A 57,671-nucleotide genomic window follows, 5' to 3' on the forward strand; every position below is an offset into this window, starting at 1 on the left:
AGAAACACAAGGATCAAAAAGAGTAACTTTGGGGTCTGACTATCCATTTCCGCTGGGAGATCTTGAAATTGGCAAGTTTATTGAGGAAATGGATTTATCAAAAGAAACCGTTGAAGATATATTTTGCAATTCTACTTTAGAATGGCTTAAATTGGACAAGAAAGATTACGTAGATGCATAAGCTCCTTTATTTTACTGTTGTTTTATTATTCACCGTATGCTTCTCTTCTAGCGCTCAGATAACGCAAGAAGAGAAAATACAACAAGCCCAAATGGATCGTGAGCAGGCCGAGCGCGCTGCGCTTATGCGAGTGATGGATGAAGGTGTGGAACTGATGGATAATCAGCAGTATGAAGAAGCTAACATTAAATTTAAAGAGGTTCTATCAAAGGCACGTGTAGTACCTTCTGATCTATGTTTCTATTTCGGTAAAAATTCCTTTTTCCTTGAGAGATATAGACAAAGTATTGATTGGCTTAATAAGTATATTGAGCTAAAAGGCACCAAAGGAAACTTCTACGAAGAATGCTCAGAATACCTCGAAAAAGCACAACAACAGTTCGTAGGAGTGAAAAAAGAAGAGCAAGCAGAAGCTCAAACTATCCTTTCCAGCAACTATGATATTGACTGCGGCCCCAGTGGAAAAGTTATCTGTCCGGTATGCCAGGGCAAGGGGGTAATTATAACCAAAGGCCATTTCGGTGACACTTACAAAACATGTCCTTATAGTGATGAACATGGCTACCTCACCTGTGAGGAATATAATAAGCTCCTTCGTGGTGAGCTTCAACCTAAATTATAATCTCATCGTTTTTTAGCAATTAAAGTACACCCATGGTTACTTTAATCATCATTGTCGCATCATTATGCGTAAGTGCACATTGTTAATTCTTTTGGGAAATATTAACTTTGCACCATAATTTTAAACGTCATTCTTGCAAAATGATCTTACATAATAGAATTAATGGAAAAGTCCTTAAAGAACAAATTAAGGCAAGTGATCTAGAACGCGTCACTTTATCATTCTACAAATACGTAAAACTTACGGATCCCCAATCTTTTAGAGATCAGCTGTATCAGGACTACCATAATCTGGGCGTGCTGGGCCGAATTTATGTAGCTAACGAGGGTGTAAATGCACAAATAAGTGTACCTAAAGACAACCTCGATAACTTTGAAGGCTATATGAATATGTCTGCTGAACTGAACGGGGCACACCTTAATATAGCCGTTGATGATGACGGTAAATCATTTTTTAAACTTAAAATCCAGGTTCGTAAAAAAATATTGGCAGATGGTCTGGAAGATGAATCTTTTGATGTGACGGATAAAGGTACCCACCTTACCGCAGAAGAATTCAACAAACTGGCCGATGATCCTAACACGGTAATTCTAGATATGAGAAATCATTACGAAACCGAGGTGGGTCATTTTAAAAACGCCATTACTCCTGATGTAGATACCTTTAGAGAGTCTCTTCCTATCATAGAAGATATGCTTGCAGATAAAAAGGATAAAAATCTTTTAATGTACTGCACAGGAGGTATCAGATGTGAAAAAGCCAGCGCTTATTACAAACACAATGGCTTTGAAAATGTATTCCAGCTTAAAGGTGGAATCATTGAATATGCGCGTCAGGTAAACGATCAGGAACTGGAAAATAAATTCATCGGGAAGAACTTCGTGTTTGATGAAAGACTCGGAGAAAGAATTTCTGATGATATCATTAGTCAATGCCACCAGTGTGGTAAACCTTGTGATGACCATACTAACTGTAAAAATGACGGTTGTCACTTACTTTTTATTCAATGTGAGGAATGTGCCGAGAAATATGAAAACTGCTGTTCTGAAGAGTGTGTAGATACTATCCACATGCCTGAAGAAGAACAGAAAAAGATCAGACAAGGCAAAAACAAAGGCCGACAAGTATTCAAAAAAGGACGTTCTGAAAAACTAGTTTTCAAGAAATGAAAACTACTCGAATAGGTATTATCAATGTTTCTGACAGGGCTAGCAAGGGTATTTATGAAGATATCCCTGGCAAAGCCATCGTAGAAACACTTAAAGAATATATTACTTCTGACTGGGAAAGTGAGTACGCTGTGATTCCTGATGAGCAGGATCAGCTTGAGGCTAAGATGAAGGAAATGGCAGATGAAAAATCTTGCTGCCTCATCATCACCTCTGGCGGTACAGGACCAGCTAAACGTGATGTCACTCCCGAAGCCACTGAGGCTGTTTGCGACAAAATGATGCCCGGATTTGGTGAGTTAATGAGAACGGAAAGCCTTAAATATGTGCCTACAGCAATATTATCCAGGCAAACAGCGGGGATTAGAAATAATACTCTCATTGTAAACTTGCCTGGCAAGCCAAAAGCAATCAGACAATGTCTGGATGCTGTTTTCCCTGCCATTCCTTATTGTATTGATCTAATTGAAGGTCCTTACATAGAATGCAATGAAGATGTAATTAAGATTTTTAGGCCAAAATAATACTATATGGCACGGATAAAATATTATTACGACACAGAAACCTGTAAATACGAACGGGTAAAAGTTAAAAAACAGGACATCATCTTAAATCTTCTAGGTTTAGGTGCACTTGTTTTGGCTACTGCCGGAGGTTTACTTATGCTGTTTAACAGCTATTTTGAATCCCCTAAAGAGCTGGTACTCAAAAATGAAGTAGCAGAAATGGAGTTCTACTACCAAAATCTGAATGATAAGGTAGAAGAATTAGATCAGGTACTTACGGCTTTGGAAAAAAGAGATGATGAGGTTTATAGAATTGTATTAGGATCCGAGCCTATAGATCAATCTATCAGAAATGCAGGTATAGGTGGAGTAGATCGATACATAGATATAAAGAATAAAAACCTTGTTCATGGCAAAGACATTGTGGAGCTTAGTGAAGACATCGATAAGCTTCGCAGAAAGGTTTACATCCAATCTAAGAGCTATGATGAACTGAAAGAGCTCGCCGATAACAAAGCTAAAATGATAGCTGCCATTCCTGCCATTCAACCCATTTCGAATAAAAAACTTATCCGTTTGGCTTCAGGGTTTGGTTACAGAACACACCCGGTGTATAAGGTTAAAAAGCTTCACACTGGTATTGACTTTTCTGCCCCTATTGGTACGCCTATTTACGCGACAGCTGATGGCGTAGTCTCGAGCACTCAAATTAGCTTTGGTGGCTATGGAAAGCATATTGAAATAGATCACGGCTTTGGCTATAAGACACATTACGCACACATGCACGAGTTTGTGGTGGAAGAAGGCCAGAAAGTGAAGCGTGGCCAAATGATTGGTTATGTAGGTAATACTGGGGTAAGTACTGCTCCTCACCTACATTATGAAGTAATTAAAGGTGACAAAAAGATAAATCCTATACACTACTTCTTCAATGACCTAAATGCCTCTGAATATGAAAAAATCATAGAATTGGCATCCATTGAGAACCAGTCTTTAGGAATGTAACATAAATTTAATATTCGAATTTATTGTTTGATAAATAACTATTGGCTTAATTAGCAGCACAAGAACAGAAAATGAATCTAAGCGTAAACAAATATCATCATCACCATCATCATTTCAACATCGATCTGATGCATGGGAGATATATGTTTTAGCGTAAAAATATTTTAACTAATAAAACAAAAAGGCTTACCATGTGGTAAGCCTTTTTTGTTTTAAGACCACCAAATAATCATGACTAAGAAAATTAGAATTGCCATTCAGAAATCAGGAAGACTACAAGAGCAGTCTGTGAAACTTTTAAAAGAATGTGGACTCAGCTTTAGCAATGGACCTAATCGGTTGAAAGCATCTTGCTACAGCTTCCCGGCAGAGATCCTATTCTTAAGAGATGATGATATCCCTCAATATGTAGAAGATGGCGTGGCTGATGTGGGTATTGTAGGTGAGAATGTCTACATTGAAAAACAAAAAGAAGTATCTGTAATTGAAAAGCTCGACTTCTCTAAATGCCGCCTTAGCATCGCCATTCCTCGAGAAAAAGAATATGGTGGACCTGAATCTCTAAATGGCAAAAAAATAGCCACCTCCTACCCTAACATTGTAAGGCAATTTTTAAAAGAAAAGAACATTGATGCCGAAATTCATGAGATCAGCGGATCAGTGGAAATAGCCCCTGGAATTGGTTTAGCAGAAGCCATTGTAGATATAGTAAGCACAGGCAGTACGCTTCTCAGCAACGGATTGAAGGAAGTAGAAACAGTGATGAAATCAGAAGCCGTTTTAGTTTCTACCAAAACCCTTGAACCTGAAATACAGCAGTTACTAGATAAGCTCATCTTCAGAATTAAGGCAGTCAACACCGCCAAAAACAATAAATATTTATTACTGAACACCCCTAATGACTCTATAGATGCCATCACAGCTATCTTACCAGGCATGAAAAGTCCAACTGTTACCCCACTTCAGCAAGAAGGATGGTCTTCTCTTCACTCGGTGATTAATGAAAATGACTTTTGGAACATCATTGATCAACTGAAAGATCTTGGTGCTCAGGGCATTTTAGTAGTACCTATTGAAAAAATGATTATCTAAAAAGGCATCTCTAATGAACATTATAAAATACCCCAACCAACAGGACCTTTCCCAAATACTTAAAAGACCAGTTTTTGAGACTGACTTTTTGGAGAGTACTGTGAAGAACATTATTACCAGAGTCCAGAAAGGTGGCGACCTTACCCTACTGGAATTCAATGAAAAATTTGACAAAGCCAAGCTCGAAAAGCTAACCGTTTCTGAAGAGGAGATAAAGGAAGCTTCATCACAAATATCAGATGATTTAAAAACTGCTATTAAAACCGCTGCGGCTAACATTCGTAAATTCCACGAAAGCCAAAAAAGATCAGAAGAGCCTTTGGAGACTTCTGTAGGAGTAAACTGCTGGAGAAAAGCAGTGGCTATAGAAAAGGTAGGCATTTACATTCCTGGCGGAACGGCACCATTGTTTTCTACTGTCCTTATGCTGGGTATTCCTGCTGATATTGCTGGCTGCAAAGAAATTGTATTATGCACTCCACCAGCTTCGGACGGTAAAATTGCACCAGCCATCTTATTCACTGCTCAGCTGGTGGGTGTAAGCAAAATATATAAAGTGGGAGGAGCTCAGGCCATAGCTGCCATGGCTTATGGTACAGAGAGCATTCCGAAAGTAGATAAAATTTTCGGACCCGGAAACCAGTATGTTACCGCTGCAAAACAAATGGTAAGCATGGATGGAGTGGCCATTGATATGCCTGCCGGACCTTCCGAACTTGCTGTAATTGCAGATAATTCTTGTGTTCCAGAGTTTGTAGCGTCTGACCTGCTTTCCCAAGCTGAACATGGAAAAGACAGTCAGGTAGTATTAATTTCACCAGATGAGACAGCTATAGACAGCATTATTAAAGCCATTGAAGAACAGGTGGAAGATTTACCGCGAAAAGAAATTGCCAAGGAAAGTCTCCAAAACAGCAAGTTCATTTTGGTGAAAGATATTGAAGAAGCTATGAGCGTGAGTAATGCTTATGCACCAGAGCACTTGATCATAGCTACCGAAGATGCTCCTCAGCAAGCCGAAAAGGTGGTAAATGCAGGTTCAGTTTTTATAGGAAATTACAGTCCGGAATCAGCAGGAGACTATGCCTCTGGCACCAATCATACATTGCCAACAAATGGAGCTGCCAGAGCTTACAGCGGCGTATCCTTAGACAGCTTTACGAAGCAAATTACTTTCCAGCAGGTTTCTGAAGAAGGGATTAAGAATTTAGGCCCAGCTATTGAAGCTATGGCTGAGGCAGAATTACTTCAGGCTCACAAAAATGCTGTTACTTTAAGACTTAAAAAATTGGGGCTATAATCATGAGTATCCAACAATTGGTAAGGCCGAATATTCAAGCACTTCTACCGTATTCATCAGCAAGAGATGAATTTACCGGTAATGGAGAGGTTTTTCTCGATGCCAATGAAAACCCTTTTGAAACTGAAGTTAATAGATATCCAGACCCATATCAGAGAGCCATTAAAGAAAAGTTAGCTCCAATCAAAGGCGTTAGCCCTTCTCAGATATTCTTAGGCAACGGTAGCGATGAAGCTATTGATTTGATCATAAGGATCTTCTGTGAGCCGGGGCAAGACCAGATCATTATCTCAGATCCTAGTTACGGCATGTATCAGGTATCCGCAGGCATAAACAATATCGAAGTCATTAAAGTACCACTCACTGAAAACTTTGAATTTTCTGCAAAAGAAATGCTTGGGGCAGTTCAGGATAAGACTAAAGTGGCGTTTTTATGTTCACCTAACAATCCATCTGGCAACTCTTTGGACACCTCTGAAGTTGAAGAATTTATTAAGTCATTTCAAGGGATAGTGGTAGTGGATGAAGCATATATAGATTTCGCATCCACCCCCAGCTTTACTGACAAACTAGATACCTTCCCTAACCTGATTGTAATGCAGACTTTCTCCAAAGCCTGGGGTATGGCAGGACTTAGATTAGGCATGGCCTATGCTTCGGAGGAAATTATTAGCCTATTCAATAAAGTAAAGCCTCCTTACAACATTAATACCCTTACTCAGAAAGCTGCTTTGGAAGCTTTAAATAATGAAGCAAAGGTGAAGCAGGAAATACAAATCATTTTGGAGCAAAGAGAATGGTTAAAAGAGCAACTTAGTGCTATCTCAATCACTGAAAAAATCTTTCCTTCGGATAGTAATTTCCTACTTGTTAAGTTCCAGGATGCTAAAGGATTATTTGATTTTCTAATTGAGAAAGAGATAATCGTTAGAGACAGAAGAAAAGTGAGATTTGGTGAGAATTGCTTAAGGATTACCGTAGGCACCGCTGATGAAAACAAGAAATTAATTACCGCTATCAAAACCTACCAAAAATGAAAAAAGCATTGTTTATAGATAGAGATGGAACCTTAATTTTGGAACCTGAAGATGAGCAAATCGATAGTCTGGAAAAACTAGAATATTATCCCGGCGTGTTTACTTGGCTAGGAAAAATCTGCAGAGAGATGGATTATGAACTGGTCATGATCACTAACCAGGATGGATTAGGTACAGAAACTTTTCCTGAAGACACTTTCTGGCCTGCTCATAATCGAATGCTGGAAACGCTTAAAAATGAAGGTATCGTCTTCAAAGATATTATTATTGATAGAACCAGGCCTGAAGATAAGCAGCCTACCAGAAAACCAGGGATCGCACTGCTTGGTAAATACACTGGTGGGGGCTATGATTTAGAAAAATCCTTTACTATCGGAGACAGAATTACTGATATCATTTTAGCTAAAAACCTGGGAGCTCAGGGGATTTTCATTAACGATGGCAGCTTAAAAAATCAGGTTAAGGATAATGAGGTTGAAAATAATTGCGCTCTGATAACTACCAGTTGGCAAGATATTTACGAGTTGCTACAAGCCAAGCCACGCCTGGCCAGTATCACTCGAACTACCAAAGAAACTGACATTGCCATTACCGTAAATCTTGATGGAAATGGCAGAAGTGAAATAAGCACAGGCATTGATTTCTTTGATCATATGCTGGAGCAGATTGCCAAACATGGACTGATTGATCTTAATATCCAGGTTAACGGAGATCTGCACGTAGACGAGCACCACACCATTGAAGACACCGCCATAGCTTTGGGGGATGCCGTTATTCAAGCTTTAGGCAGCAAAAAAGGCATTGAAAGATATGGATTTTGTCTGCCTATGGATGATGTACTTGCACAAGTGGCTATCGACTTTGGTGGCAGAAACTGGATTGTGTGGGAAGCTGAATTTCACCGTGAAATGGTAGGCAAGATGCCTACTGAGATGTTCTATCATTTCTTCAAGTCATTTTCCGATGCGGCGAAGTGTAATTTAAACATAAAAGTAGAAGGTGATAATGAACACCATAAGATAGAGGGCATCTTTAAAGCTTTTGCTAAAGCCATTAAAATGGCCGTAAAAAAAGACAAAGACAACTTTCAACTGCCCAGCACCAAAGGCATGCTATAAAATTTAAAATTATGCAAACAGCTATCATTAAATACAACGCAGGAAACACACAATCAGTGATTTACGCTTTAGAAAGGCTGGGAATAACTCCCATACTTACCAATGACTTTCATGAGATAAGATCCGCTGACAAAGTGATTTTCCCTGGTGTAGGTGAAGCCAGCTCCACCATGAGGCACCTTCAGGAAATGAAGTTAGATGAACTGATACCATCATTAAAGCAACCGGTTTTAGGCATCTGCCTGGGCATGCAACTGATGTGTAAGCACTCGGAAGAAGGAGATGTTAACTGTCTAAATATTTTTGACTGTGAGGTGAAAAAATTTCCAACTCAAAAAAATGAAAAGGTCCCTCACATGGGTTGGAACACACTTTACAATACGGAACATCCCTGGATAAAAAATGATATTGAGGATAAGCACGTGTATTTTGTGCATAGCTATTATGTGCCTGTGGTAGATGAAACCGTGGCTACCTGCGATTATATTTTACCTTTTAGCGCAGCATTGCAGAAAGACAACTTCTACGCTACCCAATTTCATCCTGAAAAATCGGCAGTACAAGGAGCTAAAATTATAGAAAACTTTATTAAGCTATGAAATGAGCATAGACTTTAACATGCTCAACTAAACGAGGGTGAATAAAGTTTGTAGCAAATTCCATGTGAGAACAAAAAATTTAATTATTACACATGAAATCGACATTAAAAATCAGAGGCGATTTTACACCCATCGCTGATGAATTTTTAATCAAAGATTCCATGTGACCGATGTAAAATAGAATAAATACACATGAAAATTATACCCGCAATAGACATTATTGATGGTAAGTGCGTTCGCTTAACTCAAGGCGACTACGATCAGAAAAAAATATATAACGAGGATCCTTTAGAGGTAGCCAAATCTTTTGAAGGTGAAGACTTAAAATATTTACACCTGGTGGACTTAGACGGCGCCAAAGCCGGAAAGGTGATTAATATAAAGGTGCTGGAGAAAATAGCATCTCAAACATCTCTGGAGATAGACTTCGGGGGCGGCATAAAGTCGGATGAGGATATTGAAAAAGTTTTCAGTGCTGGTGCCAGCAAAGTTACCTGCGGAAGTATAGCAGTAAAGAATCCTTCGAAGGTTTCAGAATGGCTGGAGAAATACGGATCAACAAAACTTATTCTCGGCGCCGATGTGAAGGACAAAATGATCTCAGTAAGCGGATGGACTGAAAAAACAACCTTATCTATTGAAGATTTACTGCACAAGTATCTGGATGATGGCTTACAGGAGGTGATCTGTACGGATATTGCTACCGATGGTATGCTTACCGGACCTAACGTAAAACTCTATCAAGAGCTATTAAATATTTTCCCTACCATAAAGCTTATTGCCAGTGGTGGTGTTAGTTGCATGGCAGACTTGCACGAGCTAAGAGAAGCAGGATTAGAAGGAGCTATTTTAGGCAAAGCCATATACGAAGGAAAAGTTACCCTAAGAGAACTAAACGAATTCCAGAATGCTTAAGAAAAGAATAATTCCTTGTCTTGATATTAAGAATGGACGCACAGTAAAAGGTGTTAATTTCGTTAATATCAGAGATGCCGGTGATCCGGTGGAGCTCGGTGCCTTATATGCCGAACAAGGTGCAGATGAACTGGTGTTTTTAGACATCACTGCTACTAACGAAGGTCGTAAAACCTTTAAAGAATTGGTTAAGGACATTGCCAAACATTTAAATATCCCTTTCACCGTTGGTGGTGGTATCAGTCATGTTGAAGATGTGGCTCCCCTACTCTATGCCGGTGCTGATAAGGTTTCTGTAAATTCTAGTGCTGTTAAAAGGCCGGAGTTAATAGATGAGCTGGTGGCAGAGTTCGGAAGCCAATGTATAGTAGCTGCGCTCGATGCCAGGTTTGTAGATGGTGAATGGATTATCCATACTCACGGAGGCTCTAAACCAACTGAGAAGGAGTTATTTTCCTGGGCCAGAGAAGTAGAACAGCGCGGTGCTGGTGAAATTTTATTTACCAGTATGGATCATGATGGCACCAAACAGGGTTTTGCCAATGAAGCATTGCGCAAAATGGCTAGTGAGGTCAGCATACCAATCATCGCTTCCGGCGGTGCGGGCACTATGCCTCATTTCAAAGATGTATTTGAGCAAGGAGATGCCGATGCAGCCCTAGCAGCCAGCATATTTCATTTTAAAGAGATTGGCATCCCAGAGTTAAAAGATTATTTAAGAGAAAACAATATAGCGGTAAGATAAATGGACAGTCTACAACCAGATTTCAACAAGCAAAACGGATTAATACCAGCAGTAGTACAGGATTATTTCACCAAAAAAGTACTTATGCTCGGATTTATGAACCAAGAGGCTTTTGAAAAAACACAACAAGAGAATAGAGTAACCTTCTACAGCAGAACTAAGGAGCGTTTATGGACTAAAGGAGAAACAAGTGGCAACTTCCTGGAAGTGAGATCAATGGCTTTAGATTGTGATAATGATACCGTTCTTATTCAAGCTATTCCGGCAGGGCCGGTTTGCCATACAGGTACAGATACCTGCTTTGGAGATGAAGCAAACACTTCAACCGATCTGGGATTTCTTGAGTCAACCATTCAAAATAGAAAAAACAATCCACAAGAAGGATCATATACTAATTCCTTGCTTAACCGAGGCATAAATAAAGTAGCTCAGAAAGTGGGTGAAGAGGCAGTTGAGCTAGTCATAGAAGCCAAAGATGATGACAAAAAACTATTTCTTAATGAAGCAGCTGATCTGATGTATCACTACCTGGTTTTATTGGCAGCCAAGGATTTTACCCTTAACGATGTAATTGAGGTACTTAAAGAGCGCCACAGCTAAGCTACTTGAAATAATGTCAGGTAGCTTACAACATTTCACGGGTAAGCACACTATCCTTGCAGGAAATACAATCTGAATGACGAAGAAAACTACAATAGGAGGATTTCCTTTTGTTTCCTATGAAAAGGAAACTTATGAGGAAAATGAGGTAATAGATAGAAGCAAGCAGTTTTATCTGTGGCTTGACAAACGCAGAACTGTGCGGGATTTTTCCGACAAGCCTATTCCAAAGTCAGTGATTGAGAATATCATAATGAGCGCCTCCACGGCTCCCTCCGGTGCACACAAGCAACCCTGGACTTTTTGCGTGGTGAGCAACCCTGAACTAAAAAAGCAAATCAGGATAGCCGCTGAAAAAGAGGAAAAGGAAAGTTACGATAACCGCATGAGTGAGGAATGGCTTCAGGTCTTAAGGCCGCTACAAACAGACTGGCAAAAGCCATTTTTAGAGGTAGCTCCATACCTGATAGTTGTTTTTAAAAAGGCCTATGATCTGGAAGAAGATGGTACCAAACACACCAATTACTATGTAAATGAATCTGTAGGCCTAGCCTCCGGGTTCCTACTTGCTGCCATTCATGATGCTGGGCTGGTGGCTCTAACACATACGCCTAGCCCTATGAACTTTCTAACCAATCTTTTGGATAGACCTGCTAATGAAAGGGCTTTCCTTTTAGTGCCCATGGGCTATCCGTGCTCGGAAACCTTTGTACCTGATATTCACAGAAAAAAGCTTGAAGAGGTTTGTGAATTTTATGAATGAGCCTCAAGTTTTTTCTTAAGGGATAGCAAAAGACGCTGCTCAAAATCACTGATTATGCTATTGGCCCAGAGATTGGCATAGCCATTCATTTTAGATTTTATGGAATATTCACAGGTCAAAGTAAGCCTGGTAGAGTCACCTACTGGGTCAAGAGAATAACTAATTTCTACAAATTGGAAGATTTCACTCTTTAAAATATGCTGATCAGTAGGTTCATCTCTCATTTGAGATTTAGATAAATTGACGTGAAATGACATCCTTTTAAGCGTGTCATATTCTACCACGGTCTCATTCAAAATGAGATCGTCAGTAAAATAGCCCAGACGTGTTGTTTCTCCGTTCACGTTGACTATTTCTGATCTCACAGACCTGGGAATACCAATAATGTTGTAAAATCCTAAAGAGTATTCATAAGACCGAATTTCAGGTACTTCCAATAAAATAGCCCAAACTTCAGTTGGAGATGCCTGGATATAAATTTCATTCTTGGTTTCATAATGATCCTCTCTATCTTCAAACACTGACTCTATCGGTGCAGTGAGTACAGGAAGAAACACTATCATTAAAATCTTCTTTGAGTCAGCATCTTCTAAATAGCGTGAAACAAACCAGCCAACAATGCCAACCATCAGCAAGAAAGGAGATGATATTATTATGATGCAGATCCAATCTTCGATACCACTAGAAACTGTACAAATGAAGAATAAAAGCACACTGAATATAGGGTAGAAAATTGCCTTCCACTTCTTCTCAACTATTTCTTTTCTATTCAGGATAGTGGTATTACAGCAACCGCCCAGAAAAAAGTAACACTATAAATGCTCTCTGAGAAAATTAGGGATGGTTCGGGCTCGCATAAATAACGCCAGAACAACCCGTAAATTGCACCTAATGAAATTCCTATCAGTGGTAGATACTTTTTCAAATCAGATTTATTGCTTGTCAAAAAATTATGGTACTTAACTCATCATGAGGAAGGTTAAATATCTATTATACCTTTCAAATAATACTTAATGAATAAAAACCATAGATTATTTAGTTTCAGCTTTATTAAAATGCCAACTATCTATGAAACTAACTCAATTTTACTGCTTTATAGGTTTAGTTCTTATGATCTCAGCCTGTAATTCACCTAAAGATAATAGCTCAGAAGTAGAGAGCAAGCCAGATATTTCAAAAGTTTATGAGGACTACTATCAGGATCGATTAAAGTTCTATCCACTAGAAGCTACCTCTGCTGGTGATAATCGCTATAATGACACTTTACCCAATAACATATCTCAGGAATACCTATCCCAACTCAAGTCCTTTTACGAAAACTATCAGCAAAAACTGGCTGAGTTCGATAAGAGCAGCTTGTCAGCTACAGATCAATTAAGCTATGACATTCTTGAATGGGAATGCAACATCAACCTGGAAGGACTTAAATTTACTACTGAGCTTACTCCACTGGATCAATTCTGGAGCCTGCAAATTATGATGGGCCAGTACGCCAGCGGAGCTTCGGCACAACCATTTAAAACTGAGGATGATTATGACAATTGGCTCAAAAGAGTAGATGACTTCATGGTTTGGTGTGATACCGCCATGGTAAATATGACCAAAGGGATGGAAACAGGATGGGTTCTTCCTGCGACTCTCACCAAGAAGGTCATTCCTCAGATCGCTGAACTCGATCATGGTCCTGTAGAAGAGCATCTTTTCTTTTCACCCGTTAAAAATCTTCCTGAAAGTTTCAACGATGATCAAAAGGAGAAATACACAGCAGCTTACAAAAGCATGGTTGAAGAAAAGGTTATCCCAACTTTCAAGAAGTTGCATAGCTTTTTAGAAGAGAAGTACCTGCCAGCCTCCAGGACCACATCAGGGGCATCTGCGCTTCCTAATGGCGATGAATATTACAGCTATCGCATAAAGCAGTTTACGACTACTGAGCTTTCTGCAGACTCAATATTTAATCTGGGTATGAGTGAAGTAAAAAGAATTTCCAGTGAAATGGAAGAGATAAAAAATGATGTGGGCTTTACGGGTGACCTGAAGTCATTCTTCAACTATGTGCGTACCAATAAAGAAATGATGCCTTATGACTCTGCTCCTCAGGTCATTGCTCACTTCAATGATATATATACGACCATGAAGCCCCAGTTAAAAAACTTATTTGACCTAGTGCCTAAAACACCGTTTGAGGTAAGAAGAACTGAAGCTTTCCGTGAGGCTTCTGCCAGTGCGGAGTATAATCCTGGCTCCATTGATGGCACACGACCTGGCATTTTCTATGTGCCTGTGCCCGATGCTGCGGCATACAACATCTTCTCAGATGAGTCATTATTCTTGCATGAAGCGATACCTGGGCATCATTACCAAATATCTTTACAGCAGGAAAATGACAAATTACCTGAGTTTAGAAAAACATTATGGTACAGCGCTTACGGTGAAGGCTGGGCACTTTACAGCGAGTCTTTAGGTAAAGAATTAGGCCTTTACATCGATCCGTATCAGTATTTTGGTATGCTTAGCGCTGAAATGCACCGCGCCATTAGATTGGTGGTGGATGCAGGAATGCATTCGAAAGGATGGACGAGAGAGCAGGCTATTCAGTTCTCGCTAGAGAATGAAGCTGAATCTGAAGCCAGCATTATCTCGGAGATTGAAAGATATATGGCTATGCCAGGCCAGGCACTTTCTTATAAGATAGGACAGCTTACCATTTGGGAGCTTAGAGCCAAGGCTCATGCAGAAATAGGACCTGACTTTGATGTGAAAAAGTTTCACAACCAGGTACTTGAGTCAGGATGTGTTCCATTGGCCTTATTAGAAGCGAAAATCAATCAGTGGATAGAGAATGAAAAACAATAATCAATTTATAGCATCTCGAATTCTTCAAATCGGGGTGCTTTTTTTCTGTAAAATTTAATGTATGAAGAATAGTATTTTTAAAACTGATTTCAACCTCAACACAGCCAATGCATGGCTATTACTTTTGAGAATAGCCATAGGAGCATTAATGCTTACCCATGGCCTACCCAAATTACAAACACTACTGAGCGGCGGGGAAATACAATTTTATGACTGGTTAGGTTTGGGAGCTACCTTTTCGCTGGTATTAGCTGTATTTTCAGAGGTAATTTGCTCGGCTCTTATCATTATCGGTTTAGGTACCAGACTGGCTACCTTACCATTGATTATTACCATGTTAGTAGCCATATTTATGGTACATGCCGGCGACCCGTTTGGTAAACAGGAATTTCCTTTATTATATGCTTTAATCTATAACACATTATTGGTTTTTGGCAGCGGCAAATATTCCATAGACCATTATTTAGGGAAAAGTAAAAGAATGTATTAAATCAGAATTTATAGATCAAAAAAAAGAGGCTGCAAATGCAGCCTCTTTTTTTTAATCTATAATCTATTTCTTCCTACCAGAAGAATGCATATAAGAATGCAAGAATAATCAATATAATAAAGGCAGAAATGTTAAATGCTGCACTTGTTTTAAACAAGCCACCAGATACATCAATTCCTTTAGGATCATCCTGTCCTTTTGCTTCCATATAGCTAACAGCACCTATGATTACTAATGATAGAATACAAGTAATGAACATTTGGTGCATGAATGGAATATTCACAAACATAGCTGACTCTAGCCATCCGTTAGGGCCTACTTTGAAGTAAAGGGCAATCGGAATAGATGCTAACACACCAATGATAGCTGCGTTGTTAGTAGCTTTTTTCCAGAATAATCCAGCCAGGAATACTGCCAGGATACCAGGGCTCACTACTCCAGTATATTCTTGAATAAACTGGAATGCCTGACCTAAATTACCTAATGCAGGTGCAATGATAGAAGCAATAACTAGCGCCACGAAAGCAGTTGTACGACCAACGTTTACTGTTTGCTTGTCATTAGCATTCTTATTGATATATGGCTTATAAATATCCATAGTAAAGATAGTAGCCGTAGAGTTTAGCATAGAAGCCAAAGATGATACGATAGCTGCTGCTAAAGCGGCAAGCACTAAACCTTTAACACCACTTGGCACCAAGTTTCTGATTAACCATGGATAAGCGTTATCATTAGCGATGGTTCCATCTAAACCAATGAATCCTGAAGAAACAGTTTCTGTAGTAAGAGAACCAGAAGCATCTGCATTTAACACATAAGCAGCAATACCCGGAATAACCACGATTAAAGGAATGATAAGCTTTAAGAAACCAGCGAAAGCAATACCTTTCTGAGATTCTTTCAAACTCTTAGCAGCCAATGTTCTTTGGATGATATACTGGTTGAATCCCCAATAATAAAGGTTAGCAACCCACATACCACCTACAAGTACAGCAAGACCTGGAAGATCCCACCATGCATCTTTTCCATTCGGCGTTATGACCTCACCTTTCTCCAAAATCATAGAGAATTTCTGAGGGACTACCTCATACATATGCTTAAGGCCTGCTATAACGCCACCACCTGGCACTAATTGGTCTAAAGCAATATAAGCAGTAATTAAACCACCTATAATCAATAATACTACCTGTAGTACATCCGTCCAGGCTACAGCCGAAAGACCTCCCCATAAAGAGTATGCAGCCGCGAATAATGCCAAACCAATGATGCTTATCATCATGTAGTCTCCATTACCCGTACCTACAATAGTGTCTAAAGCCTTAGCTCCAAGATACAATACTGATGTAAGGTTTACGAACACATATAGTGCTAACCAGAATACTGCGAGAATAGTCTTCAGGTTAGTGCTATACCTTTTTTCGATAAACTCAGGTATAGTATACAGTCCTTTTTCAATAAATACCGGCAAGAAAAATTTACCGACAATGAGAAGTGTAAGTGCTGCCATCCACTCATAAGAGGCTATGGCCAAACCGATGGCAAAACCTGAACCAGTCATACCTATAAACTGCTCAGCAGAGATGTTGGCAGCAATAAGTGACGCTCCAATGGCCCACCATGGTAACGATTTACTTGCGAGGAAGTAGTCCTCCGCATTTTTTTGATGTCCCTTTTTGTCTCGAGACACATAGAGGCCTATTCCGAGAATTAACGCGCAATAAGCCACAAAGATCACAATGTCTATAGTTTCAAAATTCATTGAGGTGAAGTGCTTTTAAAATGTAAGGGTTTTACGATTTTAGTTAAAAATAAACGTTTCAATGTGCTCTGGACACATTTCGGGGTCTAATTTGGCCTAAATATGCAGTACTTCAAAGTATTAATGTGTTTTTCTTCACATTCTTTATATGGCCGGTGACACTTCTCAAAATATAAAATATGGCCCATAATCATTCTCACAGAATTATAGATTCTAGCTATAATACCTATGTAAAAATTAATGGCTTAATCATAATCCTTAGAAAGAAACTCACGTTATTAGAATAAAACACTTACACATGGCTCGAACCGTTCTTACTTACTATCATAAAAGAGAGGAAATCCTCAATGTTGTCACTCATTTCGTTGGTTTAGTGCTGAGTATAGCGGCTCTTACGCTGCTGATAGTATATGCTTCAATCTATGGCAACGCCTGGCATATTGTAAGTTTCACCATTTTTGGTAGTAGCATGACTGTGCTCTATCTGGCATCTACGCTGTACCATGCGGCTAAGAAAAAGTCCGTAAGAAGAAAGCTGAATGTATTTGACCATGCCGCTATCTACCTAATGATTGCAGGCACCTACACTCCATTTTGCCTGGTGGCCATCCAGGGTGCCGTGGGTTGGACCTTTTTCGGAATTACCTGGGGCTTGGCCGTTATCGGGATTGTGATGAAGTTTTTCTTTACAGGAAGGTTCAACACCTTGTCCACCGTAAGCTATGTTCTCCTGGGCTGGATTGCCGTATTCTTGGCTAAGCCTTTATTAGAAAACTTATCTACACCGGCTTTGCTTTATTTACTGGCTGGTGGTGTTTGCTATACAGTAGGTGCTATCTTTTATTCAATTAATAAGATCCCCTATAACCATGCAATATTTCATTTCTGGGTATTAGCCGGGTCTATGCTACATTTTGTAAGCATATTTTTCTACTTACTCTAACTCATCTACCTGAGAGGTGAAATTGATTTTATTGACAAAGATCACACCTCTTCGGTTGCTTAGATCTTCTCTATTTTTATTCCTCACTTTCTGATAGCCCCAAACAATAAAGCTATTACCAGCAAGGTGCTCGGCACCACCTATACCGTCGTAATCATGATCCAACTCATCATCTTCATATAACAGACTGATATCCAATTCATTTTCGGCGATAAGATCTCGCTCGTCTGCCAGTTTATAGTTAAACTTACCCTCCGACTTATAGAGCATTTTCACATCCCTTCCCACTACATCATAAGCCATAACCTTTTCTAGTGAGTAAGAATCAAGATCATCTATAGGCAGGCTGTTATCCCAAACCACGTTTCCTTTTAAATCTATCTTAAACACAATGGATTCCAGATACTTAAAATGATTAGCCTCATTAGATCCCTGCATAGCTACCGGTCTTCTTATATACCTTTGCTCCGCCATAGTACCATTTAGCTGACCAATGCTGGCAGGATTAAAGTAAGGTGAATACATATTAGCCACGCTGTTATTTCTCTCATATCTTGGGTCATATACTTCTGCAGCCACCAAAAAGCCATCCCTCACCTCCTTCACCTCATGTAAATAAAGCTTTGCGCTATAATTAAAATCCTTTCCACTGTTTTCCTTTCGCTCTATTTTACTCTTCATACGCTCGGCACGCTTCTCTCCCATGTAATCGAAATAATGCGTTAGATCATCATAGCCAACATATTGAATATCTTCTTTTTGATCAGAGGGCTTTACCGAAAGAAAGAAAAATCCCTGCGCCGAATTGTTACCTCCTCTTCCATAAGTACCGGTTACAGCCAGATTCCCATTCACAAAATCAGTGACTTTCGCATCTACTAAAGAATGATGTGGGGGCACCACTATCTCCTTCTCAAACAGCATTTTACCAGCAGGGCTGTAAGTCCTCACCCGCATATAATGGCCATCATAACCTTTTTCCAAGGTCAATACACTGAAGGTGCCATTCTCATTAGATCTTAGGTGAAGAACATCACTCTTATCTTTAAAATACCCGGGTATCACGTCGAAGTTCTCCTCTCCTAACCTATACGAAAGCAAAGTAGGACTGAATCTCACATAACCGGCAAACACTATGGTGTTTTCAATCACGGTCATATGAGAAAGCTCCAGTTCTATCTCATTTTTGATTTCAAACTTATCTATACTTCCTGTAAGGATATTAACCGAAATAATATGAAAGTCGCTCTTCACACCATCTCCATCTCTAAAAACCAGCAGCAGATGCTCTTTGTATAAATCGTAGCCTTTAAATATGAAGTAGCTCTCTATTCCCACTTCAAAATTAAGCCTTTCTTGAAGCAGTGTGTCTAAAACTACTACCTGCCAAATGGTACCTTCATCTCGTCGGTGCTCTTCAGTTTCCTGAAAAATAACCACACCATACTCACCAGCAGATAATACTTTGGCAAAATCATAACTATTTTTCTTCTCCAGTTCATAGCGAGTTGGCTGACTTACTTGCGCACTAGCCACAAAAGCTCCAAGAAGCAAGAAAAACGTTAAAAGGTTAGATTTCAAAGCGTTAAACACACACATAGCAACAGATTAAGTAAGTATTTCACCTAAAATATACAGATTATAATACATTCTAGCACCTGAACAACAACTAAATTAGAAAAGATCTAAATCAAGAACAGCCTCTAAAAATAGTGCAGTCATAGAAATGTTTCGTTTATTTTGTAGTAACGATAACTAGACTGACACCCTTTGGATAATAAATCAATAATAAAGCTGCTTAAAACTACAGCTCAACTCATGGAGCTTCACGGTGAAAATGAGTTTAAGATCAAGAGTTATAATAATGCCATTTTTAATCTTGAAAGAGAATCTCTGGCACTGGCTGACCAATCTCTGGATGAGCTTGCCAAGATCAACGGCGTGGGAAAAAGTATAGCAGCGGCTATTAATGACATTAATACTGAAGGAAGACTGCCCATCTTAGAAAAATATCTTTCTGAAACTCCTGAGGGAATCATCGACTTGTTAAGCTTAAAAGGCATCGGTGCTAAAAAGATCAGACAGCTATGGAAAGATCTTGAAATCAACAATAGCACCGAACTGCTAGAGGCGATTGAAGAGGGCAAGCTGGCTAAACTAAAAGGTTTTGGCGACAAAACACAACAGAACATTAAAGAGGCCATCCTTTTCAAAGCCATGCATAAAGGCAAATTGCTATATGCTGAGGCTGAGGCTGTGGCCAATGAACTGCTAAAGCAACTACAATCAACCTTCTCAAATGACATTATCGCTATAAGTGGTCAGATAAGAAGAAAAGTTGAAATAGTGGAAGAGGTTCTTATCTTGATAGCATCTGAGGCTGAAGGCCAGGTGCGATCTTTCCTGAATGAGTATGAACCCATAGCTAGCGACGATGAAAAGAGTAGTCCATATAACTGGAGAGGCTTTTTACCTGGTTCTGAAACACCAGTAAGAGTTCGATTCTGTGAAAAATCTGACTTCTACAAAGAGCTGTGGATAACCACGGGCTCCATTAATCATATACATGCCGTGGTGAAAGACGGCAAAAGTCTACTAGAAATCATTAAAGATAAAACCGTAAGCTCTGAAGAAGACATTTATGCTGCAGCAGATCTTCCATTCATAGCTCCGGAATTACGCGAAGGTGATTTTGAGATAGAAATGGCAAAAGCTAACACGTTGCCAAAACTCATAGAGATGGATGACCTGAAAGGCATCCTGCATAATCACTCTACTTATAGTGATGGAAAACACACTTTAAGTGAAATGGCTGATTATTGTAAAAAGTTGGGTTATGAATATCTGGGTATTACAGATCATAGCAAATCATCTTTTTATTATGCCAACGGCCTCTATGAGAACCGGGTAAAAGAGCAGCAAGAGGAAATAGACCAACTGAATGCTGGTTATTCTAACTTTAAAATTTTTAAAGGTATAGAATGCGATATACTTCCTGATGGCTCGCTTGATTACGGCACCGATACTTTGGCTACTTTTGATTTCATTGTAGTGTCTATTCATTCGGTATTAAACATGGATATCGAAAAGGCCACGGCAAGATTATTAAAAGCTATCGAAAACCCTTTTACAACTATCTTAGGCCACATGACGGGCAGATTACTTCTGCAGAGAGATGGCTATCCGGTAGACCACAAAACAATTATAGATGCGTGTGCCAAGCAAAACGTAGCTATTGAGATTAATGCACACCCCAGAAGACTTGACATCGACTGGAGGTGGGTACATTATGCCCTTGAACAAGGCGTAAAGCTCAGCATTAATCCTGACGCACATGCTAAGGAAGGCTATCATGATATGTACTACGGCTTATGCGTAGGGCGTAAAGGTGGTCTTACTAAAGAAATGAACCTGAACAGTATGTCATTAAGTGAAATAGAAAAGTTTTTTAGTACCAAAAAGAAACAAGCGCTAGCTAGCGTGTAACAATGTTGATATGACAAAAATACTGATAATACGATTTTCATCTATTGGTGATATCGTACTCACTACTCCGGTTATCCGAAATGTGAAAACACAGGTCGAAAACTCGGAGATACATTACTGTACGAAATATCAGTTTAGGGATATTGTGGAGCATAACCCCTATATTGACAAGATACATTACCTTAAGGATAGCCTCAGTGACCTGGTCTCAGCGCTTAAAAAGGAGAATTATGATTACATCATAGACCTGCACAAAAACCTGAGAACCAAGATTATAAAAACACGACTCAGTGCGAAGCACACCTCTTTCAAAAAGCTGAACCGTGAAAAATGGCTGATGGTGAATCTAAAGATTAATAAACTCCCTAACAGGCATATTGTAGACCGATATATGGAAACTGCGAGGCCACTGGGAATAAAAATGGATAACCTGGGGCTGGACTATTTCATTCCTGAAAAAGATCATGTGCCTTTAGAATGGCTTCCAGAATCTCATAGAAAAGAGTATGTAGCCTATGCCATTGGCGCCCAGCACAATACAAAAAAGCTACCTTTAAACCGTATGATTGAGCTCTGTGATAAGATCAACAAGCCGATTGTATTGCTTGGAGGACCGGGTGACAAAGCTACCGGCGATACCATAGAGAAATTCTTTGAAAGAACCGAAAAGTCAGAACCTCTGGAAGAAGGTCTGGTAAAGCTTAATAAGAAAACTATTATCTATAATGCTTGTGGTAAATTTAACCTGAACCAATCAGCATCATTGGTAAAACAGGCCAAATATATGTTTTCACATGATACTGGCCTTATGCACATTGCTGCAGCTTTTAAGAAGGATATCTTCAGCATTTGGGGTAATACCATTCCAATGTTTGGCATGTATCCTTACAGAACCCACTTTACTATATTGGAAAATAATAAATTAGATTGTCGTCCTTGCTCGAAGATTGGGTATGAGAAGTGTCCAAAAGGTCATTTCAAATGCATGAATGACCTTGTGTTTGACTTTTATTTACCTTAGATAAGCTCTTTTACACTTTCAGGAGGTCTACCAACCACTGCTTCATCACCTTTCACTACGATGGGTCTTTCCATCAGTTTTGGGTGATCAGCCATTGCTTGTAGCCATTCATCATCTGAAAGTTCTTTTCCTTTAAACTCCTCTTTGTAGATGGCCTCACCTTTACGGATGAGCTCTTGAGGCTCTACGCCCAATTTATCTACAACTTCCTTTAATTGAGCTTTACTCAAAGGAGTCTTTAAATATTCAACCACCTCCACATCAGCACCGTTCTCTTCGATAATCTGAAGGGCCTGTCGGCTTTTGCTACATCTTGGGTTATGATAAATAGTAAGCATAATTAAGATACTTTTTCTATTACCAGATTGTGGTTAGTGTAAATACAAATATCAGCTGCAATGTTAAGAGCTTCTCTCACCATTTCTTCAGCAGAAAGATGTGTAGCATGTTTTTTCAATGCCAAAGCCGCACTCTGAGCATACATAGAACCACTACCAATAGCCGCCACATCATGATCAGGCTCTAATACATCGCCTGTACCAGATATAATCAATACCTCGTCCTTATCAGCAGCTATAAGCATAGCTTCTAATTTTCTCAGATATCTATCCATGCGCCAGTCTTTTGCTAACTCTATAGCCGCACGCTTCATACTACCACCATAGCTGTTGAGCTTTTCATCAAACCTTTCCAGTAAAGTAAAAGCATCAGCAGTAGACCCCGCAAAACCAGTAACAATCTTTCCATTCTGCAGCTTTCTAATCTTTTTCACATTCCCTTTAGCCACATAGTTTCCCATTGTAGCCTGACCGTCAGCTCCTATAGCTACCTCGCCGTTATGTATAACTGCTAATACAGTAGTTGATCTTACTTTAATTTTTCCCATAAGTCTATTAAATAAATAACCCTGATAGTAAAAGAACTACCAGGGTATATTGTTTATTGTGTTTTGTATTTTTAAACTAAAAGTCTTACCGGATTTTCCAGCAATTCTTTCAGTGTTTGTAAGAAGGCTGCTCCCATGGCTCCGTCTACCACTCTGTGGTCTGAAGAAAGCGTTACTTTCATCACGTTACCTGGTACTAGCTGACCGTTTTTCACCACAGCTGTTTGCTTAATACCTCCCACTGCCAGAATACATGCATCTGGTGGATTAATGATAGCTGTAAATTCTTCTACACCAAACATTCCTAGGTTAGAAATTGTGAATGTATTTCCTTCCCAGTCACTTGGTTGAAGTTTCTTACTGTGAGCCTTACCTACAAGGTCTTTCACCTCAGCAGAGATGTGAGATAGGGATTTGTTATCAGCAAACCTGATTACAGGCACTAATAAACCTTCCTCTACCGCTACAGCTACACCAATATGAATATGCTTGTTAAATCTAATTTTATCTCCTAACCAGCTAGAATTGATTTTCGGGTGTTTTCTCAACGCTGCACTTACAGCCTTGATCACCATATCATTGAAACTGATTTTCACTGGAGAGTACTCGTTCATAGACTTTCTTGCTTCAATAGCAGCGTCCATGTTAATTTCCATGGTTACATAGAAATGAGGAGCAGTAAATTTACTTTCAGCTAAGCGCTTACCAATGGTTTTTCTCATTTGAGAAACGCTTATCTCGTCATAACTCTCTTCTCCTACCACCTGAGGAATGCTAATAGCTGATCCTTCAGCTGAAGTAGCAGCCTGAGTTGGTGCTTGAGCAGCAGCAGGTGTATAGTTCTCAACGTCTCTTTTTATGATTCGTCCATGATCACCAGAACCTTTTATCTTAGTGATATCATAGCCTTTATCCTCTGCCATTTTCTTGGCTAATGGAGAAGCAATTACTCTTCCATTGCTACTTGCAGCAGGTGCAGATGATTTTTCTTCTGTTGCAACAGGCTTAGACTCTTCCTTCGGAGCTTCTTTCTTAGCTTCCTTTTTCTCAGAGCTACCACCTTTTTGCTTGCTTTGGTGAGCCTTCAAAAGCTTCTCATAATCAGCTCCTTTTTCTCCCACTATAGCTAGCACGCCATCAACTTCTACAGAATCACCTTCTTCAACACCAATATATAAAAGAGTACCATCTTCATAAGACTCTAATTCCATAGTAGCCTTATCTGTTTCCACTTCAGCCATGATGTCTCCAGAAGAAACTTTATCACCAACTTTTACTTGCCAGCTAGCTATGGTTCCTTCTGTCATGGTATCACTCATTTTAGGCATTGTGATAACCATGGCATTTACATCAGAAGCATCTATTTCTTCAGCTCCTTCATCATCAGACGAAGAATCTTCACTTTTCTCTTCTTTTGGTTCACTTTTAGATGAGCCTCCACTTTCTACATCTTTCAGCAGATCGCTTATATCTTCACCCTTCTCTCCAATGATTGCTATTACACCATCTACTGGTACAGCATCCTTCTCTTTTACGCCAATATGAAGTAAGGTACCGTCTTCATACGACTCCAACTCCATAGTTGCCTTATCTGTTTCTACTTCTGCTAAAATATCGCCCGATTTTACCGTGTCACCCTCCTTCACTAACCAAGACGCGATCACCCCTTCTTCCATGGTATCGCTCATTTTGGGCATACGTATTACTTCTGCCATAGGTCTCTTTTAAAAATTTTGTGTCCAAAAATAGGGGTTAAAATCCCTTTATTCAAATAAATGATTTTTATTTTGTAAGGTTTTTAAAAATTGATGTTTGCCAGCAAAAATTCCACCTTAATACCACCGGCACTATAGGTACTTGCCTGAGCAGAAGTGACCCTCACGCCCAATGAAAATTCCGGAGGAAAACGCAGGAAATTCACATCAAATAGAAAATCTGCTCCTATGGAATTAAAAGTACCCTGAGCTTTCAGCTGCCTTCTTTGCTCATAATTAACCACATCGATCTTGCCATACCCATAATCATAAAACAGATTAGCTCTTAGTCGCTTAATATTTAAAATAGGACCTAAAGCCACATCAGGATACCATAGAGGCAGGGTATAGTTAAATGATAAAGAATAAAAATCCTCCCAGGTACTATGAGAATACCCCCTTGGTAATGGTATTTGATTCCTTAGTAAATAAGTATCGTTAGATAATGTATCTACCTTCCATTTTTTGTGCTGCAGAGCGCCTCTTACATAAAAGGAATGATTTTTAAGAATACCCGGGAAATACAGAGTGAGTCTGGCCGCTGTTTGTCCAGCATCATAATCAGCCGTGAAAGGCGATGATGTATGAGAAAAAGCGATAGACTGCCCCCATTTACTATTTATATCCCTGGCACTTTGCTTTAGAAGCCTATAATAACTTAAGCCCACTGCATTGGTAATTAAATTACCATTGGCTTGCTGATCAAGGAAAGCCCTATCCTCCTGATTGTAATCAGAAACTTTGGTCAGTTCCACTTCATTACTAACCTCTAACTGACTATGATACTTAGAACGTGTAAGCAACAAAGGCAATCTTACCCCGGCACTGGCTTGAGTTTCCTTCCAATTAAAATCTACATTTTGAGGTTCACCATCAACTCTCACGGTTTCTGTGGATGATCTATCTCCTTTGCTTACGGATAAATCAAAGATGGGAAACCAGCCCTGGTAGCTAACATTGGCTGAGGCATAGCCCGTTTTCTCCTGAATATCATAAGTATAGCCTAATGAAATGTCTGTGGTGCTTAAAACATTTCTCGAAAAAACCCCTAGTTGAGCTCGCGTTAAATCAGTGGTAGCATATGGCCCCCAGCTATGGATATTAAAGGCATGTCCTAACTTACTGTAATTCTTTTCTTCATATTCCTTCTTCTCTACATTGGCCAGAATATCCTTATGTCCTTCTTGCTCTACCAATGGCTCGTAGTACTTAAGACTTCGATCTTCTACATTCTCCAGAGCCTTCCAGTTTTCTGGTTGAAAGGGCACCTTTACTACATCAAAGCCATCAGCCGTGTAATCATTATAATAAATCCATTGGCCTTTTCTTGAAATACTAGGATTATAAGCTCCGAACTTACTACTCGTAACCTGATAAATACTACCGGAATTGATGTTCTTAGCATAGATGTTATCAATTCCATTATAAGGTGAGTTGTAAAACAGCCACTCTCCTTGCAATACCGGATGTCCTACGTTTTCGTCACCAGCATCCATTAATACTTTTTCAGTTCTTGACTTCAGGTCAATACTTACAATCTGCTTTTTTGAATCGCTGATTTTTAAAGCCACAACCTGATCTCCTGAACTGTCCCAACGTGCCATGGCATAAAGAGCATTATCAGGATCTGAATATTTATCCTGCTCATTACCAGAATTATAATCTATCACAGCTAGATAATTTTTACCTTCTTCAGAATTGGCGGCTGCCACTATTCTCTCTCCATCAGGTGAAAGTGCGGCAGAGGTATATCTACTTTTGCGAGTAATAGTTTTAGCTTCACCACTATTAAAATCATAAGCCTTTATTACGCTGTAGTTCTTCTGTCTCCACCTGGGATCATAGTTGTATTCATTCCAAACCAATATATCATTCTCCAGACTGAGCATACCACCCAGATTCATGATGCCTGGAGTAAACACCCTTGTCTCCTTACCCTTTTCATCCAACTGTACGATGGTTTGAATATCCGCAATTCCAGATTTTAATGCTATTACACCGCCATTGCTAAGCTCCTGAGGAAACTGATAATCAGTGAACCCTTCACCCTTTCTGTTATTTACTCTTTCAAAAGAAGATAATTCTAATCCCTTAAGTTGTTCCGTCCAAAGGCCATCTAACTCATCCATCATATGATTATAGCTAGGAACCAGAAAACTGCCTGTATGGATTTTCATACTGTTGGAGAACATAAAAGGCACAAATGGCCAGAAAAATGAAGTATGTGAAACATCTTCCCAAACGTTCTTATCCTGCTTTTCTCTCCTTAAATGGGTAACGAAGTGATAGCCCAGCACATAGTGATTAGGTATAAAATCTTTATATGATCTAAGGTGCTGCTTATGGTAGTTGTATTGTTTCTTATCCAGAAGATTCGCCCTAAAAGCTCTGTTAAAAGAAGGCATTCTTCCTCTGCCGCTAGAAGTAAAAGCAGTTTCTGTAGCTACGGCGTCACCTTCCCAAAACCAGGGTGGTGCTGCACAATAGGCCATAGCTGCCTGAGTATTCTCACCAAATAAATAATAAAGCACTCTATTAAATCCTGTCTTACTGTGCTGATACTGAATAACATGCCTAAACTCATGCACCGCCAGCAGATCTAACCATTCATTATTGCCAATGAAATTATAATCCTGAGGTGGCATAGTTTGAAACTCTGACCTTCTTGGCCCTAAGGTGACAAAGCCATTCGAAACAGCATTCTTATTTTGAAGCACAATAGATATCCTCTTTGGAGGCTTATCTCCCATACTTTCAGACTCTGGCTGGTGTAAACTTTGAAGCTTATTAGCCAGATCCTGGGCATTACCAGAAAAGTTTTCAGGATAGATTACTCTAAACCCAGGCGTTACAATTTGCTTCCATTTTACTGATGGCGGATTGTTCTCTAATACCTGACCCTGAGAATTTGCGTAGAAGGAGAATAGGAGAAATAATATTAAGTAGTACCTCATGATTAAAGACAGAATATTTGGCCAAATTAATACTTATACAAATAAATGTACCACTTACTAAAATAAAACTCCTTTTAAACAGAAAAGAATAATATGATTCACTTATTATTTATAATTTAAGTCTCCAAAATATTAAACATCATTAACAAATGTGCTTTATGAAGAAATTACTAATGAGTTTTTTCCTTATCTCACTGGTGCTTTTACAGGCCTGTGTAGATTCAGGAGAAAGTCAGATGTCAAAGGAAGAACTTTCCATTGATTATGAAAAGATGACTTTACCCAACGGACTTGATGTAATACTACACCAAGACAAATCAGACCCCATAGTGGCTGTAGCCATACTTATCCATGCCGGGTCTGACCGCGAAAAGCCAGGAAGAACGGGATTTGCCCACTTCTTTGAACATATGCTTTTCCAAAGATCTGAAAACGTGCCTGAAGGCGCATTCTTCAAAAACATAAACGAATGGGGTGGCACCTTCAACGGAGGCACCTGGACAGACGGCACTGTTTATTATGAAGTGGTACCAAAAGATGCTTTAGAGAAAGTACTCTGGATGGAGTCTGATAGAATGGGTTATTTTATTAACTCAGTGACTACAGCCAGCCTTGAAGGTGAAAAGCCAGTAGTACAAAATGAAAAACGTCAGCGTTATGATAACGTGGCTTATGGTAACACCAGTGCGGTGATCAACAAAGCACTTTACCCGCCATCACATCCTTATAACTGGTTGACTATCGGTGAATTAGAAGACCTTCAAAACGCCACTTTAGATGACGTTAAAGAATTCTACGAAGAATATTATGGTCCAAACAACGCTACATTGGTGTTAACTGGTGATTTCGATAAAGAATCAACCAAAAAATTAATTGAGAAGTATTTCGGTGAGATTCCTTCCAGAGGTACAGATAAACCACTTGATCCACAGCCAGTAAAACTAGATTCAACCATCCAGATCTACCATGAAGACAACTTTGCCAGTCTTCCTGAATTAAGATTAACCTGGCCTACGGTAGAGCAATATAACAAAGACCAATGGGCGCTGGATGTATTGGGAGATATTCTTTCTGATGGAAAGAGAGCACCTCTTTACAAAGTAATTGTAGAAGAAGGTGAATTAGCTCCGGATGTAAGTGCCTATAACAGCTCAAACGAACTTGCAGGAACCTTTACTATTAGGGTTAGAGCCAATGCAGAAGTAAACTTAGATACTGTAAAAACAGAAGTTTTTGCTGCCCTTGCCAAGTTTGAAAAAGAAGGAGTCAATCAAAAAGATCTTGACAGAATTAAAGCCGGTTTAGAGACCAATTTCTATAATGGTATTTCCAGTGTGCTAGGTAAAGCCTTCCAACTGGCCACTTATAATGAATTCGCCGGTAGCCCTGATTATGTAAAGACAGACATAAAAAATATCAAAGCTGTGACAGCTGAAGATGTTAAGGCTGTTTATGATAAGTACATCAAAGGAAAGCATTATATCCTAACCAGTTTTGTACCTAAGGGGCAGACAGCCTTAGCTGTAGGTTCTAGTGCAAAGGCTGACATAAAAGAAGAGGCCATTGTTCAAAATGAACAGACCGCTGTAGTAGATCAGGAACCTTCTGATGACTACGCCAGAACTGAAAGCTCTTTTGATAGAACAATAGAGCCAGAATTTGGTGAGGCACCATTACTTACCCCTCCTACCATCTGGACTAGCGAGCTATCGAATGGCATGAACGTTTATGGCATTGAAGCTACTGAGTTACCGCTGGTTAACTTTAGCATTCGCATAGACGGTGGACATAAAGCTGACGATCCTAATAAAGTAGGTGTAGCTTACATGATCACTGATCTTATGATGGAAGGAACAAAAAACAAAACTCCTGAAGAGTTAGAAGATGCCATCGGCCAGTTAGGTGCAAACGTAAACATGTACACATCTAACGATGCCATCACCATTTCTGCTAACTGTCTTTCTAGAAATTATGATTCTACACTTGCCTTAGTTCAGGAGATTCTACTTGAGCCAAGATGGGACAGCAAAGAGTTTGAAAGAATCAAGAAAGCCGCCGTTAACCGCATACAGCAGAGAGATGTAAATCCTAACTCACTAGCTGCTATGGTTATGGATGTAAAACTTTACGGAAAGGACAATATTTTAGGTAAGCCTATCGCGGGTACTATAGAATCTATTGAGTCTATTACCTTAGATGATATGAAGGCTTATTATAACAAATACTTCTCTCCTTCTATCGCTAACTTCCACCTGGCTGGAAATATATCTAAAGATAAAGTAAAGAGCTCAGTGGCCTCTTTAGGTGAAAACTGGGCTTCAAAAGAAGTAAGCTTTCCTGAGCTAAAATCTAACCCTGTGCCCGAAACTCCTCAGGTATATTTCGTAGATGTACCTCAAGCCAAACAATCAGTAATTCAGATTGCAAGATTAGCAGTAAGCGGAAACGGAGAAGATTATTTCCCATTAACAGTGGCTAACTACAGACTTGGAGCCGGATCTGGAGGCAGATTATTCCAAGTGCTAAGAGAAGACAAAGGTTATACTTATGGTGCTTATTCTTATGTAGAAAGAAATCCTTATATGGGTGCATTTGTAGCCAGTTCAAGTGTTAAATCGAACGTTACCTTAGAAGCTATGGAAGCCTTCAAAGAAGTAATAGGCACTTATGCTGAAACCTATACCGATGAAGACCTTGAAAAAACAAAGAATGCGTTAATCAAACAGAATACTCGCAAGTTTGAGACCTTGTATTCATTGGTAGGTATTCTTCAAACCATTAGCGAATATGACTTGCCTTTAGATTATATTGATAAGGAGCAGGAAACACTTCAAAATATGACTGTAGAAGATGTTCAGGGCCTTGTGCAGAAATATATGGATTTGAACAAAATGACTTATGTAATAGTGGGTGATAAAGAGACTCAGCTGGAAAGACTTAAGGTAGATGGCATAGGAAGCCCTCAACTAATAGACAAAACCGGTGAGGCTACAGAGCCTTCTATGTAAGAAGAGAAATTAATTGATACTAAGCCGATTGCCTTTTTGGGTGATCGGCTTTTTTTGTGAGAAACATATTAGGGATAACCAACTGAAAGAAGGAGCCATTTTTAGAAGTACTGATCAGCTCCACATGCCCGTTTAACTTATGAGCCGTGATCAATGACAGGTAAAGCCCCAATCCCGACCCTGTAGATAGCTCACTCCCCCTGAAGAACATTTCAAATATCTTCTTTTCCAGATTTGAGTTGATTCCGATACCGTTATCCTTTACATCTATGGTAAGGTTATTTTGATTCACCTTTACTTTAAGATCAACCCTAGAGTTAACAATGGCTGACTTATACTTTACAGCATTGTGAATTAACGGCGAAAGACATTTTTCTATCAAATATGTGTCACTGGTAAAGGGGCTATCAATGTCATATTCACAGTTTATCTCCACACCTGATTTTTCTAGTCTCAAATCATAGATAATCTGTGATACTAAAGTTTGAATATCTATCCTCCCTAAATCTACCACTGCTGAATCTATCAAAGCCAGGTGATTAATATCTTCCATCAGATCGTTTTGCTTCTTCATGGTCGCCTCGATCAATGATAGGCATTCCATCTGCTGAGAATTAGCATCTCTTTTAATCAGGTCTACTAAACCTAAAATCGTAGAGATGGGCGCCTTCAGGTCATGTGAAGTTTTGTACATGAGGTGATCATACTCATAACTGACACGCTTCAGCCTTCTATTATCATTGATGGTACTGGGGATGTCATGAATAATGATAAATGCAAGCGGCCCATTATGATCTACCAGCTGAATTTTGATTTGCACTGCCCTTAGAACCCCATGCCTGTTCTCCACTCTGCACTCCTGAACAATCTTCTCTCCATTCAGGAGCTTCCTCCAGTAAGATTCCCAAGTCAGTATAGAAATCTCTCTTACATATTTAAAAATCTGATGCTCGTAAAGATAATCTTTCGATTGCCCTAGTAATGTGGCGCAGGCATTGTTTACAGCCATAATATCACCTTGCTGATTTACCCAAAGCAGGGTATCATTGAGGTTATCCAGTGCATCAGCACACTGATCTGAAAGGTTTAGATTCTCTCGCAATGGCTTTTTGGTTTAATTTAAAAAAGACTCAAAAAAACAGAAGCAAGGGCCAGGCCCATCGTAAAAAGAAGTACTAGCGAATTATCAATAAGCCGATTGTTCATATTGACCTTATTTATTGTACTATACAAATATGGCAGGATAAAAAGGCTTTTATGTAAGGGTTGATTCTTAATTGAGAAAATACGTATTACACGTATCCTCATTTTTTGGCAGGAAAAATCACAATAAAGAGAGAAAAAATTGTTAAACGAAAAAAGAGCGTCTGTTGCCAGCACGCTCTTCTTTTACTTAACTAATCAACCTAAACCCTAATCTTAAATATCTTTAGTATCTTTTACTTTCTCTGCTTTTGAATACGTAGGACAGGTATATGCACTACAAGATGAGAGTACTACTCCCGCACAAAATATTATTAATACTGCTACTATTTGTCTCATCAAATCTGTCCTTTTGTTGAATGATTACAATACAAATGTATAACAGATCAAAGTCTTATAAATCAGGGGAAATGCGTAATTTAAGATGTAAGTGATAACCCCTAAACCCTTGGTATTTACCTAAGTAAGAAGCTATAAATCTGAAATGAGCGAGGAATATTAGAGAGGGGTATAAAAACGAACAGTCGGGACCTCTCCCGACTGTTACCATGATTAATCTAAACCATTAATCAACCTAAACCTACTCTTAAAAATCTTTGTAAAGTCAGTTAAAAAAATAAACTGGATTTGTGTATTGTACTACGATGCAAACCTACGTGTATTCTAAAAATAAACTATAGGCATTGATACTTAATTTTTTAAATACGTGTTTCCCTTATACACCTCTATCTGGTTGGTAATGTACTGTTTACCTTCCATCATATGGTTAATGGCGGCCACCAATTCATCAGAGAAAGAGTGAACTAGTAAATAGCCTGCAGCACCATTACTTAATATACTGTTAATCAGAGGTTCTTCAGTGTAATAATCAAGTACCAGGGAAGGCACATTGGCGAAGTTTTCGTAATTCACTACGGTATTCAAAAAGTCCATACCAAGCGAAAAAGTATCTACTATAATTAAAGATGGAGCGTAGATATGATCAAGATTGGGTGACGACAAATCAGGAGACGCCAGATAAAAATTCCATTTCTGAAATAAATCCGGTTCCAGACATTCAAACACCTCGTTTGATCTACTAAAAAATACTATATTTTTTTTCTCATTCAATCTAATACAGTTCTCCAGCTTATCACAAAGCTATAGGAGAGATGTTAAAAAACGTTAAGGAGATATGCGTATTTCCACATCTAAGTGAAACACGTAGATCGTACGTTAAATATCATCAAAGAGCTCGTTCTTTATGGCGTAAAGCACCAGGCCTGTAGAGTTTTTGGCTCCTGTTTTCTCTAAAAGATTTCTCTTATGCACCTCCACCGTACGCACGCTGATAAAGAGCTTGTCAGCTATTTCCTGATTTGAATATTCTTGTAAAATGAGTTTATAAATTTCCTTTTCCCGAGGCGTAAGCGGAGTGATTACCGCAGATCCACGGGTTTTAGTCTTCTTCTTGGCCAAATTGTTCATCACCGTCTGCCCTACCTCGCTGCTATAGTAAATATCATCATTTAGTATAGTATCTATAGCATTTCGCATCTCTACATCATCGCAGCTTTTAAGAATATATCCACTGGCTCCGGCATCCATCATAGCCTTAATGTGCTGATAATCATTATGCATGGTCAAAGCCAACACCTTCACATCACTTCGGATTTCCATGATTTTCTTGGTGGCTTCTATACCATCCATTTCATCCATGTTAATATCTATAATTACCAGATCCACCTCATTATTTTCAACGGCCTTGATCGCTTCAATACCGTTTGAGGCCATTCCTATTATTTCATAGTTTGAGTCATTCTCCAAATACATTGCCACACCATCTCGCACTACTTTATGGTCATCTACTATAAGTATCTTGGTTGGTTCCATGTTGATTTATTTGATAGGCACTTCTACTATTACCACAGTGCCATTGCCTTTACTTGAATCTATTTCTATACTACCAAAAATTGAATTTATTCGGTTGGTCATGCTGCGAAGACCAAAGCTTTGATTTTCATCTTCCATTTTCTTTTGATAATCAAAGCCCACACCGTCATCTTCAATGGTTAACACCACCTCATCTTCATACAACATAAGCTGTATATTCACGTGCTTTGCCTTGGCATATTTAAGAACGTTGTTCACCGCTTCCTGAGTTACTCTATATAAGTGGAGCTCAATGTTCTTAGGCAGCCTGGCGCCATCCAGGTTATCATAAAATTCAAATTTGGTATCTGTAACTACGCCTATATCAGCCAGTAAACTTTGTACCGACAGCACGTAACCAAAATCCTGAATACTCTGGGGCATCAGGTTATGGGCTATCTCACGACTATCCTTTATAGCCTCTTTAAGGTAGTTTAGACCTGTATTTAATTTTTTAACGCTGGTATTGTTCAATTCGATATCCTTTTTTAGCGAATTAAAATTCAAAGACACCGTGGTGAGCTTTTGTCCCAGACTATCGTGTAACTCTTTAGCTATTCTCTGCCTTTCTCTATCTTCTGTTTCTATTATAGTGGCAATGATTTTCTCTCTGGAGTTCTTGCGTTCAGATATATCGCTAATAAATCCTTCCAGCACCCCGTCTTCTACCTCACGACCTTGCTCCCACACCCATTTTTTCTCTCCTGATTTGGTGGTAATCTCATACTCTACGGTAAAAGAAGCATGATTGTTTAACGCCACCTGAACATCAGCCCACAGCTTTTCCCGATACTTGTCCAGCGTAATGTCAGAAAAGGACGTTTTCTTATTGATGAAATCAGAAGGCTCATATCCCGTTAAATTCTTTGCTCCTTCACTCACAAAGAGCATGGTCCAGTCCTGATCATTCTTACATCTATATACCATACCTGGCAGGTTAGACATCAAGGTCGATAGACGCCTTTGATTTCTCTTCAGTGCTAATTCTACTTTTTTCCTATCGTGAATATCTACATGGGTACCGATTACTCTTAATGCCTTTCCTTTTTCGTCACGCTCCATCACCTTGCCATGAACCATCATCCATTTCCATCGGCCATTATTAGTTTTCACCCTATACTCTGCCTCATAAAATTCTGATTCGTTATTCAAATGCTGCATTAACGAGTAAAAGGTTTTATCCCTATCTTCCGGGTGAATCCTTTGTGTAAACTCAGTGAAATTGGCCTTTCTTACATCCGTTTTAAACCCAAGCATGGATGCCTGATGATCGTTGAATATCACTTCATTAGATGCCACATCCCAGTCCCACATACCTTCACGAGCTCCCTCAATGGCCATTTGAAGCCTGTTTTTCGTTTCCGTAAGATCAGCTAGCATCCTTTTCTGATGTGTGATATTTCTGGAAACATAGAGAATATGCGTACAGAGATTATTCTTCCCTAAAATGGGGATCAAAGTGGTTTCTGCATAGCCTCTTTTACCTTTAGGTGATTTGAACCATTCTTCAAAAACCACATTTTCTTTATGCAGCAATACATCATTGAGCCTGTTCATCCTCTCTTCAATTTCCGAAGCATCCAACTTCAAAAAATCTCTGTAGAGTGTTCTTAAAGGCATACCCGCAATATTATAGGCAGGAAAGTTGTCATTGGCCTCCGAAAGTTGCTCCAAATACCAATCTGGCAGTTTTGCAATGAGAATATTATTATCAGCCACCTCAAAAAGAGCCAGTAGTTCAGAGGCATTATTATATATTAAGGAAAGCGTATGTTGTCTGGATTTAATGTCTGCATAAGCATTTCTCAGGTCATTAGTTCGATTAGAGACCATACGCCTTAAAACCTTAACATAGAGCAACATCTGCACAATACCTAAGGCCAGTAAAGCCATGAGTATATATGCCCATACAGGAATCTCTACCTCTTCTGTTTTATTGAAATACTTATCCGTATCTGTATATAGCAGTGAGTTTTTATCAGCTTTCAACACCCTGACGTGCTCTTCTAATAAAGGCGATAACTTCGAAAAGTTTGTGGGACTGTTAGAAAAGATGAATGATAGCCGAAAGGGTGAAAATACTATGGGCGTTTGCTCTACACCAAACTTCTGACCATTAACATCGCCATAGATTCGGTCTACAATACCGGCATCTACTTCTTTATCCTGCAACCATTGAAATATCTGTTCATAGCTTTCTGCCTCCACCAAATTACATTCTAAATCCAGTTCTTTCATGGCATGCTCAAAGCCCTTGTGCTTCCCCTTTATATAATGGCTCTTTTTGAGAATGGCTATCTTTCTTTCATGAAGGTCTAGCAGAGAAGTATAATCTGAGCCTTCTTTACCATACACCCTGGCCCATGAGGAAATAACACCAGAGGCCAAAATTTTATACCCGACACTTTTGTCTTTATAATCGGGAAATTCAGGAATCAGGTCTATTTCATTATTCTTAAGCCACAGATAACAATCATCTACCGAGCCTTTCTTATAAGATACTTGCCAGCCTTCCCTTTCAGCTGCATAGCGGAGAATATCTACGAATAATCCCTGTGGTTCACCATTCTCATCAGAATATACTAATGGGTAATTTTCATATACACCCATGGTAACCTGCTGGGAATGAGCACTCGTTATAATAAAGAAAAAAGAAAGTGTGTAGAGTATTCTTCGGGCCATAGGTTTTTTAATACAGAATAAACTTATGTAAAGTTGACGAGTAAGTGAAATACTTAATTTTTAAAATACGCAATTTCTCTTAAAAAATTCATTAATAGAATGTTCACCTTTGTAATGAGTTAGGAGTGAAGTTGATGAGGTTGATAAGTGAAGTTGGCAAGTAGAAGTTGGTAGAAGTTGAAATGTAGATGATGAAGTGGTGATTGAGGAGTAGAAAAGGCTATCGGGGAACTGATAGCCTTTTTCTTTTACCTAAATAATCGCAGTTAAGAGTTCTGCAAACGATTGCTAAATATACTAAAATTTCGTAAATTATAGTATTGCAGAACAATATTTTAACCCCTTCAGTCATGAAAAATCTTTTACTAATCATCTTGGTTTGTTTGGCTGCAAACGTTACGTCCGCTCAAACCACCTGGGTAATAGACCCTACGCACTCTTCCATACAGTTTGAAGTATCCCACATGACGGTTTCGTCAGTCACGGGAAGCTTCACAAGTTATGCCGGAACCCTTACCTCTAAAAAGAATTCTTTTGATGATGCCAAAGTGGTAGTTACTATTGAAACGAATAGCATAACTACCAATAACATGGAGCGTGATAAGAACCTGAAGGATGACGATTTTTTCAGTGCTGAGAAATATCCCGAAATTAAGTTTGAGAGCACCTCATTCAAGAAAACTGATGGCAACAATTATCTCATAGTTGGTAACCTGACTATCAAAGACATCACGCATGAGGTGACTTTAAAGACTGAATTTGGAGGTATTATCTCCATAGATGACAAGAAGAAAGCAGGTTTTAAGGCCACCACTAGCATCAACAGGTTTAACTACGGCTTGCAGTGGAATGATGTGCTGGATAATGGAGGCCTCATTGTGGGTGATAAGGTAGACATAACACTGAACGTAGAGCTTATTAAACAATAGATAATCTTAATATCATCTGTTAAATTCAACAATTTCAATAAGTTGCTGTTGGAATAAAAACTAACAGCACTTATGGAAAAATTTTCTAGTCTCTTTACTGATGAGTTTTGGGATAACCTGTTTCACATTGTTACAGCTTGGGCCATTACCACTATCCCTGCCCTACTGCTCATCTTCTTCATCTTCATTATTGCCAGAAAGTTATTTAGACTTCTACTTGGAAGGCTAAGAGCCTTTATCTTATCCAGAAAGGCTGATGACGGATCTCTGGAGGAAGAAAAGAGAATCAATACGCTTATGGACATACTTAAACAGACCGGTATGGTGATACTGTGGTTAGTTTTCCTGATGATTATATTACAGGAATTTGGATTAGACATAGGGCCATTGATTGCTAGTGCTGGTGTACTAGGTTTAGCCATAGGTTTTGGTGCTCAAGAGCTGGTAAGAGATATTATTTCGGGTTTCTTCATCTTACTGGAAAACCAAATTAGAACCGGAGATGTAGCCATAATTAACGGCACGGGCGGATCTGTTGAAAAAATAGAATTAAGAACTATAAGCTTGAGAGACTTTTCAGGTGTTGTCCACATCTTCCAAAATGGTAAGATTGATACCCTGGCGAACATGACTAAAGAATGGTCAGCCATAGTTTTTGATATTGGTGTAGCCTACAAAGAGGATGTAGATAAAGTAATGGATGTGATTAAAGAGGTAGGTCAAGACATTAAAGAAGACGAAACCTTCGGCCCAAAGATCATCAACGACATAGAGGTTTTTGGTGTAGACAGTTTTGGTGATAGCGCGGTGGTGATTAAGGCCAGAATAAAGACCAAGCCAATTGAGCAATGGAATGTAGGCCGTGAATACAGAAGGAGGTTAAAATATGCCTTTGATGCTAAAAAGATCGAAATTCCATTCCCACATTCTACTGTATACTGGGGCGAAGAGATTAAGCCTCTCAAGTTGGAAGTAGAAGAGCTGAACAGGATTAAATAAAAGGCGTTATCCCTCCGGTAGAGTCATCGGAGGGATTTTTAATTTTACATATCAATCAAATCCCGTTTCAAATTATTAAAAACATATTGATGCTCTTGTTCGATCCCCATCCTTTCTAAAGGTTCCCAGTAGGCTCTTGGATAAAGGGTGGATGTATAAGTGGTGATTCGTGTCATTTTACATGAGTCTACGCCAATAGAATCAAATTCGTAAATTGCTTCTTTAAAACCGAGCCACTTCCTGCCGGTAAGTTCATAATTAATAACATCCATCTTTAACAGCTTTCCTTTTTCCAGAGCAGTAATCTGTTCCACGATCCTTCCTCCTTCAAAATAGCAGGTTCTTAAACCACCTACCTTTTCCTCCTCTAAAATGCATTTGTAAGGCACTGGCAGGTCCACTTCCATCAGCCAGGGCAACTCTCCCGTAAGTGTATCTACTGATTTGATAGCATCATATACCTGCATCACCTCATAAGGTAAAATAATTTCAGATCTCACCTCAATGGTTTGACTTTCATGATTAACCAGAGTGTTTTCAATGGGTACTCCAACCACTAAAATGACCATTGGAATAAATATGCTATATATTGATAAGCCATCCTTTTTCTTATTGTAGTATTTTAAATACCACCTTCTTATTGCCCATCCTAAAATCAGCATCGGTAATAATATGGGTAAAGCCATAATGGTACACAATAACCCTTCCAGACCAATGCATATAAGATTAATGAGAAAAAAGACTAAAGATAAAATTAGGCCTAAAATAGCCTCCTTTTTATCGCCTATAGAGCCTACCACAAAACCCGTGATAAGTGGTAGAAAAATAAAGATTACCCAGCCATAAGCCGCCCATTCGTTATGGAGAATAGCAAACCCAATAGTAAAAAAAATGAGCCCAAGAAAAAATGAGATTAGAAAACTCTTATTGGTAAATAGTCTTTTCATAATCATGATGTTAAGTTATACTTTTTTTTAAAAAAAAGTCTCCGACAACTGAGCTGTCGGAGAATATTAATTACCTCAGCAAATGCTGAAATGCGCCAACTATTTCAGGGTATTTAAACTGAAAGCCTGCATCCTCCAGTCTTTTCGGGTACACGTATCTGCTTTTCAATATTAGCTCTGGTTCAGTTTGCATGATGAAGGCTCCCAGGTAAACCATCCAGGTAGGCATGGAGATACCGAATGGCACTCCTAGTCGCCTTCGCAGCTGCTTCATAAACTCTTTATTAGGTAAAGGCTCAGGTGCAGTGATATTAAAGTTGCCTGAAAGGTCATTATGGGCAATTAAAAACAAAACCGCCCTTGCAAAATCCTGCTCATGCAACCAGCTAAACCATTGATTACCTGATCCTTGAGATCCTCCTAAACCCATCTTGCTTAGATTTAGTAAACTAGGTAATGCCCCACTCTCTTTCCCCAATACCAAACTAGTTCTTATGGCTATTTGCCGTGTGGATGGTAGCTGGAAAGAGTAAAATACTTGTCCCAACTTTTACATACATCCATGGAAAAATCGTCGCCAATATCTCCATTATACTCATCCATCATTTTATCCTCACTATGCTGATAGATGGTGGCCGATGAGGCATTGATCCAAACGGCAGGAGGATGCTCACAGTTGAGAATGGCTTCTCCTAAAACTGCAGTAGATTTTAATCGCGTTTCATAAATAAGCCGCTTATTCTTTTCAGTATATCTACAATCCACTGATTTTCCATTGAGATTGATGAGCACATCTGCCCCATCTAATTCATGATACCATTGATCCAGGTCATGAGCATTCCAGGTGGCGTAACGTACATTTTCATGAGAAGATCTATGATTTCTGGTGAGAATCACCACCTCATCATTTTTAAAATAAGGCAAGAGTGTACCACCCAGGAAACCAGTGCCTCCTGCAATTACTATTTTCATAATTAAAAGCTTTATAAAATGATAAGAAGAATGGTAAGTCTATACACCAACCAGGTAACGGTTAGGTAAAAGGGAAGCTTTAGAAGTTTCACCCGCCGTGAATGTTCCCAAACCATAAACCCAACTACCAATAGAAAGTAGCCCAAATAAAAGATTCCTGGTCCGGTAAAAATGCCTGCAATTAGTGATGGCAAGAGCATTAATGCTCCAATTATGGAGACTGTCATCATATTTCCCAGATATTCAAGCACCTTGTCTTTGACAAACAAGGCCATGATCACTCCTTGAAAAACCAGCTGACCTCCACAGATTAAAAACTCTCTTATAACATTAGTCTCCGGAACAAATGATGTTAATAATTGGCCATAGCCAACAAGCACGAGAGAAGTGAACAACCAGGCAAGCATGATGTAAGCCACTCGGTAACTTCTGTTAAAAGTGGGAGCGCAACTGCACTGTGCATATGCCTGATTAGCAGCTATGACTTTTCTATTATAAGAAATGAAAAAGTAACAATGCTGCATAAAATACCTGACCATTCGGTTCTGCAAACATCTTGACACCCAACCATACCGATGGCCTATTACTTTCACCAGGCTATCTAAACCGTAGGTGACGGAGTGATCTGTTCTATTGATCAGCGCAATTTCATTTCGAGCCCTCTCCCAGTTTACACTGGGAAATTCTGCTTTGTCCACCTCACCATAGGCCATTCTTCCTTTTTGATCAAGCAGGCCTTGCGCCACAAACGATCTGGTATAGATGTTACACATCGGGCATTCATCATCATAAACAATGGTATGATCTTTTAGCGTTTCCATTTTCCTCAACTTTAATAATTAAGCGTTAGGTTGAAGCGCTCTTTTTCTGAGTCTGAAGAAAACAAAGAGGTTGAAAAAATGCATTACGCCTAAGATCAGAATGATGGCTCCTAGTTTCATGCTCAGTTTTTCTATTACAGCCTGAGTAGTGTCAATATCACCAATTATTCGGAGTGTAAATACAGCATAGCCCACATTAATGAGGTAAAATCCTACCACCAGTAACTTGTTTACGCTATCGGCCAGCACCTCATTACCATGAAAAATATCTACCAGAAAAACTCTTCCATTGTTAAATAAAGTTCTAGCTACCCATATAGTAAGTATGATGGTAATAGGAAGATAAAGCGCGTAAGTAAGAATGACATAATTCATAATATTAAAATTTAGAGTTTACAATATTTTCATAACATTCATTATTTTCAATAATTATTGAAAATTAAAAGCAAATAAAAAACTACAGTTTAAGTAGTAATTTATAAAACCAGTTTTTATCTGATTGGGTGAACTTGTCAATCATACCATCAACCTTTAAAGAAAAGTCCTGGAGATCTGACGTCACCTTTTTAAATTCCTCAATTTCTTCATCCTTACCCTCTACTGATTGCACCTGATGCAATACTTTTAATATGGGCTCAATTTCTCTCTTTCTTCTTTCACGGCTCACTTGGCGAGCTAGTTCCCAGATGTCTTTACCTGCCACGAAGAATTCTTTCCTCTGCCCTACTTTGAACTCCTTCTGCACAATACCCCAATCCATCAAAGCCCTGATGTTCATATTAGCATTACCTCTGGAAATCTGAAGTTCCTCCATAATTTGCTCCGTGCTCAGAGCCTCTGTAGATATGATGAGTAAAGCATGAATCTGAGCCATAGCCTTGTTTATGCCCCAGCTCGAACCTAGTGTACCCCAGGCCTGAATGAATTTATGTTTTGCCTCATCGTATTGCATGGTTCAAATGTAGAACAAGTTTCTAAACTTTCAAAAATAATTGAAAGTTTATTTTTTAGCTATCTATGAAAAGAGTCTATATGATGGCTAAGAACCATCGGATAGACTCCTAATTATCAATGAATTACACTTAGATTAAATCTATCGGTGCTGGGCTTAGGGAGATTATGAATATGATGAGCGCCAGCCAGCCTAAAACTTTACGTTTCATATCTAATGGCTCTTCTATTTGAGATTTTGGATGAACCACACCGAGTACTCTACCGATAACCAGAACAAATAGCAACCAACCATGATAGCCCTGTACTTCCGGGTATAGGTATGCTATTAAGAACTGTACTGCAAAAATGATCACGGCATACATCAAGGTATCTTTTGCACTTTTTCTTAATCCCTTCAATGCTACAAACAAGAAACCTATGTAAATGATAAAGGTCCATATGAAATCAGGAAATCCTAGTAAGCCCGTTTCATACAATGAACTATCCGTGGGTGATATTAGGCCTAAGCCCGCATAAAACAAGAAGCATACAAACATGATGGATGCTACTATTTTGTGTTTTTTATAGCCTATTAAACCATAGAGTATATGCCCACCATCTAATTGACCTATAGGCATAAGGTTAAGGGCGGTGAATATAAGGGCGAGAAAACCTGCCAGCAAAATAGGATAATGCATTAGCTCACGGCTGTTGGGCACCTTGGCAGGATCATCTACTAGCACTTTCTCCATAGCCGAAAACAAAAGCGGTTTGGTAATATAGATATTGGGGTATTCTGGATATGGCTCAAAGGCCTTATACTTCCATTCTCCCTCTTTATTTTCGCTAATAAATCTTAATGAATCAGCCTCGCGCCTCACTGTCATATAATTTATAGAATCCTGAGCTCGCTGAAACTCATAGGTATAAACATGATCAGCATAATTCTCTCCAAATTGTTCATACTCAGGATGTATTTTGAAAATGTATTCAGGCTCCGGCAAATTCACAAAACCATAGGTAAGCACACAGAGGGCAATTATAAAGCCGGCGAGCGGTCCTGCTATGCCTATGTCAAATTGAATTTTCTTAGATTTAACATGTTCTTTTAATCTTATAACAGCCCCCATAGTTCCTATAAGTAGCTCCATCGGTGGCAATGGAATATAATAAGGAAGTGAGCTTTTTACTTTATGATATCTGGCAGTGAAATAATGTCCAAACTCATGAAAGGTTAAAAACAACAGAAATGGAATGGAGTAATTAAGACCTTCTCTAAAATCAGCCCAGGAATAGGGTGTCCATGGCCATAAATTACCATGCACCCACCAGCCACCGGCCAATGTAGTGGTAAAGAATGTAACTATAAAAAGTAAGGCTTGTATGAAATACGTTTTGCTATTGTTCTCCTTCATCAAAAAACTCCTTTAGGGTATGATCACCCGTAACGTGCAATGTTTGAATGCCTAAGTTACCTGCTCCTGCTATATTATCAGCATTATCATCGATAAATAAAGTTTCTTCTGCTACCAAGCCCTGTTCTTCAAGTACCTGCTCGTAGATCTCAGCATCAGGCTTGCGCTTATTCATATGATGAGAATAGTAAGCATGATCAAAGTAATCTTCTATAGAGCACTTATTTTGGGAACTGGCAATTTCTGTGAAGCACCTCAAATGAATTTCATTGGTGTTACTCAATAAAAAGAGCCTATAATCCTTTCTCAACCTTTTTAATAGCTCCAGGCGCTCCTGCGGTATATCCAACAGCATGGCGTTCCAGGCTTTTTCCAGATTTTTAACATCATCATGGCCAGTAATTTCTTTTAGGTAAGCATGAAACTCCTCATCAGTAGTGAGGCCTTTTTCATATAATTTAAATGGCTCATCATTTAAATATTTATCTAAAATTTCATCCTCAGAAATGCCTGCTAATTTGGCAAATTCGACCACTGTGTAGTCTGGCCTGAGGTTAATGATTACCCCACCCAGATCAAAGATGATATTCTTTATATTTTCCTTTTTCAAAATTTTTAAAATTGTTTGTGTAATTCTCAGCAAATATGTAACATTGCACTCCCAATTTCAAACAGAATAACAGCGGATTTCGCTAAAAAGTATGTTTGACGGGCCTATAGCTCAGCTGGTTAGAGCACTTGACTCATAATCAAGGGGTCCCTGGTTCGAGCCCAGGTGGGCCCACGAAAAAAGCCTCTAGAAATTTCTAGAGGCTTTTTTATTTTATAACCAGCACCTTCATACCTTAAATCAAGCTTCATTTATATCTGAATCAGTTTCTCCACTATGCTTTTCTAATGATTTTAATACTCGTTTATAAGCCAAAGTAAAGCAAATGACAAACATGACCAGGTAGCTATAATCAAAATTGTCGAAAAAGCTAATTAACATCTTTCCTATCGTTATTTTTTCCTTGTCCCTTTCAAGGTAAGTAACACCATCTGTGGCCGAGTTTAAAATAGCCACCATACTAGCCTCTGACAGCGTACGTACGTCGCGCACCTCATAGGCCTTTAATATCAATTTCATGAAGGTAAACCGGCTTACCTTTTTAATCATTTCGCGAGCCTCCTTAAATTTACCCTGCTTTATATAGAGCCGTGCCGTCAGCATTTCACAGTAAGCATTATTAGGGTAAGAATCATCGTTGGCCAGATAATCCTTGATCATTTTATTGGCCCTGGTAAACTCTCCCGCATTAATAGCACTTTCTATTAATGCATAATCCTGCACGGCATAAGGTCCATCCTGATCGGAGAAATTGTCATACACCACTATTAATGAAGAGAAGACTAATAAGACTAACAATACAATGGCTAATGCTATGGGAATGGCTTTTAGTTCTGGAGACATCTCTTAATGATTATATCAGCAATTATTATTTATCTCTAAAAAGGAAACGTAGGCCTCTCTGAAAACAGACAGCCGGAGCAGACATGTGCGTTTCACCCTCTAGCACCACAGCCTTACTCTTAAAGCTTGAATAATTTCGACTTTTCAGAATACTATTCAGCTCCAGCATGTTCCTTACCATTCCTGCATTCACCTCCTCCTCCAGTTCACCGGCCGACATAAACACATGAGCAACCAGATCTTTATGACTCTCAGAATATGCTTTTTCAGTTTTAAGAATCACCTTGTCATCATACCAGATAGAGGCACTGCCTAGCATATAATTCTGAAACAATTCGGGTTTCTTTAGCAAAGCGTAAAATCCAAACAGCCCTCCCAGGGAGAAACCTGTATAAGTACGATCAGTACTTTTCGCTTTGTATTCTTTTTCAATAAATGGAAAAAGCTCCGAATCCAGAAACTTCAGAAAATCATCAGCTCTGCCTGATTTTATATTGTCGATGCCAAAACTTGCATCCAGTTGAGCATTATTTGTAGATGTGAAATCACGCATGCGCCAGGCTAGCCATTTGCCCCATCTTTCATCATCGGTGGCATAGTTACTAATCGGGTACCCAATGCCCACTATGATAGTTTCGGGCATCTCCCCACCCCACTGCAGGTTGCGCGTCATATCTGCCAACATACCGAAGTAGGTATTAGCATCAGTAATATACAGGACCGGATAGGTGGTATCACTTTCAGCATAACCATCTGGCAATGAAATATATAATTCATACTCCTGCTGGTTGACTTTAGACGTTAACTGCCTTTGCTGGGAATTAACCATTGCTGCAGGCGGATAATTAGCCTGTTGAGCCACGCTGAGCAGGGGACTGAACAATAAAAAGAGAATAGCTGAAGCTATGTTTTTAAGATTGACTGAGCGTTTCATAACTGGAGGTTTAGCATAAGTAATATAATGATTCAAAATCTGTAAATCACCATATCATAGAGCGAGATTGCCTCAAAAAACTTCCTACAGTATCAACAATCCCTGCTCTCTCAGCTCATCTCCTATCTCAGAATCCAGTAATGATGCCAACTCGCCCAGTTGATCTACTGTTTTCAACGCATTGCCCACAGCGACCTGCTGCAACAGCTCCTGGACCAGCATAGCCAATTCCTTATCCAAGTCTAAGACCACATCCTCCTTTTTATGGGTAAATGTGACCAGACATGCTTTGCCTTTGAACTTGAAATCAGGCTGATCTCCAATCCATACTACTCTGCTGCGAGATTTAATCTCGCCATCCGGATCCTGGTTTACTTCCCGATAGATAAACTGCCTAGGAATGGTGGTCTTGGGAAGCTTAGCATCAAACCACTGATGCACAGGCACTTCAAAACCAATTCCGTGCATATAATTGAAAAGCGATTTTCTTAGACCTTCACCAAAAACATCATGGTCAGCCCCGTCAGGATCATCATGATATAGATCGTTATTGGCAAAGCTACCCATATCAGGGCCTACCTTTACAACTCCAAAGGCTTTAGGGTTGAGGCCAACCGGACTATGTGTCGTCATAGCGAAGCGATGCCAGAAGCCGGATTGTAAAACCCCACTTTCAAAAAGCTGACGCACCATCTCAACGGAGTCTATAGTTTCCTGAGCTGTTTGCGTGGGGAAGCCGTACATTAAATAGGCATGCACCATAATACCGGCGCTGGTGAAATGATTGGTTACTCTGGCCACCTGACCTACTGTAACACCCTTTTTGATCAGCTCCAGGAGCCTATCAGATGCTACCTCTAGCCCACCGGACACTGCAATGCAGCCAGATGCCCTCAACAGCCTACATAAATCGGCTGTAAAGCTCTGCTCAAAACGAATATTTGTCCACCAGACTATGGTCAGGTTCCTGCGAAGTATCTCAAGGGCAAGATCTCTCATTAAGGCTGGTGGTGCTGCTTCGTCAACAAAGTGAAAGCCATTTTGACCGGTTTGCGCTATAATCTCTTCTATCCTATCGCATAGCAGGGCTGCGGTGAGCGGCTCATAGCGCTGTATGTAATCCAGTGAAATATCGCAGAAGGTGCATTTACCCCAATAGCATCCGTGAGCCAGTGTGAGCTTATTCCAGCGCCCATCACTCCACAGACGATGCATAGGGTTGGCTATTTCTATAACGGATAGATATTCATGAAGGCGCAAGTCTTGATAATCAGGTGTACCCGTTTCACGCTGAGGCACATCTTTTTCGGTGCTTCCATTGAAATATTTCACCTCACCACCTTCACATTTGAAGGTTCTTTTGAGTTGATCAAGAGCCCTTTTACCATCCAGATATTCCAGCAAATGCTGAATGGGTGCTTCACCATCATCTAACAGTACGTAGTCAATGTAATCAAAAACCCGTGGTTCAGTGAGCGATCTTAATTCGGTATTAGCATATCCTCCGCCCAGCCAAAGTGCGATTTGAGGATACTGCTTTTTGATATATGCCCCACAGCGAAACGCAGCATATAAATTCCCTGGGAAAGGAACTGAAAAACCAATGTTAGTAGGCTCATATTCAGCAATATACGCATCCAGATGCTGATACATTAATTGATCTATAAGCCCTGCCGGCTGAGACAGAGCTTCCTGCATAGCATCAAACGAAGTGGCTGATCTCCCTAGCCGCTCAGCATAGCGACTAAACCCAAAGTGCGGGTCAATGACTTCTTTGATATAATCTCCCAGATCCTCCAGGTATAGCGTGGCTAAATGCCTGGCTTTATCCCTTATACCCAAAGTACCAAATGCCCACTCCATATCTTCCAGCTGCTCAAAACGAGCTGCTTCCGGCAGATAATCTTCTTCTGCTATCAAATAAGCCAGTGTAGGATTTTTATCTTGCAAAAATGCAATGACAGCATCTATGCTCTCCAAATAATGCTTTCGAAGCCTATAAATGCGCTCTGCATTTTCTGAGACCTCATCTTCATCAAAAGGTTGAGAGAAAATACTTTCCAGGCCTTTTCTGGAGAATAGCTCCAAGATAACATCCAGACCAAGATCGGCCTGATGAGCCTGAATATTGAGCGTATTAAGAAAACCCTTCAGGTAAGCTGTAGCCGGATATGGCGTATTGAGCTGAGTAAAGGGCGGCGTTATAAAAAGTACTTTCTGTGACACTTACAATTCTTTAAGCAAAGGTAGGTGTTTCTGGTCGTTTGCTGTGGATATGAGAGGTATTATATTATTGTCTCCTTCGGATATGGGTAGAAAGTGTACAATGATTATAATGTGATAAAGAAATTATTACTTAAAGCGATAGAAATGAGCTATTCAATACCGCGTCAGAGACACTCGCAATCATTACAAAGTTCGTAGTCTGCGACTACGAACAGCTAGTGCACAGTATTTTTTTCTTATTTTTTAAGGGATCGTCTCCATTCCTGCGAATTTGAATTTTTCACCTTTCTTTTTGAAGTACATCCCAAATTGTCCGCCTTCATGACCTGGAGCTAATTCGTTTCGGTCGTAGATTGTCCAAAGAGCCGTGATGTCACTTCGGTGGCCGTTTTCATTTATTAAAATTATTCTTTCACTCTTGGTCGCACGCTGATATGCTTCGCTGTTCCTTACTGACGAGAGGTGGTTTTCAAAGAAATCTTCTTTTTCAATCATGTAAGGTGATTCGGAGAAATCAGAGCTGTCAAAGCAAATGATACAGTAGATCTGGTCAGTAGAAATCTCCATTAAGGATTCATGGTCGTTGGTCTCGATAGCTGAGAATAAACTTTCATAGGTCTGGACTACTTCTAGAGTGTCCGACCGTGTAATGTTTTGTCCGAACAAGTAGGTGGAAGTCGAAAGTAGAATGATCAATATTTTCGTAGTCATTTTCATATTGTGCCCAACGACCAACTAAAATGAGTATGCGCCCCAGTTGCTAGAAGTACTGAAGTTGCTTTTTTGCAATGTCCTATCAAATAGCTCTGTTCGCATATTCTTTTTTAGTGTTTGTTGTGCTTAGTTATTGTTCGTATTCACTGGAAATTATCTGATCCGGTCCAAGTTCAATGATTGGCTTTGCGTTTCTCATTCCTTCAATAACGTCTCTTCTTTTTGACAGTTCAAGAATGTTATCCTCCTTGAAAATATAAATCAAGTCAAGTTCGTAACAGATGGAGTTAATTAATGACAAAGCAGGAAAATTCCTAAATGTATCAAGTACATATGTATCACTAATATTATCAGAAATTTCAACAGTTCCATCTATTTCAGCTATTATCAATATCTGAGTAAAAATGCTCTTTAAACCTTCCCTAGGATTAAACTGTCCGCTATTCAAATTAACAAGTTGTAATTTGTAAAAATGACTGATTACACTTAAGTCAAGTTCAAACGATTTTTCCTTTGATTTAACTTTTACATTTTGAAGAAACCCCGAAAATAGTAATGAAAACGGTTGCTCATCTTCACTCATAAGAACTTCAACAGAATCACCAGATTTAATTGACAGAAGATCACCATGTTTTGGTGTTGGATTGATTTCAATTTTTGCTGTTGAAAAAGCCTGAACGCTCATTGATGTATTGATGTTTTTTATAACCGAGTTATCGCCCAAAGTTTCTTCAACAACAATTTTCTTGGAGTTAGGTGGCGTAAACTCAATTCTGGTTTTGCGTTTCTTCTCGTTCATTTCAAATTAATTAATGGAAAGTTCACTTTTCTACTAACATGGTGAATATTCCCAATGGCAAAAGGCTGATGAAATAAAAGCTCCTTCCAAAAGTTATTTTCGCTTATCTCTGATAAGATTAATTTCTTGAGCGATTTATAAGAACATCTTACAGATATAATTATTGGGGAATACTTTACATATTCTGTAACAGCATTTGTCTTAATGAAACAATTGAGAACAATATGATTAATCAGTTCAGATTGGACATAGCTCTGCTTTAAAATTGAAATTATTTCTCTCTGATTTTCATATTCAGTGTTAGCTCTGGTGAAATAGTCAATTGTTAAAGTGCTAGTGTCTTTTTGAAACCGGACATTGTAGGAAAATAGATTGAGTTCCTTTTCAAATTGAGTTGCCACGAATGAAGAAATATCACTAGGTCTAATTTCTTGTTTTACCTCGCTGGGTTGATTAGAATTTAAGGAATTGATAAAGTCCAATACCTCTGGATGAGATTTATCAGATGGAGTATACGGTATAATCCTTATTCCAAGTCTCCGTTCCTTATTTCTAATATCAAAAGCAGAGGTATTTTCCATAAAAGAATAATGAACAACGTTTAACCCATTGTTGACACTATTCAAAAACTCCATCACAAGATCGAAATGAGGGTCATTTAGACTGAATCCAATAAAGCAGACTGTATATGATGTAAATATGCTCTTTAGTCCAGTTGAAATAGAGGGATTTTTGTGAATTATTTCTTTATAATCTTCTCTTGTCAGTACAATCGAATTATGAGAGGTTATGTCTCCGTGAACCTTTAAAACAATTTTCTTCCCTTTTTCTAAGGCTTTTAGGCCTTCTGAAATATTCAAGTTATGATAGGTGTTATACTTTCCACGACTGCCTACCTCAGGTATTCGATCATAATTTGTTGTTAGAATACTTCTGGATGGAATGGACAGAATTTTTGAATAGGCTTTAGGTATTTCATCAACTTCAAAAGTTTTATCAAATACTTCTTCTAATAGCTCTCTGTAGTCAGATTTTCCAAGGGTCTCTGCGCAGTAATCAGCGATTTCCAGATAGCTATCTCCCTTGTCGATTTTTTCATCCAGTTCCGCCTTTTCAAAAGTGAGTTTGCCTCTCTTATCCAGTTCATCAACCATTTTCGATAATAAAGTTTTCCAGCTTGGGAAAAGTGGTTGAGATAAACCTTCACCACAAAAGAATATCACTCTATCTGGATTATTGGTGTATAGGCTTGAGAATGACTTATAATTTGGGTGTTCCTTGAAATCCATTTTATGTGTTAAAGACAATTAAGCACAACATCCGTATAAGGGAAACAAAACATTCCCTTATTTCTTTTATATCAACCTGCCAAGTCATATCCAGCCTCAAAGGTTGATCCATTAAATTTTTCAACAAAATACTAAGGTTTACTATCAAAAAAAAACACAACAATAAAATTATATATGCAAAAATTATAACGAGTCCTTGAAATCAATTTCGGGAGATAAGAATATTATTCACATAATATGCGAATATCATCCTGAGCGAATTCTCTTATACATTGAGTCGTAGGAAGTTTGGCTCGATGAGCGGGTTATTGCGACAACTGTTGGATGTAGTTCATTGATGAAAAATGGAGGTTAGTAGGCGGTGATACGAGCCAGAGGCTCGCACCAGCGATATGGATCTTATTCTATAACTACCAGATGAAGCTAAACAATTATTACTTAAAATGATAGAAATGAGTTACTCAATACCGTGTCAGAGACACTCGCAATCATTACAAAGTTCGTAGTCGCAGACTACGAAGAGCTGGGGTTTGTTACTTGCCGTCTTCTATTAGTTCGATGTTCGTAAAAACAATGTATTTAAAGACGTTCTCTCCAGGAATTCTGCATCCGCCTTTGGCTTGCGTTAGATAAGCCATAATTGATGTCATTTCCCAGCCGTCTACTTCATCAGCGTTCCATTTACGCTTGGTTAACCGTTTAAAGTTATGTTGTTCACCGAGTTCCGTCGTCTTCTTCGATTCTAGCTTGATGTTGTCAAGTAGGTTAGGGTTCGCCCATGCCCAAAGCCAAGTGTTCGAAGTTTTCGAGACAGTTCCAACTTGTTGATAGCTAATTCGGAGTTTAAGAGTGTCTCCGTTGAAGAACTCAATGAGCCCAGTTTCATCGTCATAATACCAGCGTTCCCAGTCGTCAATCCCGTATTTAGTTCGGCAAATCTCCTGTTGTTCAGTTAGGTAGTTATGTGCTGTTGTTAGATAGTCACGAAAATCCTCGGTTGCTTCTGGTTTAGTTAAGTCTTGTTCGTTCACAGTTCGAAGTTGATTGCAGCCAAAAGTAAATATTAGAAGTATGAGGAGAAAGTTGCGGTTCATCTATGGCAAGTAACATCCGAATAAGGAAAAACAAAACATTCCCTTATTTATTTTTTATCAACCTGGTGCTCCATTTTACTTATTCGATAGATTTTCCTGATGCGTTTTTTCGAAATACTTCCAAATAGACTCCGTTTTTAGTTAAGTCAGCATGAATGACAGGGACTTTCTTAGATAAAAGACTTAAGACTTGCTTCTTTTCAGATAAAGTTTGCTCTATATATTCTGTAGTTAATGAGTTGTCAGTTAATTCAATAATTTTGGTGGAGTACTTTGGATTGGAGGAAATGTCACTTTCAATGAGTTCGAAGTTTATAACATTATTATTGAGATTAATTTTATACAAATAAAGAACGTCAAGCGGTCTACTATATCCTAGTGATAGGCTATCCGAAATCCATAATTCAAAGTCATTATCTTCATCATACCATTTACCACTTATTTCGTCTGTCTCAATGGACTGACAACTTGAGATTACCAAAAAGACTAAAGCTATTTTGAGAAAATGATTCATATAGGTAATGGGGCACAACATTTAGTATTTGAAAAGTAGGCGATTTCCAAAGCATGTAACTCTCGGTTAAGCACAAAGTTTGATACGAGCCAAAAGCTTAGAATTCAGCAGTATTCCGTCTGTTTTACATATACATTGTTGTGCGTTCGCTGTTTTTTCTTTCTTTTACAAATCTTGAGATAATATCCATTTTTTGGTTGGTTCGATCCAATCTTTTATGGATTTGTATAAAAAGCCGTGACCAAATTAGTTTTTAACTCTAATTGCTCAAATTTTGTCGTATAATTTTCATTACTTTTCCAGTAATCATAATTACTTCCTGCTATACTATCCGATAGGTCATACATACACAACACCTGTCCGTGAAATTTCCAATTGTTGTTTTTTTCTTGATATTTGTTGTTCCCCGCAAGTAAAATATAATTAATCGGATTTTGATTAATACTTGAAATATTACTCGCAAGGTCTTTGTCATTTCTATACATAATGTTTAAAATTATGTAGCCTTATTTCAGGACGGGTCATAATGAAGCACAACGATCAGATATGGCGCGTGGCCATGCTCTTTCAAATATCTACCAAGGTAGTGAAACTGCCCAACCCCCACAACAGTATCCACAATGCACTGCGTTCTGAAAGTCAAAATCCAGAAAAAAGAAGATGGTTAGAAGCACAAAAGCTGGCAGAATGGGCAGTGAAAGGGATGAGTTGCACTTAAATATCAGGTAGGCAGTTTGGCCATTCGCTATATCGCTTGTTACCAGCTTTTATTTTCGTTCTTGTTCTTTTATGTATGGCGTTAGATCTTCCAGTTTGCCAGCAAAAGGCACCTGTTCGGCTAGGTTGTTCCAAAGTACTGAGTTCATAAGTTCGTCAGGAAGTTTTCCCTTAAAGACAAAAAAGGGTTCGAGTGAATTACCTTCCTTATCAATCCTTGTATGGTAATAGCTTCGTTTTTCTGAGTCCATTATGTCAATGTATTTGATTTTGTTTTTCAGTTTGCGCACTCCATCAAAGTCTTGACCACCAACCATTGTTAATTGTCCATTGTGTTCGAGAATAAAGCGATCTCCTTCGTCACCATAGCTTTTGATTTTTATGTATCTGTCAATTTTGAATTCCTTGACTTGCACAATTCCAGAATCTATTACAGCTCGTTTAGCTGACAAGAACTTAGGTACTTTGATTAAATCCTTAATCTCTAAAATGAGCATCCAAATCATAAAGAAAGAAATTATAGACAGGAGGACTATTAGCCATGTCTTAGGATATGCGAAAATAACTAAGGCGAAAAGGATAAGACCCAAAAATTTGAATATTGCAAGTTTTTGAGTTCTAGGTAAGAAAGACTCAGCAAAGGTTATTTCCTTCATCAAAGCCTTCTTGTCTTTTTCGGTTGGAGCTCGTTCGTATTCTGTTATCAAGTTTAATTGAGTTCAGTTCGGGAAATTGCAGCTAACATCTGCATAAGGAAAAACAAAATATTCCCTTTATGTCTTTTATATCAACCTGCCAAATCATATACAATATCTCAAAGGCTGATCTATTAAATTTTTAAATAAAATACTAAGGTTTACCATTAAAAGTAACATAACAATAAAATTATACATCAAAAATTATAATAAGTCATTGAAATGAATTTTGGGAGATAAGAGTATTATTCACATAGTCTAAGAATATCTCATTAGTAGTCGTAGGAAGTTTGGCTCGATGAGCGAGTTATTGCTACAGTTATTGGATGTAGAGATAAGTAGACAGAGTGATACAAGCCAGAGGCTCGCACCAGCAATGGAGATCTTATTCTATAACTACCAGTTGAAGCCAAACAATTATTACCTAAAACGATAGAAATGATTTATGCAATACCGTGTCAGAGACACTGGTAATCATTACAAAGTTCGTAGTCGCAGACTACGAACAGCTAGGGGTACGAAGACCGCACGCCGTGTGGTGTGAGAGGCGAACTCTGGCTCAATTTGAGTCAGAGCCGTCTACTCGATTACGAAGCTCTATTTGATCGAAGGATGGCCCGATGCTTTCCCAGTTAATTGGATAAACTCAATCTCTGAATAGTAAGCATTAGTGGATATATTAGTTTCACCTTTTAAAAAGGTAGGGACGATTTTATTTGCTACGTCTGCATCCCATTGAGCCTGTTCATGTCCAGCATTCTCTACCTGAACGTGTATGGCATTTACAAATCCTTCTATGGTTTCTTCTACTTGTTGTACCGGGGTTCTGCAGTCTAGTGTGCCGGTTATAAACAAGGTAGGGATCTCTGATTTAATAGGAATGGAAGGATCAAATGAAAGATCTATAGTAGGCCAGTGATCTTTTACGGCTGAAAATGGGAAGTTAACCACATTGCCAAATATACTTTCCTGAGCTTCCTTTTGAATTTCAGACCACCTTGCCTGACTTGAACCGGATGCTAGCTGCTGGTTAATACCCTGGCCCGGTAACCCAATTGCGAATGAAATCCTTTTTTGCACAAACCAGGTAAGTAGGGAATAATCACCAGTGTTAATAGAATAAAGTAGGCGAGGAATCACAGGGATGTCATAATAATCATCAATATCTAATCGTAAAACGAGCGCAAGTCCAAAATCACCTATTTTCAGCTCTATTTCTTTTTTTGTCAAAGGGTTTTTCACCAGGATTGAGACGGGTTGCTCTTTTAGCTTTTGCATTGTTTCCCTTAACAACTTTTCAAACTCCCCTGCGGTCATATTAAGCGTCCCTTCTTTTTCTATCAGATGACCAATCTTTTTTACCTGTGCGTCCAAGTGTTGTGGGAAATTGAAGGCCTGATTAGGAGCATCAGCTCCCACCAGAATTGCCTTATCCACTCGATCAGGATACAATTCCATGACTGTCATCCCAATGTGGGTACCAAAACTAAATCCGAAGATGGTATAGGTATCTAGCCCCAGGGCTGTCATCAAATCATTTACATCTTTAGCATGTTCCTCAATATTATATCCAGTAACATCAACTTTGTCTCTGCTAAATTTCTCTAAAGCAGCTTTAGCTAACTTTTGGTAATGTTTATTAGCAATTTCTTCAGAAACGAAAAAGTCGGCGGGAAAATCTTCTTGCCAAATGTAGGTGAGCGCCTCATCGCTGGAGCCCCTTCGATCTAAAAAGATGAGGTCTGCCACTTCTAAAATGTCAATTCTATCGTGCAGATCTTTTGGACTTTCTGCTTCCCAGGTACTCATTCCTCCGCCTCCTTCCAAATACACTACGGGAGTGGCAGGGTTTTCTGAAAGACTCTTAAGATGGATGTATTTTAATTGAATCTTTCTGCTTGATGGATCTTTTCGGTTTTCAGAAACTTCCAGATAGCCAACTTCTCCTTCGATCTTAAGACCTTCAGAGGTCTTAAATTTCTTAGATTTCACATTGACTAGTTTACTCTGCCCAAAGCTGTAGTGAGTCAGAATTAACGTACTTAAAAGTGCGATAAATATCCTTTTCATATTTCCCAAAAGTGTCAGTATACTGGGAAAGAATCAAACCAGAAAGGTCTCAAATAGCCATATGAAACCCCTCTAGGCCTGAGACTTGATAAACTGAGTAGGAGTTATACCTGTTTCCTTCTTGAAAGCACGATAAAAAGAAGCCTTAGAACGAAAGCCTACCTCTTGCCCTAATCCCATAATGGAGTACTTATGGCTGTCGGGTTGAAGAATGCGTTCTTTAAAAGCCATCACTCGATGCTGATTAATGAGATCGTTGAAATTTGTGTGTAGAGATTCGTTAATTAGAATAGACAAACTATTAATTGGCCAATTAAGGTGATTGGCCAACTTGGCAATGGTCAGGCTTGAATCCTGATAGAGCTTTTCTTCCTTGAGCGCAATTAGGAGGTGATTCTTCCGGTCATCCAGCTCATGTTCTGAAAAACTAAACTTCGCTATGCGAGCAGCATAAACTTCTATCACTGGAGCGTATTTTAACAAGTACATATACCCCAGAAAGTATATCCATAAACAGACCAGGATTCCCAAAGGCTTATACAGTAGAAATGAATTTCCATCTAAATCCTCAATAAAGATTAACCCAATCGGAATGGCCAGGACCAGAAAGCCAATGATCAGGCTCCATGAACCAATCAGGAAGTTGAGCCATCTTTTGATATTTTGAAACTCTTTCAGCACTCTTTTCGCTTCAACGGATTCTTTATAGATAAAATAGGTGTAAATGCTTAGTTGTGCAGCGCCTAAATAAGAAATAGCCAAGGCTATGGACTGTATTGTAAGAATATTTGCATAGGCCCACTCCATATGGCTTCTGATATAAAGAAAGAAGGCAGTGAAGAAAATACCATCCAACACAAGTGATGGCAAAAAATGAAATAGGTCTTTTTTTCGAAAAGTTCTCTTTGGATCCTTGATATACATAACATGGAGATATGCCAGGGGACCATAAGTCAGACTGAACTCCATCGGAACGGGGAATTTGGCATTGAATGCGCTGATGGACTCTTCCAGAATGAGGTGCAAAAGGGAGAGTGAGAACAAAAAGACAAGCGAGCCGAAAAAGAGGTTGCTTTTACCGGCTGGTCTCCGAAAGATGATAATAAATGACAGTACCACCCCCTGAAAAACAGCCATTAAGAAGTAGAAATTAGAAGAATATAAAGAAGTGTCTATCACCAGCTTGAAGGGAATGATTGTGTAATTTTGGTTAGTGCTTCATGACGGTTGGGCTATTCCACACCGAAATCAAGCTGGTCATATGTTTTACTTTTGTTTTTTTGTACTGTCTCCATGCGGAATTATAGCCGTTATTAGACACTGGCATTATTCCATTTATTTGCTCTTTCATAAATCCTATTTCCTAATTCAATTCCGTCCAGTCCGACAAAATCGTCCCAAGCTGAAGTCGGTGCAAACCACATACAGATATGTTCAAAATCAGGAACATTTTGATATTTCAAGTCGTTTAATTCCTCAACAAACTCTCTATGAAATTCCTCTACATCTGCAAAAATTCCAGAATATCCTCCGCTCAATTCAGAT

General features: G+C 39.0%; 55 protein-coding genes and 1 tRNA gene (2 of these 56 cut by a window edge). 24 read left to right on the plus strand and 32 right to left on the minus strand.

Annotated features, from left to right (window positions below; genetic code table 11):
• From LVD16_RS21545 to LVD16_RS21610, 14 genes are all read left to right on the plus strand, one after another.
• Positions 1-181 carry the final stretch of an amidohydrolase family protein gene (locus LVD16_RS21545; protein ID WP_233770359.1) on the plus strand. Its footprint begins 833 nt before the window's first position, so only the last 181 of its 1,014 coding nucleotides appear in the window; its start codon lies beyond the left edge, outside the window; it ends in the stop codon at positions 179-181.
• Positions 174-803 carry a hypothetical protein gene (locus LVD16_RS21550; RefSeq protein WP_233770360.1) on the plus strand — a complete coding sequence of 210 codons (630 nt, stop codon included), beginning with the start codon at positions 174-176 and terminating at the stop codon, positions 801-803. Before LVD16_RS21545 ends, LVD16_RS21550 begins: the two co-directional genes overlap by 8 nt.
• 140 nt (positions 804-943) lie before the next feature.
• The gene (gene trhO / locus LVD16_RS21555) at positions 944-1,972 is read left to right on the plus strand and encodes an oxygen-dependent tRNA uridine(34) hydroxylase TrhO (RefSeq protein WP_233770361.1); all 1,029 of its coding nucleotides are present in this window, start codon (positions 944-946) and stop codon (positions 1,970-1,972) included.
• Positions 1,969-2,496: a molybdopterin adenylyltransferase gene (mog, locus tag LVD16_RS21560; RefSeq protein WP_233770362.1), complete on the plus strand. Its 528-nt coding sequence runs from the start codon at positions 1,969-1,971 to the stop codon at positions 2,494-2,496. The genes trhO and mog overlap by 4 nt, the downstream gene beginning before the upstream one ends.
• A gap of 6 nt (positions 2,497-2,502) precedes the next feature.
• Positions 2,503-3,483 (plus strand): M23 family metallopeptidase, encoded by a 981-nt coding sequence (locus tag LVD16_RS21565; RefSeq protein WP_233770363.1) that lies wholly within the window; start codon positions 2,503-2,505, stop codon positions 3,481-3,483.
• Between the two features lie 231 nt (positions 3,484-3,714).
• Positions 3,715-4,575 (plus strand): ATP phosphoribosyltransferase, encoded by an 861-nt coding sequence (gene hisG, locus LVD16_RS21570; RefSeq protein WP_233770364.1) that lies wholly within the window; start codon positions 3,715-3,717, stop codon positions 4,573-4,575.
• Positions 4,576-4,588: 13 nt separating this feature from the next.
• Positions 4,589-5,875 carry a histidinol dehydrogenase gene (gene hisD, locus LVD16_RS21575; protein ID WP_233770365.1) on the plus strand — a complete coding sequence of 429 codons (1,287 nt, stop codon included), beginning with the start codon at positions 4,589-4,591 and terminating at the stop codon, positions 5,873-5,875.
• 2 nt (positions 5,876-5,877) lie between these two features.
• Positions 5,878-6,912 (plus strand): histidinol-phosphate transaminase, encoded by a 1,035-nt coding sequence (gene hisC / locus LVD16_RS21580; RefSeq protein WP_306309363.1) that lies wholly within the window; start codon positions 5,878-5,880, stop codon positions 6,910-6,912.
• Positions 6,909-8,030, plus strand: coding sequence for a bifunctional histidinol-phosphatase/imidazoleglycerol-phosphate dehydratase HisB (gene hisB, locus LVD16_RS21585; protein WP_233770366.1), 1,122 nt, complete (start codon positions 6,909-6,911; stop codon positions 8,028-8,030). The genes hisC and hisB overlap by 4 nt, the downstream gene beginning before the upstream one ends.
• An 11-nt stretch (positions 8,031-8,041) precedes the next feature.
• Positions 8,042-8,629 carry an imidazole glycerol phosphate synthase subunit HisH gene (gene hisH / locus LVD16_RS21590; RefSeq protein ID WP_233770367.1) on the plus strand — a complete coding sequence of 196 codons (588 nt, stop codon included), beginning with the start codon at positions 8,042-8,044 and terminating at the stop codon, positions 8,627-8,629.
• Between the two features lie 192 nt (positions 8,630-8,821).
• Positions 8,822-9,544: a 1-(5-phosphoribosyl)-5-[(5-phosphoribosylamino)methylideneamino]imidazole-4-carboxamide isomerase gene (gene hisA / locus LVD16_RS21595; RefSeq protein ID WP_233770368.1), complete on the plus strand. Its 723-nt coding sequence runs from the start codon at positions 8,822-8,824 to the stop codon at positions 9,542-9,544.
• On the plus strand, positions 9,537-10,289 hold the full coding sequence (hisF, locus tag LVD16_RS21600) for an imidazole glycerol phosphate synthase subunit HisF (RefSeq protein ID WP_233770369.1): 753 nt from the start codon (positions 9,537-9,539) through the stop codon (positions 10,287-10,289). Before hisA ends, hisF begins: the two co-directional genes overlap by 8 nt.
• Positions 10,290-10,889, plus strand: a complete 600-nt coding sequence (gene hisIE, locus LVD16_RS21605; protein WP_233770370.1) for a bifunctional phosphoribosyl-AMP cyclohydrolase/phosphoribosyl-ATP diphosphatase HisIE — start codon at positions 10,290-10,292, stop codon at positions 10,887-10,889.
• 76 nt (positions 10,890-10,965) lie between these two features.
• The gene (locus tag LVD16_RS21610) at positions 10,966-11,652 is read left to right on the plus strand and encodes a nitroreductase family protein (RefSeq protein WP_233770371.1); all 687 of its coding nucleotides are present in this window, start codon (positions 10,966-10,968) and stop codon (positions 11,650-11,652) included.
• On the opposite strand, the gene LVD16_RS21615 is transcribed toward LVD16_RS21610, so the two are convergent.
• On the minus strand, positions 11,643-12,365 hold the full coding sequence (locus LVD16_RS21615) for an SRPBCC family protein (RefSeq protein ID WP_233770372.1): 723 nt from the start codon (positions 12,363-12,365) through the stop codon (positions 11,643-11,645). The two genes, LVD16_RS21610 and LVD16_RS21615, sit on opposite strands and share 10 nt — an antisense overlap.
• Before the next feature lie 355 nt (positions 12,366-12,720).
• Between LVD16_RS21615 and LVD16_RS21620 the strand changes: the two genes are divergently transcribed.
• Together LVD16_RS21620 and LVD16_RS21625 are read left to right on the plus strand one after the other, a co-directional pair.
• Complete coding sequence (locus LVD16_RS21620) at positions 12,721-14,508, plus strand: DUF885 domain-containing protein (RefSeq protein ID WP_233770373.1); 1,788 nt, start codon at positions 12,721-12,723, stop codon at positions 14,506-14,508.
• 61 nt (positions 14,509-14,569) lie between these two features.
• Positions 14,570-14,998 carry a DoxX family protein gene (locus LVD16_RS21625; RefSeq protein ID WP_233770374.1) on the plus strand — a complete coding sequence of 143 codons (429 nt, stop codon included), beginning with the start codon at positions 14,570-14,572 and terminating at the stop codon, positions 14,996-14,998.
• Between the two features lie 73 nt (positions 14,999-15,071).
• Here the strand turns inward: LVD16_RS21625 and LVD16_RS21630 are convergent, their stop codons facing one another.
• Positions 15,072-16,757, minus strand: a complete 1,686-nt coding sequence (locus LVD16_RS21630; protein WP_233770375.1) for a sodium/sugar symporter — start codon at positions 16,755-16,757, stop codon at positions 15,072-15,074.
• A gap of 298 nt (positions 16,758-17,055) precedes the next feature.
• Between LVD16_RS21630 and trhA the strand changes: the two genes are divergently transcribed.
• Positions 17,056-17,700 (plus strand): PAQR family membrane homeostasis protein TrhA, encoded by a 645-nt coding sequence (gene trhA / locus LVD16_RS21635; RefSeq protein WP_233770376.1) that lies wholly within the window; start codon positions 17,056-17,058, stop codon positions 17,698-17,700.
• On the opposite strand, the gene LVD16_RS21640 is transcribed toward trhA, so the two are convergent.
• Entirely contained in the window at positions 17,692-19,299 is a 1,608-nt protein-coding gene (locus LVD16_RS21640; RefSeq protein ID WP_233770377.1) for a hypothetical protein, read from the minus strand. The genes trhA and LVD16_RS21640 overlap by 9 nt on opposite strands.
• 171 nt (positions 19,300-19,470) lie before the next feature.
• On the opposite strand from LVD16_RS21640, the gene polX reads away from it, so the two are divergent.
• The gene (polX, locus tag LVD16_RS21645; protein ID WP_233770378.1) at positions 19,471-21,186 is read left to right on the plus strand and encodes a DNA polymerase/3'-5' exonuclease PolX; all 1,716 of its coding nucleotides are present in this window, start codon (positions 19,471-19,473) and stop codon (positions 21,184-21,186) included.
• A 10-nt stretch (positions 21,187-21,196) separates the two neighbouring features.
• Positions 21,197-22,207 carry a glycosyltransferase family 9 protein gene (locus LVD16_RS21650; protein WP_233770379.1) on the plus strand — a complete coding sequence of 337 codons (1,011 nt, stop codon included), beginning with the start codon at positions 21,197-21,199 and terminating at the stop codon, positions 22,205-22,207.
• Here the strand turns inward: LVD16_RS21650 and arsC are convergent.
• The 4 genes from arsC to LVD16_RS21670 form a co-directional block, all read right to left on the minus strand.
• Entirely contained in the window at positions 22,204-22,545 is a 342-nt protein-coding gene (arsC, locus tag LVD16_RS21655) for an arsenate reductase (glutaredoxin) (protein ID WP_233770380.1), read from the minus strand. The two genes, LVD16_RS21650 and arsC, sit on opposite strands and share 4 nt — an antisense overlap.
• A gap of 2 nt (positions 22,546-22,547) precedes the next feature.
• Positions 22,548-23,093 (minus strand): ATP-dependent protease subunit HslV, encoded by a 546-nt coding sequence (hslV, locus tag LVD16_RS21660; protein ID WP_233770381.1) that lies wholly within the window; start codon positions 23,091-23,093, stop codon positions 22,548-22,550.
• Between the two features lie 71 nt (positions 23,094-23,164).
• Positions 23,165-24,808, minus strand: coding sequence for a pyruvate dehydrogenase complex dihydrolipoamide acetyltransferase (locus LVD16_RS21665; RefSeq protein WP_233770382.1), 1,644 nt, complete (start codon positions 24,806-24,808; stop codon positions 23,165-23,167).
• An 83-nt stretch (positions 24,809-24,891) separates the two neighbouring features.
• A complete protein-coding gene (locus LVD16_RS21670) occupies positions 24,892-27,801 on the minus strand; it encodes a ShlB/FhaC/HecB family protein (RefSeq protein ID WP_233770383.1) in 2,910 nt (969 codons plus the stop codon).
• 158 nt (positions 27,802-27,959) lie between these two features.
• Here LVD16_RS21670 and LVD16_RS21675 point away from each other — a divergent pair, with 158 nt between their 5' ends.
• The gene (locus LVD16_RS21675) at positions 27,960-30,809 is read left to right on the plus strand and encodes a M16 family metallopeptidase (protein WP_233770384.1); all 2,850 of its coding nucleotides are present in this window, start codon (positions 27,960-27,962) and stop codon (positions 30,807-30,809) included.
• Positions 30,810-30,828: 19 nt separating this feature from the next.
• Here LVD16_RS21675 and LVD16_RS21680 read toward each other — a convergent pair whose 3' ends face one another.
• From LVD16_RS21680 to LVD16_RS21695, 4 genes are all read right to left on the minus strand, one after another.
• Positions 30,829-31,911: a PAS domain-containing sensor histidine kinase gene (locus LVD16_RS21680; protein WP_233770385.1), complete on the minus strand. Its 1,083-nt coding sequence runs from the start codon at positions 31,909-31,911 to the stop codon at positions 30,829-30,831.
• A gap of 791 nt (positions 31,912-32,702) precedes the next feature.
• Complete coding sequence (locus LVD16_RS21685; protein WP_233770386.1) at positions 32,703-33,122, minus strand: response regulator transcription factor; 420 nt, start codon at positions 33,120-33,122, stop codon at positions 32,703-32,705.
• 105 nt (positions 33,123-33,227) lie between these two features.
• The gene (locus tag LVD16_RS21690) at positions 33,228-33,884 is read right to left on the minus strand and encodes a response regulator transcription factor (RefSeq protein ID WP_233770387.1); all 657 of its coding nucleotides are present in this window, start codon (positions 33,882-33,884) and stop codon (positions 33,228-33,230) included.
• A gap of 6 nt (positions 33,885-33,890) precedes the next feature.
• Complete coding sequence (locus LVD16_RS21695; RefSeq protein ID WP_233770388.1) at positions 33,891-36,605, minus strand: PAS domain-containing protein; 2,715 nt, start codon at positions 36,603-36,605, stop codon at positions 33,891-33,893.
• Positions 36,606-36,955: 350 nt separating this feature from the next.
• Between LVD16_RS21695 and LVD16_RS21700 the strand changes: the two genes are divergently transcribed.
• The gene (locus tag LVD16_RS21700; RefSeq protein ID WP_233770389.1) at positions 36,956-37,534 is read left to right on the plus strand and encodes a YceI family protein; all 579 of its coding nucleotides are present in this window, start codon (positions 36,956-36,958) and stop codon (positions 37,532-37,534) included.
• Between the two features lie 72 nt (positions 37,535-37,606).
• Positions 37,607-38,533 (plus strand): mechanosensitive ion channel family protein, encoded by a 927-nt coding sequence (locus LVD16_RS21705; protein WP_233770390.1) that lies wholly within the window; start codon positions 37,607-37,609, stop codon positions 38,531-38,533.
• A 44-nt stretch (positions 38,534-38,577) separates the two neighbouring features.
• Here the strand turns inward: LVD16_RS21705 and LVD16_RS21710 are convergent, their stop codons facing one another.
• The 8 genes from LVD16_RS21710 to LVD16_RS21745 all read right to left on the minus strand — a co-directional run bounded on the left by LVD16_RS21710 (position 38,578) and on the right by LVD16_RS21745 (position 44,231).
• The gene (locus tag LVD16_RS21710) at positions 38,578-39,480 is read right to left on the minus strand and encodes a VIT1/CCC1 transporter family protein (RefSeq protein ID WP_233770391.1); all 903 of its coding nucleotides are present in this window, start codon (positions 39,478-39,480) and stop codon (positions 38,578-38,580) included.
• A 70-nt stretch (positions 39,481-39,550) separates the two neighbouring features.
• A complete protein-coding gene (locus LVD16_RS21715) occupies positions 39,551-39,910 on the minus strand; it encodes a DUF1731 domain-containing protein (RefSeq protein ID WP_233770392.1) in 360 nt (119 codons plus the stop codon).
• A 68-nt stretch (positions 39,911-39,978) separates the two neighbouring features.
• Complete coding sequence (locus LVD16_RS21720; RefSeq protein WP_233770393.1) at positions 39,979-40,452, minus strand: NAD-dependent epimerase/dehydratase family protein; 474 nt, start codon at positions 40,450-40,452, stop codon at positions 39,979-39,981.
• Between the two features lie 11 nt (positions 40,453-40,463).
• Positions 40,464-41,273 (minus strand): thiol-disulfide oxidoreductase DCC family protein, encoded by an 810-nt coding sequence (locus tag LVD16_RS21725; RefSeq protein WP_233770394.1) that lies wholly within the window; start codon positions 41,271-41,273, stop codon positions 40,464-40,466.
• A gap of 18 nt (positions 41,274-41,291) precedes the next feature.
• Positions 41,292-41,648, minus strand: a complete 357-nt coding sequence (locus LVD16_RS21730; protein WP_233770395.1) for a hypothetical protein — start codon at positions 41,646-41,648, stop codon at positions 41,292-41,294.
• Between the two features lie 82 nt (positions 41,649-41,730).
• Complete coding sequence (locus tag LVD16_RS21735; RefSeq protein ID WP_233770396.1) at positions 41,731-42,225, minus strand: GbsR/MarR family transcriptional regulator; 495 nt, start codon at positions 42,223-42,225, stop codon at positions 41,731-41,733.
• A gap of 130 nt (positions 42,226-42,355) precedes the next feature.
• A complete protein-coding gene (locus LVD16_RS21740) occupies positions 42,356-43,621 on the minus strand; it encodes a site-2 protease family protein (RefSeq protein ID WP_233770397.1) in 1,266 nt (421 codons plus the stop codon).
• The gene (locus tag LVD16_RS21745) at positions 43,605-44,231 is read right to left on the minus strand and encodes an HAD family hydrolase (protein WP_233770398.1); all 627 of its coding nucleotides are present in this window, start codon (positions 44,229-44,231) and stop codon (positions 43,605-43,607) included. Before LVD16_RS21745 ends, LVD16_RS21740 begins: the two co-directional genes overlap by 17 nt.
• A 100-nt stretch (positions 44,232-44,331) precedes the next feature.
• Between LVD16_RS21745 and LVD16_RS21750 the strand changes: the two genes are divergently transcribed.
• Positions 44,332-44,405, plus strand: a tRNA-Ile gene (locus LVD16_RS21750).
• A gap of 66 nt (positions 44,406-44,471) precedes the next feature.
• Here the strand turns inward: LVD16_RS21750 and LVD16_RS21755 are convergent.
• The 9 genes from LVD16_RS21755 to LVD16_RS21795 form a co-directional block, all read right to left on the minus strand.
• On the minus strand, positions 44,472-45,074 hold the full coding sequence (locus tag LVD16_RS21755) for a tetratricopeptide repeat protein (protein WP_233770399.1): 603 nt from the start codon (positions 45,072-45,074) through the stop codon (positions 44,472-44,474).
• Positions 45,075-45,099: 25 nt separating this feature from the next.
• Positions 45,100-46,008, minus strand: a complete 909-nt coding sequence (locus LVD16_RS21760; RefSeq protein ID WP_233770400.1) for an alpha/beta hydrolase — start codon at positions 46,006-46,008, stop codon at positions 45,100-45,102.
• An 84-nt stretch (positions 46,009-46,092) separates the two neighbouring features.
• A complete protein-coding gene (locus LVD16_RS21765; RefSeq protein ID WP_233770401.1) occupies positions 46,093-48,234 on the minus strand; it encodes a B12-binding domain-containing radical SAM protein in 2,142 nt (713 codons plus the stop codon).
• A gap of 243 nt (positions 48,235-48,477) precedes the next feature.
• The gene (locus LVD16_RS21770; RefSeq protein WP_233770402.1) at positions 48,478-48,945 is read right to left on the minus strand and encodes a hypothetical protein; all 468 of its coding nucleotides are present in this window, start codon (positions 48,943-48,945) and stop codon (positions 48,478-48,480) included.
• A gap of 133 nt (positions 48,946-49,078) precedes the next feature.
• Complete coding sequence (locus LVD16_RS21775) at positions 49,079-49,747, minus strand: hypothetical protein (protein WP_233770403.1); 669 nt, start codon at positions 49,745-49,747, stop codon at positions 49,079-49,081.
• A complete protein-coding gene (locus LVD16_RS21780; RefSeq protein WP_233770404.1) occupies positions 49,744-51,036 on the minus strand; it encodes an SIR2 family protein in 1,293 nt (430 codons plus the stop codon). Before LVD16_RS21780 ends, LVD16_RS21775 begins: the two co-directional genes overlap by 4 nt.
• Positions 51,037-51,569: 533 nt before the next feature.
• Entirely contained in the window at positions 51,570-52,067 is a 498-nt protein-coding gene (locus LVD16_RS21785) for a DUF6882 domain-containing protein (protein WP_233770405.1), read from the minus strand.
• A 142-nt stretch (positions 52,068-52,209) separates the two neighbouring features.
• On the minus strand, positions 52,210-52,611 hold the full coding sequence (locus tag LVD16_RS21790) for a hypothetical protein (protein WP_233770406.1): 402 nt from the start codon (positions 52,609-52,611) through the stop codon (positions 52,210-52,212).
• 248 nt (positions 52,612-52,859) lie between these two features.
• A complete protein-coding gene (locus LVD16_RS21795; protein ID WP_233770407.1) occupies positions 52,860-53,129 on the minus strand; it encodes a hypothetical protein in 270 nt (89 codons plus the stop codon).
• 41 nt (positions 53,130-53,170) lie between these two features.
• On the opposite strand from LVD16_RS21795, the gene LVD16_RS21800 reads away from it, so the two are divergent.
• Positions 53,171-53,362, plus strand: coding sequence for a hypothetical protein (locus tag LVD16_RS21800; RefSeq protein ID WP_233770408.1), 192 nt, complete (start codon positions 53,171-53,173; stop codon positions 53,360-53,362).
• A 49-nt stretch (positions 53,363-53,411) separates the two neighbouring features.
• On the opposite strand, the gene LVD16_RS21805 is transcribed toward LVD16_RS21800, so the two are convergent.
• From LVD16_RS21805 to LVD16_RS21820, 4 genes are all read right to left on the minus strand, one after another.
• Entirely contained in the window at positions 53,412-54,068 is a 657-nt protein-coding gene (locus LVD16_RS21805) for a hypothetical protein (protein ID WP_233770409.1), read from the minus strand.
• Positions 54,069-54,653: 585 nt separating this feature from the next.
• On the minus strand, positions 54,654-56,048 hold the full coding sequence (locus LVD16_RS21810) for an alpha/beta hydrolase (RefSeq protein WP_233770410.1): 1,395 nt from the start codon (positions 56,046-56,048) through the stop codon (positions 54,654-54,656).
• A 150-nt stretch (positions 56,049-56,198) separates the two neighbouring features.
• Positions 56,199-57,263 (minus strand): helix-turn-helix domain-containing protein, encoded by a 1,065-nt coding sequence (locus LVD16_RS21815; RefSeq protein WP_233770411.1) that lies wholly within the window; start codon positions 57,261-57,263, stop codon positions 56,199-56,201.
• Positions 57,264-57,439: 176 nt separating this feature from the next.
• Positions 57,440-57,671: the 3' portion of a hypothetical protein gene (locus LVD16_RS21820; protein WP_233770412.1), read on the minus strand. The gene runs 113 nt beyond the window's last position; only the last 232 of its 345 coding nucleotides appear in the window; its start codon lies off the right edge, out of view; the stop codon is at positions 57,440-57,442.

Origin of the sequence: Fulvivirga ligni (assembly GCF_021389935.1) — a bacterium.
GTDB classification, from domain to species: Bacteria; Bacteroidota; Bacteroidia; order Cytophagales; family Cyclobacteriaceae; genus Fulvivirga; species Fulvivirga ligni.

What these genes read in the sequence shown, in the direction of transcription:
- LVD16_RS21550 (WP_233770360.1), top strand. Translation starts at nt 174, where the DNA reads ATGCATAAGCTCCTTTATTTTACTGTTGTTTTATTATTCACCGTATGC.
- trhO (WP_233770361.1), top strand. Translation starts at nt 944, where the DNA reads ATGATCTTACATAATAGAATTAATGGAAAAGTCCTTAAAGAACAAATT.
- mog (WP_233770362.1), top strand. Translation starts at nt 1,969, where the DNA reads ATGAAAACTACTCGAATAGGTATTATCAATGTTTCTGACAGGGCTAGC.
- LVD16_RS21565 (WP_233770363.1), top strand. Translation starts at nt 2,503, where the DNA reads ATGGCACGGATAAAATATTATTACGACACAGAAACCTGTAAATACGAA.
- hisG (WP_233770364.1), top strand. Translation starts at nt 3,715, where the DNA reads ATGACTAAGAAAATTAGAATTGCCATTCAGAAATCAGGAAGACTACAA.
- hisD (WP_233770365.1), top strand. Translation starts at nt 4,589, where the DNA reads ATGAACATTATAAAATACCCCAACCAACAGGACCTTTCCCAAATACTT.
- hisC (WP_306309363.1), top strand. Translation starts at nt 5,878, where the DNA reads ATGAGTATCCAACAATTGGTAAGGCCGAATATTCAAGCACTTCTACCG.
- hisB (WP_233770366.1), top strand. Translation starts at nt 6,909, where the DNA reads ATGAAAAAAGCATTGTTTATAGATAGAGATGGAACCTTAATTTTGGAA.
- hisH (WP_233770367.1), top strand. Translation starts at nt 8,042, where the DNA reads ATGCAAACAGCTATCATTAAATACAACGCAGGAAACACACAATCAGTG.
- hisA (WP_233770368.1), top strand. Translation starts at nt 8,822, where the DNA reads ATGAAAATTATACCCGCAATAGACATTATTGATGGTAAGTGCGTTCGC.
- hisF (WP_233770369.1), top strand. Translation starts at nt 9,537, where the DNA reads ATGCTTAAGAAAAGAATAATTCCTTGTCTTGATATTAAGAATGGACGC.
- hisIE (WP_233770370.1), top strand. Translation starts at nt 10,290, where the DNA reads ATGGACAGTCTACAACCAGATTTCAACAAGCAAAACGGATTAATACCA.
- LVD16_RS21610 (WP_233770371.1), top strand. Translation starts at nt 10,966, where the DNA reads ATGACGAAGAAAACTACAATAGGAGGATTTCCTTTTGTTTCCTATGAA.
- LVD16_RS21620 (WP_233770373.1), top strand. Translation starts at nt 12,721, where the DNA reads ATGAAACTAACTCAATTTTACTGCTTTATAGGTTTAGTTCTTATGATC.
- LVD16_RS21625 (WP_233770374.1), top strand. Translation starts at nt 14,570, where the DNA reads ATGAAGAATAGTATTTTTAAAACTGATTTCAACCTCAACACAGCCAAT.
- LVD16_RS21630 (WP_233770375.1), bottom strand. Translation starts at nt 16,757, where the DNA reads ATGAATTTTGAAACTATAGACATTGTGATCTTTGTGGCTTATTGCGCG.
- trhA (WP_233770376.1), top strand. Translation starts at nt 17,056, where the DNA reads ATGGCTCGAACCGTTCTTACTTACTATCATAAAAGAGAGGAAATCCTC.
- LVD16_RS21640 (WP_233770377.1), bottom strand. Translation starts at nt 19,299, where the DNA reads ATGTGTGTGTTTAACGCTTTGAAATCTAACCTTTTAACGTTTTTCTTG.
- LVD16_RS21650 (WP_233770379.1), top strand. Translation starts at nt 21,197, where the DNA reads ATGACAAAAATACTGATAATACGATTTTCATCTATTGGTGATATCGTA.
- arsC (WP_233770380.1), bottom strand. Translation starts at nt 22,545, where the DNA reads ATGCTTACTATTTATCATAACCCAAGATGTAGCAAAAGCCGACAGGCC.
- hslV (WP_233770381.1), bottom strand. Translation starts at nt 23,093, where the DNA reads ATGGGAAAAATTAAAGTAAGATCAACTACTGTATTAGCAGTTATACAT.
- LVD16_RS21665 (WP_233770382.1), bottom strand. Translation starts at nt 24,808, where the DNA reads ATGGCAGAAGTAATACGTATGCCCAAAATGAGCGATACCATGGAAGAA.
- LVD16_RS21670 (WP_233770383.1), bottom strand. Translation starts at nt 27,801, where the DNA reads ATGAGGTACTACTTAATATTATTTCTCCTATTCTCCTTCTACGCAAAT.
- LVD16_RS21675 (WP_233770384.1), top strand. Translation starts at nt 27,960, where the DNA reads ATGAAGAAATTACTAATGAGTTTTTTCCTTATCTCACTGGTGCTTTTA.
- LVD16_RS21690 (WP_233770387.1), bottom strand. Translation starts at nt 33,884, where the DNA reads ATGGAACCAACCAAGATACTTATAGTAGATGACCATAAAGTAGTGCGA.
- LVD16_RS21695 (WP_233770388.1), bottom strand. Translation starts at nt 36,605, where the DNA reads ATGGCCCGAAGAATACTCTACACACTTTCTTTTTTCTTTATTATAACG.
- LVD16_RS21700 (WP_233770389.1), top strand. Translation starts at nt 36,956, where the DNA reads ATGAAAAATCTTTTACTAATCATCTTGGTTTGTTTGGCTGCAAACGTT.
- LVD16_RS21705 (WP_233770390.1), top strand. Translation starts at nt 37,607, where the DNA reads ATGGAAAAATTTTCTAGTCTCTTTACTGATGAGTTTTGGGATAACCTG.
- LVD16_RS21710 (WP_233770391.1), bottom strand. Translation starts at nt 39,480, where the DNA reads ATGAAAAGACTATTTACCAATAAGAGTTTTCTAATCTCATTTTTTCTT.
- LVD16_RS21715 (WP_233770392.1), bottom strand. Translation starts at nt 39,910, where the DNA reads ATGGGTTTAGGAGGATCTCAAGGATCAGGTAATCAATGGTTTAGCTGG.
- LVD16_RS21720 (WP_233770393.1), bottom strand. Translation starts at nt 40,452, where the DNA reads ATGAAAATAGTAATTGCAGGAGGCACTGGTTTCCTGGGTGGTACACTC.
- LVD16_RS21725 (WP_233770394.1), bottom strand. Translation starts at nt 41,273, where the DNA reads ATGGAAACGCTAAAAGATCATACCATTGTTTATGATGATGAATGCCCG.
- LVD16_RS21730 (WP_233770395.1), bottom strand. Translation starts at nt 41,648, where the DNA reads ATGAATTATGTCATTCTTACTTACGCGCTTTATCTTCCTATTACCATC.
- LVD16_RS21735 (WP_233770396.1), bottom strand. Translation starts at nt 42,225, where the DNA reads ATGCAATACGATGAGGCAAAACATAAATTCATTCAGGCCTGGGGTACA.
- LVD16_RS21740 (WP_233770397.1), bottom strand. Translation starts at nt 43,621, where the DNA reads ATGAAGGAGAACAATAGCAAAACGTATTTCATACAAGCCTTACTTTTT.
- LVD16_RS21755 (WP_233770399.1), bottom strand. Translation starts at nt 45,074, where the DNA reads ATGTCTCCAGAACTAAAAGCCATTCCCATAGCATTAGCCATTGTATTG.
- LVD16_RS21760 (WP_233770400.1), bottom strand. Translation starts at nt 46,008, where the DNA reads ATGAAACGCTCAGTCAATCTTAAAAACATAGCTTCAGCTATTCTCTTT.
- LVD16_RS21770 (WP_233770402.1), bottom strand. Translation starts at nt 48,945, where the DNA reads ATGACTACGAAAATATTGATCATTCTACTTTCGACTTCCACCTACTTG.
- LVD16_RS21775 (WP_233770403.1), bottom strand. Translation starts at nt 49,747, where the DNA reads ATGAACGAGAAGAAACGCAAAACCAGAATTGAGTTTACGCCACCTAAC.
- LVD16_RS21780 (WP_233770404.1), bottom strand. Translation starts at nt 51,036, where the DNA reads ATGGATTTCAAGGAACACCCAAATTATAAGTCATTCTCAAGCCTATAC.
- LVD16_RS21795 (WP_233770407.1), bottom strand. Translation starts at nt 53,129, where the DNA reads ATGTATAGAAATGACAAAGACCTTGCGAGTAATATTTCAAGTATTAAT.
- LVD16_RS21800 (WP_233770408.1), top strand. Translation starts at nt 53,171, where the DNA reads ATGAAGCACAACGATCAGATATGGCGCGTGGCCATGCTCTTTCAAATA.
- LVD16_RS21815 (WP_233770411.1), bottom strand. Translation starts at nt 57,263, where the DNA reads ATGGCTGTTTTTCAGGGGGTGGTACTGTCATTTATTATCATCTTTCGG.